The following is a 56888-nucleotide window of genomic DNA, read 5'->3' as shown; positions in this document are numbered from 1 at the left end:
TTCACGCCTTCATGAAAAGTTCCTTCATTATTTGCACCATCCCCAAAGAAACAAACGCTTACATTTTTTGTACCTTTATACTTTGCTGTTAGCGCCGAACCGCATGCAAGTGGAAATCCACCTCCTACAATACCGTTTGCACCAAGCATTCCTTTATCTAAATCGGCAATATGCATTGAGCCGCCTTTTCCTTTACATAATCCAGTCGCTTTTCCAAAAAGCTCAGCCATCATACCATCTAGATCACAACCTTTTGCGATACAATGACCATGCCCTCTATGTGTACTCGTAATACTATCGCTATCTGTTAAATGGGCACAAACACCAACTGCTACCGCTTCTTCTCCAGCGTATAAATGAACGAAACCTGGTAAAACACCTTGCGCGAACAATTCATGCACCTTATCCTCAAATTTACGAATCTCTAACATTTTTTCATACATCCAACGAGCTTGTTCTTTTGTCATTTCATTCCCTTTACTTTCAGTTGTTTTTAACATGTTCAGCCCTCCTATTTTCTTGTTCGCCTTTTATATTGCAAATACCGTGCCAATTTTAAACCCTTAGAATGATAGGCTTTTTCTCTTTTTAATAGAGAAAAAAGTGGACATAATGAGACTGGTGTCTCATTATGTCCACTTTTGTTCACCACCATTATTGTTCCATAGGTATCGAATCCATACTCGCTTCTTTTTTCAAACCCATTCCTATACACAAACTAACAAAGAAGCAGAAAGCACCTAAACCATACGCCGCCGCAAAACCAGCTTTCTCAATTATCCAACCAGCAAAACCTGGTCCAACCATTTGGCCCACCGCATAAAAGATAGAGATAAACCCAATTGCCATCGAAACATATTTCGGAGATACTTGCTTGGAAGCCGCAACTTGAATTAATAATAAAATTCCTCCTAAACTAGATCCCCAAATGATTGCCGATACAATAAACCCTTTCATATTCCCAAAAACAATTGGAATTACATCCCCAATTACAGCTAATGAAAGTGCGAAAGATAATGCTTTCTTTACGCCAATTCGATCTGAAACCATTCCCAAAATAGGAGCTCCTGTAATTGAAAAAAAACCAGCTACTGCATATACAGTACCAGCGAGCGCCGGCGAAATCCCGAGATCAATCATAAAACTTGTTTGATATAGATTGGGAATTAAATATACAACCCCAACAATGAAATACAACCATGCAATTGTATATAATTCCTTCGTTCTCCACGCTTTAGATTTCTCTCTTTTCTGTTTATCTTCTGAAGAAACCTTAGGATTTTTTAATACAATTGAAGCAACCAGTACTACCAATAACGTAATCACTCCAAAAATTATCCACACACCTCGCCAACTATATGCCGGAAATGTATGTACTATATAAGGAACAATAATTCCGCTCAGCAACATGCCTATTCCTGCCCCGCTTAGTAAAAGTCCCATGACAGTTCCTCTATTTTTAGGAAACCACCCTACTGTGATAGACATAAGTGGCGTATATACGAGCGCACTTCCCGCTCCAGCAAGAAGCATACAAATAGAAGCCCACCAAAATGAAGGAACAAATCCTAATCCAAGTAAACTTACTACAACAAGCCAGCTTCCTAATAGTAAAACCATTTTACCCCCAAAACGAAGAGTAAGTATGCCAGACATCCCTACTGTCAATAAATATCCTAAAAACAAAATTGTTCCGAGCATCCCTGATTGTGCTGTAGACAAGTGAAGACCTTCTTGCATAAAAGGCAATATGATACCATACGCCATTCGAGCGAAACCAGTCGTTGTTATAATTAAGAACATTCCTGTTAAAACAAACATCCAAAAATAACTTGAAATCTTCGATGCTTTTTGTTCCATTTTCTACTCCTCCTCATTTACCTCTACATAAAAGGCTATATTAATAATTGCTTCAGTCGTTTGTTAAAAATTATAATCATTCCATTGAAATGCAACTACCAAATGACGGAGGAATTGACGGTATAACGGATTTTTTTGAAAAGGCTAATATATACGTAAAAATTCAGATGGGTTCATTCCATATCTTTTTCGAAACAGTTCTGAGAAATGGCTTAAGTTCGTGTAACCAACCGCAGAAGCTGCTTCACTTACATTACTACTTCCAGTACGTAATAAATCCATTGCTCTCTCCATTCGTTTTTCACGTAAATAGGCAAAAGCTGATGTACCAAATAACTCTTTAAACCCTATTTTTAACTTATAATCATTTAGCCCTACTGATTTTGATAATTCTAATAGAGACGGAGGAGCTGCCATCCTCTCCATTAAAATTCCCTCGGCCCTTCTTATTTTTTCAAGATCACTTTTCGATAATTGACCATTTCTTTTTTGATGATTATCATTTAATAGAAATCTACCAAAATAAATAGATAGAAGTTCAAGTGCCTTACTCTCTATATCAAGTTGATAAATACGGTGACTGTGAGGTCGCTCTATTATTTGTTTGATGATATGAACGGTCATTGGATCAATTGAACCTCGAAACTTCTTGAAAGATCGATCACCAATAACAGAATGAAAATCTAGTATTTTCGGATGTACTACATTTCCCATAAAGTGATTAAACAAAGGTACAGGGATCCCGATCGCTAATGAATACATCGGATTCTGCTTTTCATACTCAAATAAAACTTCAAAATCCTTCATAAAGTACAAATAACAATTTCCAGGTTTGAGATTATAGGACGAATTAAAAATATGTACTTCTCCTGAACCTTGTAAACAAAAATTAAGCTCAACCATTGCAGCATCTGATGAAAAATGAATGCGATGGTTAGTATGAAATTGATAGTCTGATAAAACAATTTCCATGCCGGAAAGAGAAGTCCACCTCTGTATTTCTCCTTCTCCTATTGGTTTTGATACATGCATCTTCTGTTCTTGTTCTACATGTAATCCATTGAAATATTTATGAAAAATATCATGAAAACCGCTAGCTTCCATGAAGTTCACACTCCTTTTACACAACAATATACAACTTTTCTTAATTGATAATTATTTTCAATTATAACAAACGTATGTAAAGAAACAATATGTATGCTTCACGATTTAACGGAGAGAATAATAGATTTTCCACATAAAAATCGTTATGATGTAAGAAAAAAGAAAGTGAGCTTAAAATGAGTAAAAAAATCGCAATTATTACAGGTGCATCAAGCGGATTTGGCCTTTTAACTACCCTTGAACTTGCGAAGAAAGACTATCTTGTCATCGCTACAATGCGTAATCTTGATAAACAAGCAAAATTATTATCTCAAGCGACTGCATTACACTTACAAGAAAATATTAAAATTTATCAACTAGATGTGACAGATCCAAAATCTATACATACATTCCAATCATTTTTAAAAGAATTAAATCGAATTGATCTTCTCGTTAATAACGCAGGATATGCAAGCGGTGGATTTATAGAGGAAATTCCAGTAGAAGAATATCGGAAACAATTTGAGACTAACCTATTTGGAGCTATTTCGATAACGCAAGCTGTCTTGCCTTATATGCGAAAACAACAAAGCGGGAAAATCATCAATGTGAGTAGTATTAGTGGTCAAGTTGGATTTCCCGGCTTATCACCTTATGTTTCTTCAAAATACGCACTGGAAGGTTGGAGTGAGTCTCTTCGCCTAGAAGTAAAGCCGTTTGGAATAGACGTTTCGTTAATCGAACCAGGTTCTTATAACACAAACATATGGGAAGTTGGTAAAGAACTTGCTGAAAATTATTCAGAATCAACCTCTCCTTATAAAGCACATATGGATAAAATACAAAATCATATTTATAATGGCAGTGATACATTTGGCAATCCAGTAGATGTTGCGAAAAAAATCGTAGCGATTGCTGAAACGAAAAACACAACACTTCGATACCCAATTGGAAAAGGTGTAAAATTGATGATGGTTGCGAAAAAAATTCTTCCGTGGAGAGTATGGGAATTTCTTGTTTTGAGGAGTTTTAAGAAGATGTAATATAAAAAACTACTAATAAATCAGAGTCGTTATACACATTGAAACTATGATAACGACTCTGATTATCTAGCTCTTTTAACCAACAGGTTGGAATAAATATATCATTACATTAAATGTAATGATTAAACAAAATACTCCCAATAGAGAAATTACATATTCTTTTGATTCTTTATCAAATTTCCATTCCATATACACCCGAAAAAGCTGTTGCGTACCTAAAAATATAAATAATATATATGCACCCTTTATATACTCTGAAGTGTAAATACAAACAAAGGCCGCCACTAAATAGATTATTATTATAATCCGCTCTCCCCATTTATGAAATCTATTAACAGGTCGATAGATAAAACCATTTTTCCGCGTAATCTTTAATTTTTTTCTTAGCAAGTTCTCCAACAGAAAAAATAGAATAACAATTATTATTAAAAATAACAATTTCCCCAAAATTATTTCCTCCATTTTCAAAAAATACATTCAATAAAAATTATGTGTAATACATAGCCCATTTTTCTTTTTATAAAAAAATGAGAGACACTAATTCTCCCCTTCCCTTTGATTAGCAATATATCCTTTGTGTAAGTAAATGCGCCACACTATCACATTTTTGTTCTATTAAAGAAACAATTCCTTCAGGATAAGTCGGTTTATCTTTCAATTCTTGTATACTTTTCCATGTAAGAATAATATTTTCATGTTCTTTATGAAATAACGCTTCATTTATCTCCGTTATCGGCTTGCACCAATGAAATAACGTACATTGATGATATGATTCCCCATTGCTCTCAAATATGTGCTCATTTACAATCGCTAGTGTCTCCACTTGAATTTGTATGTCATATTCCTCAAGTAACTCTCGAGTAATTGTTTCAAATGCTGGCTCATCAAATTCAATCGATCCACCCGGAAAACGATAAAATGCTTCTTGCTTGTCACACTGAACAAGAACTTTAGTCTGATCTTCATTCATAATAATAGCTTCTGCGCGCAATAAAGGTCTCTTCATTTCCTGCCCCTTTACGACTGATTTGAAGATTGCATTTTCTCTGGTTGATCACTTGGGTAAGTGGCATAAACATAATTTTCAAAGTCCCAGCTAATCATTGTCGCACTATCTCGTCCAAGCTGATGATGAACATGTTCTAATACATTTTGAACACATTCTGTTAGTTTCACTTTATTTTCATATATATCTTTATACAAATGAAGTGGATTTTCATAACGACGTTCTCCGCATTCGAGTACACCATCTGTTACCATTACGATTCTGTTTGTCCCTGTACGTAGTTCACGAATACCAGATGAATAACATGGAACGGGCAAAGAAAATGTATTCACATGCCCAACCCATTCATAGAAATGACGTTGATTCAGCATATACTGTCCTAACTTATGTAGCTCTTCATGAAATACATAAACGAGGCAATCCCCTATAGAAAACCACCAAATATAATTTTCTTTTCGTACACAAATTAGGCACGCTGTTTCACCTTGTACTTGCTGGCACGCTTTTTTGAATGAATTAGATTGAAAAAGTGTAAGGATATAATTTTCAACAGAACGAAAGACTGTTTCAATTGGTTCTTCTAATAAGACCTTTATATTTTCATATTCATTTTGTATTGTATGTACGACTAAAGCGACACTTTCTGCACTATTGTGTCCATCTAAGATCATCGCAAATTCCCAATTTCTATTTGACCAAACGAAAGCACCGTCTTCATTCTTCTTTGCCCCTGCACTTGTATTTCCACCGTATCTGCCAAGTACTATATCACCATACTGCTTAACTGAAATTTCCCCTAAGCACATTTCATCACTACCAACCCATGAATATTGTCTGTTATTTGTTGTATGCATACTCATTCACCATATACGTTTGTATTCTTTCACATACCTTTTGGATTTTTTCTGCTTGTCCATAAGGCGCACCTTCCCAATTCGCTATCTTAGTTGGCGACCAAAATTCCTTCGGTGTATTTCGATAACGCGGAATGATATGCATGTGCATATGATTTACTCCATTACCGGAAACGAAGGCATAAATATGTTCTGCACCCTCACATTCTTTTAATGCACGGCTTACTCTACTTGTAATTAAGCCAAAAGCTTTTGCCTCTTCGTCAGTTAACTCAGCTAGCCCAGGCGTATGTCTTTTTATATCAATCATTACATAGCCGAGATAGGTCTCCTCTTCTTCCCAGTGAACATGTCCCACATATACAAAATTATCTTCATAAATTGCCCCGCCTGGTACTTTAATAATCCCTTTATGTTTCTGGCATATAAAACAGTGCTCTTCAAAGTGACTTTGTGTAGACATATGCATCCCTCTATTTCTTAAATTTACCATTTATAATATCACAAAACAAATAATTAATGCGATTTTTTGGAACTGACAGAATTATCCAAAATATTAATGTAGTTTTATAACCTTAATTTTTTAATGAGCCACCTTTAAATATATATGGACATTTATTATAGAAAAAGCAATGTTTTATTAAAGGAGGAACAAATCAGATGCATCCACATTGGAATTCTCATATGAATTATCCATCCCCTATCCAAACAATACTGTACGAGCTACATCACCAATTCCGAATGACTCTCATTACATGATGCAACGAATGGCAAATCTTGAAAATCAATTAGCAAATTTGATTTCATTAATCGAAGAAAATAATCAATTAATAAAAGCGATGGAACAACAACAAAATCAAGTATGTGCACCAGCTGGAGGTTCAGTAATTGTACGTATGTAACCCTGTTTCATTCTACACTTTCATCCAAATAAAAAACACGTATCATAATGAGTACCCTCACTCATGATGCGTGTTTCATTTCTATTTAAACTCTTCTTTTCCTATGAAATCCTTGGGTGATTCGATCCAACACAATCGCAATGACTACGATAGCTAGTCCAGCTTCAAAGCCCATTCCAATGTTAACTTGTGTAACTGAACGATACACATCTACTCCAAGTCCTGGTGCACCTACAAGTGAAGCTGTAACAACCATCGATAAAGATAGCATAATGCTTTGATTTACGCCGGCCATAATTGTTCCCGTTGCGAGAGGTAACTGAACTTTAAATAGCTTTTGCGATGCGGTAGAACCAAATGCATTTGCAGCTTCAATTAAGTCTTCTGGTACTTGTCTAATTCCTAAGTCTGTAAAGCGAATTGTTGGTGGCATCGCAAAAATAACAGATGCGATAATACCTGGAACAACACCTACTCCGAAAAATGTAATAGCAGGAATGAGATAAACGAATGCTGGCATTGTTTGCATAAAGTCTAATGTTGGCTTTAAAATTTTTGAAAATCGTTCATTTTGAGATGCCAAAATGCCAATTGGAATCCCAACAATAATAGAAATAATAACCGATGTGAGAACAAGTGCTAATGTTTGCATCGTTTGTCCCCAGTAATTAATATTTAAAATGAATAATAAACCGATTAACGCAAAAATCACTAAAGATATTTTCCTAGTTGTGTACCAAACAAGAAAACATACGATTATGATCATTAAAAATGCGGGAATCAACGTTAATAAATTTGTAAGTAGATCAACGAAACCACCAATTACATATGAAAATCCTCTAAACAGGCCTTCAAAATGCGCATATAAACTTGCAACGAATGCATCAACCCATTCACCTAACGGAATACGTGGAATACTATTCATCGTCATTCACCTCTTCCTCGATATTTCCTGCAAGGGCTTGAATGACACTTTCTCGTTTTATTATACCTCTTAACCTTTTCTTTTCATCAATTACTGGTAATGGCAGCTTCATTTCCGCCATTTTCGCATACGTTTCTTCCAGTAGTGTATCTAAATAAACGTGCGGAATATCTTTTATTAACAAATCAGCAATTGGCCACTGTTTTTGAACCGCTTTACTCGCATCATCAGCTGTTAATACCCCTAAAAATTCATGCTTTTTGTTTACGACATATACGGTAGACACACCTGCATTTCTCATAATTTGTAGTGCCACGCGAGGACCTCGATCAATTAATAATGTTTCTGGTCTCTTCAGAATGGATTCAGCAGTAATTACTTTTCCTAAATTCACATCCGCAACAAACTTCTCTACGAATTCATTCGCAGGACTCATCATAATTTCTTCAGGAGTTCCGATTTGAACAATTTCTCCATCTTTCATTAATGCAATACGATCGCCAATTCGAAGCGCTTCATCTAAATCATGCGTAATAAAAATAATGGTTTTTTCCATTTTATCTTGTAGCTCTAACAATTCATCCTGCATTTCTTTTCGAATAAGTGGGTCTAATGCGCTAAATGACTCGTCCATGAGAAGAACATCTGGATTATTTGTCAGAGCTCTCGCAATCCCAACGCGCTGCTGCATACCACCGCTCAATTGTCCTGGAAAGCTATCTTTATGGTGATCTAATCCTACTAATTTAAGCGATTCCAAAGCCTTTGCTTCTCTTTCTTCTACCGGAACCCCTTGTATTTCTAAACCATAGGCAACGTTTTGCAAAACCGTACGATGAGGAAATAACGCAAACTTTTGAAAAACCATACTCATTTTCGTTCTTCTGACTTTCCTAAGTGCTTCTTTCCCCATCGTTGCGATGTCTTCTCCGTCTATGTATATATGGCCTGCTGTTGGTTTTATTAGTTGGTTTAACATTCGAACTAAAGTGGACTTCCCACTCCCTGATAATCCCATAATCACAAATATTTCTCCTGTATATACTTCAAACGTTGCTTTTTTCACCCCAACGTTCATTCCTGTTTCTTTTAATATTTCTGATTTACTTTTTCCTTCTTTTAATAAGGCAACTGCTCTTTGAGGATTTTTTCCAAATACTTTTGTTACGTTTTCAACACGTACTTTTGTATTTTCCATAAAACGACTCCTTTTCTGCCTATCTATTCACATAGTGTAGCGATTTTAAACAGAAATATTACATAGAAATGACATTAATATGCTTTTTTTAAAATTCTCGTATCCGTTCATAATAAGAAGGTTCACTTATACATTTATTTGTATACGCAATCTCTTCTATTTAAAGACTTATAAATGCACTATTGATAAAACGGGAGGATTCCAATGAGACGAAAAATATGGCTTATAAGCATTTTGTTATTTATCAGTATGATTATTACCTCTTGTAATGCAACAAATGCTAATACAAAAGGGAAAATTAAACTTGGTGTAACAAGTTGGAAAGAAAATATTGCAACCGCAAATATGTGGAAAGTTTTATTAGAACAAAAAGGCTATAAAGTTGAACTCATGTATTTAGAAAAAGCGGCAATTTGGACAGGTGTAGCCCGTGGCGATGTTGATGCAAATTTAGAAGTATGGCTCCCAGTTACCGATAAACCCTTAAATGATCGGTATAAAAATGACATTGTCTTAAAGTCGAAATGGTATGAAGGAACTGGACTTGGTTTAGTCGTTCCTTCTTATATGCAAGATATTAACAGCATCGATGATTTAAACACCCATAAGGATGAATTAAATAATAAGATTGTCGGTATTGAACCTGGTAGTAGCCTTATGAATTTAACCGATAAAGCAATGAAAGAATATGATATAAAGCTAAAACTTGTCCAATCTTCAGAAGCGGCAATGATGAGTGAGTTAAAAAAGGCTTATACCCAAAAGAAACCAATCGTTGTTACGCTTTGGAATCCACACTGGGGCTTTTCAGAATTTGATTTAAAATATTTAAAAGACCCTAAGAAAGTATATGGTGAAAAAGACGACATTTATTACTCTGTACGAAAAGGTTTTGAAAAAGATTATCCAGATATTATGAAATACTTCGATAAATGGAAAATGACTGATGAGCAGCTTGGTACTTTAATGGTAATGTTAAATAAAACGAAGGACCCTGAAGAAGCTGCTCGAAAATGGATTAAAAAGAACCAGGCATTAGTAGATCAGTGGATAAAGTGAAACTTTAATCAGCCCACACCAATCGAGCTTTTACGAGCAGTTGATCCCCCATCTAACTTCTTTACTCTTGCTAAATTTTGAGGTGGGGGTCTTACTGACCGCAAATAGCGGGATAAAAGATTAATTTCCCATACAAAAATAGACCAGAGAACATAATAGTCTCTGGTCTATTTTAAATTATTTTTTCTCAATAACAGCATCAACGATACCATATGTTTTCGCTTCTTCCGCTGTCATAAAGTAATCTCTTTCTGTATCATGCGCTACTTTTTCAATTGGCTGACCTGTTCGATCCGATATGATTTTGTTAATATCATGTTTTAACTTTAATATTCGTTTTGCGGTTATTTCAATCTCCGTCGCTTGCCCTTTCACTCCGCCAAGCGGCTGATGAATCATGATTTCACTATTTGGAAGTGCAAACCTTTTTCCTTTTGCTCCAGCGAGTAACAATAATGCTCCAAATGACGCTGCAAATCCCATACAGAGGGTTTGAACATCTGGCTTAATAAGATTCATCGTATCCAATATCGCAAATCCTGCTGTAGTTGAACCACCTGGGCTATTAATATATAGAAAGATATCTTTCTCCGCATCTTCTGCTTCTAAAAATAATAACTGTGCCACTACACTACTTGCTACTTGATCATTAATTTCCGATCCAATCATAACAATACGGTCTTTTAACAGTCTTGAATATATATCATAAGAGCGCTCTCCTAGCTTTGTTTGTTCTACAACATACGGAATTGCATTCATAAAAATCCCTCCATCTACTTTTTAAGCTGCGCATAACATGTAACCGTAATAAGAAGGTTTTTTCGTATTGAATAATAGCACTGGTTGCTTAGATGATAGGTGTGTAAATTGGATTGATGGAAGTAATTGTGTTAACAACTCTGGTTTCTGTTCATTTATAGCCGTGACTACTACCTCGACATCATCTTCTTGTCCGGCTAATTCAATACTCTCTTCTTCACTTACCTTTTTCAACCTATTTCGACTACGAAACAGCGAAGCCTTCACTGCACCTTCTGATATTGAACATATCTCCGCAATATCAGATAAACTATATTGAAAAACATCTTTTAATAAGAAGATGACGGATTGCTTTACATTTAATGAAGACAAAATTTTCTCCACCATCTCATGCAAATCAGCAATTTTTTCGTGTGGTTCTTCAAATGTAATCTCCTGCTCTAATTTCTTCTTAGCTGATTTTACTTTCACCTGATCTAGCCATTGATTTCGAGCGATTTTATACAAAAGCGTCATACAGATATCTTTATCTACATATTTTTGAAGTACTTTGCAAATCGTTTCTTGGGCAAGGTCTTCTCCGTCCCATTTGCTTTTTGTTAAAAACGTACAGTACCTTTTTAACTCCGCATAATTTTCAATAATAAAGTTTATATTTGAATAATTCATATCGATATGATTTCTTAAAACTCGAGTTACTTTTGTGCACAAAATAACCACTCCTTTTCAGCGCTTACTTAATAAACGATTTTACTGTGAAAAAAGTTACGGGTCTAATAAAAAATTTTTAGAACGTTTATGATTATTAAAGTGGGGTCATAAATATGTTATGTAGAATTTTACATGAGGAGGCAACAATATGCCAAAATTAACCGTTCTAGGTAGCGGAACATTTGATGTAAAGGAAGGAACAAAGTTAGTACTAGCACTTGAGGATAATGGTATTCACATTCTCCACCGCTGCGGCGGGAAAGCCCGTTGTACAACTTGCCGTGTAGAAATTATAGATGGTGATTTTTGCGAACCTACACATGTTGAAAAGAATGCGATTACTGAAAAAGGAATTGAAGATCATTTACGATTGTCGTGTCAAATGCACGTACATACTGATTTAACCGTTCGTCCCATATTAACAGTTGAAAATTCCGGATTAGATGCTGGACCACGACCAGCAGAATGAAGAGGAAAAACGATGACGGAATTAAAACGCTTAGCTGGTGAACATGCTGCTGACTTCATAAAGGATGGAATGAAAATCGGTCTTGGCACTGGTTCCACTGTATATTGGACGATACAAAAATTAGGACAGCTAGTCAACGAAGGATTATCTATTCAAGCTGTGCCAACATCAATAGAAACTAAACAATTGGCACAACAACTATCTATCCCTTTAATCTCTTTAGGTGACATAGATTATCTTGATCTCACCATTGATGGCGCAAATGAGATTAGCCCCGACGTGCAGTTAATTAAAGGTGGCGGTGGTGCCCTTCTTCGTGAAAAGATAGTTGCTATGTCTTCTCAGAAACTTATCATAATCGCTGATGAATCGAAACTTGTAATGGACTTAGGTACCTTTCCTCTCCCTATTGAAATCGTACCGTTCGCATGGGAACAAACTGCAAAACGAATTCAATCATTTGGTTGCCAGACGATTTTACGTATCCAAAACAATCAACCATTTATAACAGACAACGGAAATATGATCTTAGATTGTGTTTTTCCAAACCAAATAACCAAGCCAACCGAAACTCATCAGCAGTTAAAAATGTTAACTGGCGTGATTGAAACTGGTTTATTTATTAATATGGTAGATACAGCGATTATCGCAACAGAAAAAGGCATAAAAGAATTATAATCAAAAGGCTGACTCTAATCATTTAACATGCTTTAGATCAGCCTTTTACACTTAATAGCTTCGTTTATTTCCTTTCTTTACATATTCCCAATCTACTTCAACATTTTTTCTAGCTCTATGTAGTAACTGAAATAATGTGTCAATTTCCTCTTTTGAAAATCCTTCTAATGCAGCGTGATGAGAATATTCTTCCTCCCTCTTTAAAAGTGGATATAGTTGTTCTCCTTTTTTCGTTGGGAATAAATTTTTATTCTTTTTATTTTCTGCGTCACTTCTCTTTTCAATCAAACCTTGCTTTTCTAATTTTTGAATCGCGCGTGCGGCTGTTGTTCGATCCACTTTAATGAATTCCGCTAACTTTTCTTGAATAATACCCGGATTTTCACAAATACGAACAAGGTATAAGTATTGCCCTTTTGAAAGGTCCATTTCTTTAAATTCTATATTACTAATAGAATCTAAACACCTCGCAATCATTCCAATTTCTCGAAGTATTTCTTTCATCTTTCCTACACCTCAAAACATTTTGTTGTATTTACAACAAAAACATTATATCATACATTATGTAAACACATCACCTTTATATTCACATCATACCAGAAAGGACTGAATAAGTTGGAATCAAAACAAATAAAAGAAATAACTGATTTAGAAACTGCCTTTCAAATTCGAAAAGAAGTATTTGTCAAAGAGCAAGGTGTTCCTCTCGAGGATGAATTTGATACATTTGATACAGTAAGCGATGCATGTCATCATATTTTAGTTTATTTTAATAAAATACCTGTAGGAACGGGGCGCATTAGATTCGTTGATAACATCGGTAAACTAGAAAGAATCTGCATTTTACAACCTTATCGCAAATATGGTTTAGGAAAAGTGATTATCCAAACATTAGAAGAAATTGCTATAGAAAAAGAAATCTCTAAAGTCAAATTACACGGTCAAACACATGCAGAAGGCTTCTATAATAAACTAGGTTATCATACTTCTTCAGACGTATTTATGGAAGATGGTATCCCGCATATTCTTATGACGAAAGATTTATCTGTTAATGAGGCTATTAAATAATAGATTAAAATCCCTTTTCTACATCAGTGAAAAGGGATTTTAAAATTTTGTTATTATACTACTGTCACACTTATAATCTTTTTTGAAAAACGAATTCACAAAGCATACCAACACTAACTCCAATTGTATAAGCCAATAAATCACTCCACAAAAATCCATATCCTAATACAAGTCCCCCTAAAGTCGTTGCACGAATATTATCTATCCATTCCGCATGATATAATTGGCTCATTTCAATCCCATAGCAAAACAGTAAACTCAATAAAGCAACCTTTTTCGTCTCCATTTTATGAAAAAGAAATCCAAATCCAATGAAAATCATGAGAGCCCATAATGCATCTCCTAAGTAATCATTCAATAGAGTTGGTAAAGCATACGCAAACTTTCTTGATCCTAATCCTAAGATAATTACTAGTATCGTTAGTACCACATACAGTACCCTATTTCGTTTATAATCCATTCCTAAATCCTCTCTTATCGTAACAAACTTTTATTTACTCCTCATGCAACACTTGAAAATCAGTAACAATTGAAACTATATTTCCCTTCTCATCAACTCCCCAATAGGAAGGATAAAAACCGTCACCATAACCGGAACGGAACATAATCACATTACTTCCTGTTTCCTCACAAACAACACAGTTTCCCCATTCATCATCATGTTCTGTTAGAATATCGTCTATCAAATCATCATACAAGCTTATAAATTCGTTTCCTAATTCTTGTTGTAGCCTGTCTTCTATTTCTTCTAATTTATCAATTGCTTCAACATCTGCAAAACATCCTAGTCCTGTATCGACTGAATAACCAAAAATATACCCTTCCTCTAGTTCACTTACATTCTGCCCTGGTTTTATTGCCATCTTCCACTCAGTCACCTTTGATTCCGCTAATTTCAATTCAGCGCCCGCAATTAAGCCGTCGTTCCACCAAACCACAACTGGATATGTACCGGGCTGAATTGTATGTTCGAAGTGATTTTTATTAAAAATAAGAGGATCACAAGCAATGATTTTCCCCGAAGTAACTTTTAAGTGCTCTAATACTTCAGAACGTAAAACCTCACTATTCGGTTTGGATAATTCATGTAGTAGCTTTGACATACTATTTTTCTTCCTCTCGTTCATTTATTAATAGACTTTGATAAATATTCATGCTGACGGTCAAATAAGCCCCCCTAATTCCAACTAACGCTCTGTTAGTAAAGTACGATAGACAAAATCTATATTTTATTACACCCAATTTTGAATATGAGGACCAAAATACTTACCGATTTTCTCAACCTCAGTCATTATACGACTGATCCCAATCTCAGATGAAAACCAGTTTTCCTTCGTTATTCCATGCCTATCCATTACTGGTGCGACGAAGAATTCCATTTCTTTTGGAAATTCGGCTTGATAACATAATAATGCCCGACGAGAATGTCCCGCTTTACAGACAATTATCACTTTGTTAGGATATATGCCTGTTTTGTGTAAAACTTCCAACGATAAACGTGCATTTTCCAAAGTATGTTGTGCTTTATCCTCCTTGAAAATGGCTTCTTCAGGCACTCCGTTCGCAATACCAATATTTCTTAAGAAATCCCATTCAGTCGTTCCTACGTGTGGTTTATATCCGCCAGATGGAAGTATGTATGGTGCTATGCCCTGTTTATACAAGGAAACAGCTCTTTCCATGAGCGGAGGGTGATTAGCACCAGGAATTAAGATTACATCTGCTGGGGCAATTTCAGTTTCAACAAAAATAAAGTTGGTAATGCAATCGAATGGATAAGACATCATTTATTCCTCTCCCAAAATCTCTTTCTGCACCTTTTTCGAAAAAGATTGCAGAACTAAATTATAAGACCAATCTATCATTTTATTAATTTCCTCTTGCCCTAATCCTTTATTTATGTAAACTGTATTCCAATGCTTTTTATTCATATGATAGCCAGGGATAATTGAATCTGGATATTCTTCTCGAATCCGTAATGCAACATTTGGATCACATTTCAATGTAATTGCTGCTTTATCCCCTTTTTCATGGTTTAAAATCGCAAATATTTTATTATGAATTCTCATACATGTTGCATTCCATCCGTCTGGAGAATCTTCCGTTGCTTTTCTTTTTGAAAGACAGTGTGTACGTGTTGCTTCCAATGTTTTCTTCACCTCTTACATTTATTGATCCTCAGATTACAAGGTTACATAATATAATTATGTTATATTTCTAAGCGTTTCTCTAAAAAGTGCTGACTATAACCTTTAGGGTGATCTTCAACGACCCCAAACTCCCTGTAACCATGTTTTTTATAAAATTCAGGGGCTTGAAAACTAAATGAATCAAGTAATATAAGTCTACAGTTTTTCTCTTTGGCAATTTCTTCTATTTTATTTAATAATTGACTACCATATCCTTCATGGCGTACTGACTCATCTACCCATAAGAAGTCAATATGAAGGTGATAAAAATATATCGTTCCTGTTATGCCGCCAAATATTTTGCCAGCATCGTCTTTTAATAGAAAGCTTACATGTTCTAATGGGCTTTTTATTTCATCTGGTAGTACAGACATATTGTATTGGATTACTTTATTTTTTATATACTCACTTTCGTTTGGTGTGTACTGTTCTGTAATTTTCATATAATAATACTTCCTTTCCTATCAATGAAATAAGGACTAAAAGTCTCTTTTACTAAGAAGCTTTTAGCCCACACTATTTAATTATCTTTATTTTTTCTAGCCAAAATACTAACAATAACAACTTCTTCTTATATGCGAACATATTTCATTTCTTTTTCTATACACTCTTTATACAGACACATTAAAACTTCTATTATTTTAGAATCAACTTCTTGATTCTCATAACGATTTGGTAAATCCATTCCGCCAACCACATAAAGCAATGGATTCTCATGAAATATTCCTAATATACCAATATTTATAACAGAGGTAGGCAATCCACCTGTCATATGTGCCAAGTGGTAACTTGGTATTCCCTCATAGTTCCCTTGTTGTCTCACCATTCCATTTATAATGGGTTCCCATAACACCGGATTCGATTTATATCCTTGGAATATACGAATTAAAAGTTTAAGAACTTGTTTTAATTTCCCAACGTTTTTCGCATCCCTTGGGTCTTTCGTAATATAAATCTTTGAAAAAGAACTTTGAATTCTCCTATTTACTTCTTCCCATCCCCCGCAAAAGCCCACAACAGACTGTGCAATAAAATTGTCATGACATGCAATCATTACTTCCACGGCATTTCTTAATGCTAATACTGTTCTTTTTTGTAGATGCGGATATAGTTCTTTACTATCCTCTTTATTACTAAATGCTATATTGTCGATTTCATCACTCCAGCGAACCTGATTCTCTTCAACCATTTTAGCTATAGCAAATCCAATTGCAATTTTTGCTGCAGACGCTAGTGGGACCAATATATCATCATTATATAAAGCGACAATATTTTGGCTTTCTTGCGAATAAATAACTATTCCTACCTGATCTGATTTTATCTCCTTTATTTTCTTAATTACTTCCTCCATTTGTACGCGCCTCTTCTCGATTTCGTTTTATCCCTTTCAGTACTTCGATAATACGAATCAAAAACCCTTTAATGAAGTTAACAAATATATTCTCCTAGTTTTGTTCTAATTCTACCTGTAAAACATAGACTCCATTTTCTTTATGAAGCTCTACTACATTCACAACTGCATCAACATTTACAGCCCCATATATATGCGGATAATTTTGACCATTAGACGCCAATTCATATTTTATCTCCGCATCAACTAACGACGGATCAATTACAAGTAAGACTACCTCCATTTCAGTACGAAAATGTTTTTCTGCAACTTGAAGAGATTGTTCTAAAAAAGAACAATGAATAAATCCTTCTTGCTGAAGTGAAGCTTCGATTATTTCTCCTTTTGCTTTTCCTACTTCCCATTCTCTTTTTCTCATTACCTTTGTAATCATAGTCAATTTCTTCTTCCCCTTTTCTTCTTTATAGAAAAACAAGAGGATTTTCCCGCTTATCACTTGAAAATCCTCTTTAAATATCTATTATTTACTTTCATAAAATTCTTCTTGTATTCCTTGGATTAAAGGTGATGCTTCCCCAGAATAGAAAATCCGTAAATCATGGAGAGATCTCGTACATCCAACATATAATAATTTTGCATCATGCTTTGTACCTTTATAATGTACTTCATCAACATCGATAAGAAGTACCGCATCAAATTCTAGCCCTTTTGCTAAATAGACAGGTACAACTGAAATCCCACCCTCATATTTACTTTGATTCGCTTCGATGACATTAACAGTAATCCCTGACGCTGTTAACTTCTCATATATATCACGGCACTCATCATCTGTTCTTCCTATTACAGCAATTGTTTTCACATTTTCATTCTGCATATGTTGTAGAGTCTTTACAATTGCGGCAAATTGGTCGTCCGTAGAAATAACCTTTACTTTCTCACCACTTCGAAAAACTGGAGTTGCGAGTCCTACTGGAATGTCCGCGTTTTTAATGACTTCATTTGCAAACTCGATAATTTCTTTTGTGGAACGATAACTTCTCGTCAGTTCATAATAACCAGTTTCTTGAAATACCTCTTTAAAGTCATTCCAATCTTCAATTCCTTGATAATCATATATAGCTTGCGATAAATCACCTAAAATCGTAAACGAGTTACCCATTGTAATTTCTTTTAATATATGAATTTGGAATGGTGAAAAATCTTGCGCTTCATCTATTACAACATGGTGGAATTTTTGCCCGATTTCAATACCTGCCAATCGGTGGTGAATATGAATAAGAGGCGCTAAATCTTCTACATACACTTCTTTTTTACGGCAATTTTTTTCTGTTTCTTGAACAAGTTCTTTAGGCAGTACTTCCAATATCTCTTTTTGCTTCATCATCGAACCATAAAGTGACAATGGACTCATTTTAGGCCAAAATTTCATATAAGTATTTAATCTCTTTATAGCTTCTTTTTTTAATACTTTTTTCTCGTTTGTTCCTTCAAACTTTTTAAGTTCAATCTCAATCCAGCGCTTTATCCGGCCAACTAATCGCTCTCTTCGCTTCTTTAATGGATAATGCTTATATTCAATTTGCATCCATTTTTTGATTTCTTCTACTGTGATAACAGCTTTATCCCATGCCTCAAAATCTTTTGTTGGTACTAGATTCTTCTCAAATTGAATCATGCTTTCTTCAATGAAAGTTTTAAATTTCATCGTTCCTTTTAATTTACCGAGCATAACTTTATTATCATCACGATTGATTGAAAAAGCTTCTGTCAACTTTTCTTCAGTATCTTTCAATTTCACCGCATCATCTAATGTATTTAGCGCCCAATCTTGAAATGTTGTTTGCCTAATATTTCCGACGCCAAGTTCAGGAAGTACACTAGAGATATAATCTAAAAACAAACTGTTTGGAGCAAATACAATCATTCGTTCCGCTTCTAGTTGCTCACGATATTCGTAAATTAAAAAAGCAAGGCGATGTAAAGCGATTGTTGTTTTTCCGCTCCCTGCAACCCCTTGAATCAATAGTGGTAAATTCTTCTCTGCACGAATAATATCATTTTGTTCTGATTGTATCGTCGAAACGATATCTTTTAATTTGTTATCCTTGTTTTCACCTAATCGATATAGAAGAAAATCATCTGCAAGAGATACATCTTCACTTCCTTTTACATATGTATCAACAACACGTTCCAGTTCTCTTTTGCGAATAGCAATGTTCCTTTTTAAATACACATCGCCTTCTACTAAGCCATCTGGTGAATGATAAAAAGCCGGTTCTTCACCACCAGTAAATGAATAAAACATACTAGCAACAGGTGCGCGCCAGTCAATAACAATTGGTTTCATCGTTTCTTCATCAGAAACACCAACTTTACCAATATAAATTGGATTTGGTTCTGGCTGTCCATCCTCCTGAAAATCTAATCTCCCAAAGTATGGTTCTTGCACACCAATACGTAGGTTTTGCCGATTTGACTCCCTCATACTTTCAAGAATTTGCTCTTTAAAATCCTCCCCATAATAAACTGGAATTTTTTCCAGTTTATCTAGTTGTTCATCCATTGTAGATAAGGTCTCTTTCATTCGCTGTAATTCTTCTTCAAATATGTTACTCATTAAGATGATTCCCTCCTGTCCGTTCGAAATTTTCAGTCGAAATACAATTGTATAAAAAATCCATTCATAAAGTCAATAGTTTAATTGAGAATTTTCTAAAATATAAAAGAGGCAAAGGGTGAATCCTTTGCCTCTTTTATAAAAATGATGTTAATCTGAATAAAACATATTTTTCATTTCATATATTCAGACATAATTGTACCATGTTGCAACATCGTTTCAGCCTCTACGGAAAACACTGTATCAGCATCTTCTTTCTTATCTACGAGAATACCACGAGCCTTTCCATGTAGAATGAATAAGTCATATAAATGTGGTTTCATTAAAGATGTTAAAGCTTTCCCCATTAGTACAATTCCTTTCTCATTACCATCCACATTGTTCGCATACATCGGGTACTGTTTTAACTCGATATCAGCCCATATCATTTTATTTTCCTTTAAGTCAAAGATAATCGGGATTGAAATTGTCGAGTTACTTGTTAAATCTAAGCGATTTATCACATTTCGTGGGTCAAATATTTCTCCTGACTGCGGTTTACTTCGCAACATCCAGCCTGCAAAGCAGACTGGCAATTCTGCAAATAAATGTCCTGTAAAAGAAAAAACGTTCATTACAACATATCTTCCGCCACAATCTCGAATCGATTGTATATCTAAGTCTATGAATTCACATGCTCCTTTTGGCGCAGACGTAATATCCCCACTATGAGCCCCTTGAAATAAATTTGATTTAAGAGCCGTGTAATCAATATGCGTCATATAGTTCCAATCATCTCCGTATAAAACAGCTGATAAGTCAACATCTACACGACCCGTTTTCTTTCCATCCACTATCCCTTCGCTCCAATATAAAAAGAAACGAAGTGTATGACCATTCGCTATTGGTTCAACACTGCCTCGCACAAGTGTCCGCAAACTTTTACTCGCAGAACGTTGAGAAAACGGAACCAAATATTGTTTTAAATTTGGATCCACATATACTTTCCCTAAAGAAGGAAGTGATTTAAAATGTGTACACAATGCCTCTTCAGTAATTTTCACTACCCGTCCGCATACATACTCACTAAGCAGAGGAAGCGTATTTTCCCTTGCATATACGTTTGCTATATTTCCTTTTGGAAAAAAGACACGCATCGGCTTTTGTTCCACACGGTTTTGAAAATGCGAATGTATTTGCAACAGAACAGGCGTGCTGATTTGATTGGCTATTGTACTATATTGTGATAAGATTTCTTCTATATCGCCTCGGCGCAAAAATAGATCTAACCGTCTTCCGAATTCACCAGGACGTAAAGCTAAAACTTGAGCAGCTTTTGTAATATCCCCTTCGTTTAATAACGCTTCTACTTCACTTCGGTACGTGTGAATTCGCATATCATTCACGACAACATGAAATGCCGCACAAGCTTTTGGATATCGTTTTTTATATTGAAAAGGGTGTAGTTCTTTTGCTACACGCTTCCACATTTCTCTATGACGAACCATATCTTCACATGAATCTCCACATTTCTCAATGCAAGATAAAAATAGACGGCGTAATTTCCTTGGGATTCTTTGAAACTTTGTTGGAGTTGCTAAACTTACATCACCTTCACTGTATGCAACAATAAGCCGCAGCACATCTGTACATGTTTGTATGTAAGGAGCAATTAGATTAAACGATACATCACGATACTTTACAAGCGTACTTAATACCACAGCTTTATTTTCATGATGAAGAATTTCACTTGGTAATAATTCATAGTAATATTCATAGTTTGCTAATACTTCACTTATATCTTCTTTATAATCTTGGGATAAACTACTATTGGCAGCTATACGTTCTTTTATCGTGCTTAAAAAGCCTGAAAATGTTCCAAGTGACAATACTCGCAATTCATGTTTTTCTGCAAAAGGCGGTCGCTCTATCTTTATTGTGTCTGGTCTTAGTCCAAACCAATAATGCAAAATCGCATTTATATAAAGCTGACTCTCCTCCTCATCCATCACCTCTTCTGGAAAATTCGGATAAAAAGGTTTATATGTGACATGACTACCTACTCTCTCTTCTAATAGAGAGAGTAGATCTTGATACCACGGTAGAAACTCCTCTATTGCTAGTAATTGTATTGCCTGCAACAGCTCAGATGAAAAAGTAAAACCTAGGCTATGAATATTCTTCAGTGCACTAGCAAGTATTGGTGCAGGAAGTGACCTGTTCCCTTCCGGAAGCATTACTTTTGATTGTTTCAAATACATCTTGTTCCATTGTTTCAAGTTTCATCATCCTCTATATGTAAAAATAAAAAAATCAGGGATTAACTATTTTGCCACTATTTGCAAAAAGCTGTTCCTGATTTTCAGAGTTAGTATGTAATATAAAATGCACAAGAAAGCCACACCCCTAATTTCCAAAGAGTGAATAGAAGGAAGGAGCGTGATGGCCTGTGCACATATAGTATACAAGATGCAAATTATTTTGCCAAGTAAAGATGCTTCCTGATAATTAGCTTTACGAAGGATTACTATGATTGAATTCTTCCTCTAACAATTTCGCTACATTGCTATTTCATGTTTATACTTTACCCAATCGCCAGAAGTGATTGGTTTCTGTAACATTTTTTTATTCTGTGCCGTATATACATGTGCATGTATTTCTTTATTCTCAAAATAAATCGATTGCGTAATTCTATTATACAAATCGGTCTCTGGATTCCCTGTATATTCTTCGAGTTCATCTAACTTTTGCAACACTTCATCATTGACTTCATACATTTCTCCATACACCTTTTCCTTTGTAGAAGAAATCATCGCAGGATATCCTTCATTTGTATCAAATAATCGGCCACATGTCCAAGCAAATTCAGCAACACACACTGCCCCATATAAGTAATGCGCATTTGCTTGTTGTTTTCTTAATGTGCCGTAAACAAATACATAGTGCATTTCCCTGTCCCCTTAATACTTCTCTATTTTCTTATTTGTAAATAAGCACGAATCATAAAGTAACTCACTTCATCTGGAAGTTGTTCTTTAATAGATTTTAATCCGCCTTCTGCATGCTGCATTGCTGTTTCAATAAGAGATTCATATTCTGCCGGTACAAAACTTGACCAATCTACTTCCATACCTTCTTCATAACAACGAATTAAGTGGTTTTCGACAGTTTGGCGTGATAAACCTCTTTCTTTTGCAATTGTACTTAACTCAGTTCCTTGTTTATACATTTCATACGTTTCTAAGTGAGAATTTGCTGATGCTTTTCCAGATTTTTTGCGTTCCGTAACAACTTCTGTTTTAATCGTTTCAGCGTAATCTGAGTTTTGTTCAATAAAATGAATAACTGCTTGTAAAAAGTGAGAACCGTACTTCGCAAGTTTATGTTCTCCAATCCCTTTTACTTGTAGTAACTCGTTTTCACTTTGTGGCATTTTCGCACACATATCTTTTAACGTTTGATCAGAGAAGATAACAAACGGTGGTACGCCTTCTCCTTGTGCAATTTCTTTCCTCACTTCACGTAGCACTTCAAATAACGGATGATCTTGCACAATTTGCCTTGTTTCTACCCTTTCTTTCCGTAGCACTTTTTCATTTCCGAGTAACACTTCTTTCCCTTTTGCTGTTACCTTTAAGGTTGGATACGTCCCATGTTCCACTGCAATTAACTCTTCTGAAATTAAGAACTCAATAAACTCACTTACTTCTTTTACGCTACGATTCGATAAAAGACCGTATGTTGGTAATGTATGAAAATTAAATTCAATTACTTTTTTATTTTTTGATCCGGTTAACACTTGTGCAATCATTTGCTTTCCAAATCGCTGGTTTGTTCGAATCATACACGATAAGACCATTTGTGATTCTCTCGTAACGTCGACGCTCTCACGTTCATCTGTACAATTCCCACAGCGTCCACAATCTTCTTTCGGTTCCTCACCAAAATACTCTAGAATAAATGATTGTAAACATTGTTCCGTATGGCAGTAATCTGTCATATGCTGCAATTTTTCTAGTTCATTTGAGAAACGTGATTCCCCAGTAGATTGATCAATTAAAAAGCGCTGCACTTGTACGTCTTGCGAAGAATATAACAAGATACATTCACTATCTAATCCGTCACGACCAGCACGTCCTGCTTCTTGATAATAACTTTCCATGTTTTTCGGAAGTTGATAATGAATAACATATCGTATGTTTGATTTATCAATCCCCATACCGAATGCCGATGTCGCTACCATTACACTCACTTCGTCACGTAAAAATCGCTCTTGCTGTTCATTACGATCATGATCATTCATTCCGGCATGATAACGCGCAACTGAAACTCCTGCTTGATATAAATCTTCATACAACTGATCGACAACTTTTCTTGTCGCTGCATAAATAATTCCAGATTCCTTTTTGTTTTGACGAATATAATCCGCTAAATATGCATTTCGGTCCTGTCCTTTAATCACCGAAAATGATAAATTTTCCCGTTCAAAGGTTGTCATTATTGTATTCGTTTGATCGATTTCTAGCGCATGACAAATATCTTCACGTACTTGTGGTGTCGCAGTTGCGGTTAACGCAAGTACAAGTGGTTTTTCTGGAAGATAGTCTAAAATACGATGTATATGTAAATAACTTGGGCGGAAGTCATGCCCCCACTGCGAAATACAGTGCGCTTCATCAATTGCTATCATCGGTATTTTCATATCTATTAATTGATCCACAAATTCCATTGAATCAAGACGCTCTGGCGCCACATATAACAGCTTATAATGACCTTGTTTCGCTAACTGAATTCGTTGGTTTGCTTCTGTAATAGAAATTGAACTATTAATATATGTAGCTGAAATCCCGTTTTGTACTAATGTATCTACTTGATCCTTCATAAGTGAAATCAGAGGCGAGATAACTAATGTCGTCCCCTCAAACACTAATGCTGGAATTTGATAACAAATCGATTTACCGCCGCCTGTTGGCATGATACAAACGGTATCTTTTCCATCCAGTACATTTTTAATTGTCTCATCTTGCCCTCTGCGGAATGACGAGTAACCAAAATAGGACGCTAAAAGTTCTTGTGCTTTTGTAAACAAAAAAGATTCACCTGCTTTTCTTATTCTTTCATCTACTAGTATTATATCATCACTTAAAACTCATTGTACTCCCTACTTCCCTCCATTTCTTCGCATGCTTACGTATAATCGTTAAAAACTCATGTAAAGCTGGAGAAATCCATTTGTTTTTATGATAGGAAAGTTGTGTTGTAAACTTTGTTTCATTTGAAATGACAGCATGTAGTCTCTTGTCTTTCTGCTCTTGCTCAATCGTAATAATTGGCAATAATGAAATTCCTAATCCGCACATTACACATTGCTTGATTGCCTCAATGCTCCAAAATTCAAACGTACTCTCATGCTGAATCCCTTGTCTTTGTAAATAATGCTCAAAAAATGCTCGGTAACTGCATCCGCGTTCTGTGTACAAAAAGGTTTCCTCTTGAGAAAATTGGACATTTTGCGAATCTGTTTGTATAACAATATAATCTTTCGGAAAAACAAAAGCCATTTGCTCCATTACAAGTTGCTCAATATGTAAATCCTCTTCATGACGCTCGGTGTCTAAGAGGAAAGCAATATCTATATTTCCACTCTTTAAATCATTTCTCAATTCCCTACACGTTGAAGCTTTTAATGTAATTTTTACTTTTGGATACTTCTTTTTGTATTCATGAAGAATAGAGGGCAATCGGTAAATTGTTAATGATTCTGGAGCACCAACTACAATTTTTCCAGTAATCTCATTATTCACGCTTGGGATTTGTTTTGCTTTCTCGGACAAAGCAATCATTTCATTCGCATAAGGCAGTAAATGCTTCCCTACATCTGTTAACACCATTTTTTTCCCTAACCGATTGAATAAAGGTTGTCCCATTTCTTGTTCAATTGCTTGAATATGCCCTGTTACAGTAGATTGAGCGTATCCTAAAAAGTCGGCTGCTCGTGTGTACCCTTCTAACTCAACAATCGTTTTAAAAGTTTTTAAATGCCGAATCTCCACTTCAATCTCTCCATTCTAACATCACGATTTCCGATTATTAACTTCATATATATCTATTTTACTGATAGATAAACCCCAATTACAATAAAAGAAACTCATAGATTTTAATTATCCAAAAGGAGATGTATTCAAGTATGAGAAAGAAAAAATTAGGCCCCGTACTTCTCAGCGGTTTAATTATCGGTCCAATTTTAGGATCAGGAATCATTTTACTCCCCCCACTTATTTACAAAACAACTGGAGATTACGCCATTATTGCTTGGCTCCTTATTATGGGGGTTGGATTTCTTTTTGCTTCACTATTTGGTAAGTTAAGTATTCACTTCCCTAGTGAATCTGGAGTGGCGCACGCAGTAGATCAAGCATTTGGACCTTCTATGAAACAATTAACTTCTATTTTCTTTATAATAGCAGGATGCCTAGGACCTACTGCTGTTCTCATGACAGCTAGTCAATATATAACTGCTTTATTCCCAAACTTTAAAGTACCGCTAGAGGGTTTAGGCGTTCTTTTAATGGGAATTTGTGTATTGATTCTATTGTTAGATATTTCATCTATTGGAAAAGTATCATTTATTTTTTCCACAGCTGCAACCGTTCTTTTATTAAGTGGAGGAATCAGTTCTATTCCTCATTTTCGATCCGAACAGCTATTTCAAACACAATTTTCTTTCGAAGATTTTGGATATAGCATCTTATTGCTCTTTTGGGCTTTAGTTGGTTGGGAGATTATTGGGAACTACAGTATGGATGTCAAAAATAGAAAGAAAACTATTCCACAAGCAATTGCTATAAGTACGCTTACTGTAACGATTGTTTGCCTTGTTGTAGCAGGTGCTACCCAGTGGATTGAAATTTCTGGTTCAAATCAAGAAAATTTACGGATAACAGCCATATTAGCTACTTTATTTGGAGAGTTTGCTATTCCTCTTATCGCCTTTATTACTACTGTACTTTGCATGAGTACATATTTATTAGTTGTTGGAGGGGTCTCACGTCTTATCGCATCTGAAACCAAACATATTACGAAGCTATCTAAACTTTCATATCGCACGAAATCGAACGTACCAACCTATTCTTTACTTTTATTAATCGGCATACATGCCATTGCATTTATCTGTCTATATAATCATCTCATTACAGTTGAACAAATCGTAGCTATTGCAAATGCTTTCTTTATCTGTAATGCCATTTGTGGAATCTTTGCAGCATATAAATTATTACCAGGTCTATTTAATAAAGTACTCTCTTCAAGTTTAATAGTTTGTTTCCTTATCATTCTCTCTTTCTCTTCCTTTTGGATTTTAATAAGTATTGGGGTGTTAGTTGCTTTCTATGGGTTACAACACATTAAGAAGAAACAAGACACTTATGAAAAAGGGATTTCAATAAGATAATGAAAAGGAAAGATTCTCATTAAAACTATTTCTCATACAAATTACACATTCACTACTATAATATATCCGCATCAAATTAAGGGAGGTTTATTTATGAAACGCAACAATAATCTAATTGGTTTTCGTTCTTCAAATAAACAACTCAAATTTTCTAGTCGTGATGCTTGGAAATATGAATCTCTTTATAAATACCGGCCTTTATTTTCATATAAAAAGCTTTTTAGCATCTTTTTCAAGAAAACAAGGCGTTAATATTATTCATACAAAGTTTCTCAATACACAACCTATGGACTTCACTCATCACAATTGTTAACATCTAAGTAATCTATTGGATTAAACCCCTTCTTACGACCTGCTTTTTACTTGCAGGTCTTTTTTCATTTTATACTTAGCATGTAAATCATACAAAACATCAAAACAAAAAAATGTGCTGTAGATACAGCTAACATCGGTTGTAATTTCATTTTTTTCTCAATACACAAAATTACTTTCATTTGTTACGATAAAAGTACTCCAGATGGGTTATTGCTCATCAACATTATCTAGTCAGAGAGACCTGCAGCGGGAAGTAGGTCTCTTTGCCTTTGTTTGAAGGGTTTCTTATATTATCCGCACTAGGCCTCCATTCATTTGGACACATTTACCAGGTTTCTTTCCAAGAAATTCATGTTAAGATTACTTTGTCGAGTCCGACATTCTCGACAATACCCTTACGAAGCCCTGCTACTTCCCTTGCAGGGCTTCATTTATTTTATATTCACTTGCAACACCTACTTCAGCTAAATTCCCTACATCTTGTCTGTGAACTACCCGCCACTTAACGCTCTTACGAGCTGTTTGAAGCGAGGACTTCTCGGTTAGTCGTTACTTTTATTAGCTAACGAATTAGTCGTAAGACCACGAGCTATCGCCCTGCACACGCTTGAGGAAGGAAAATTCTTCCGGATAAAGCGTTAAAATTTTATATAAATCCAACTCTATAATATTTTTATCTTCTAGAAATCCTTTAATAATATTTACAGTAATCTTTTACCATTCACTTTATCTCTTTACATTTAACATGTATCAAGATATTTTATTAATATCTTTGTTTACATTTGTAGGAGGAAACGTATTGATTAATGCACTAGGTCTCGCTTTTATTCTTTCTAATAAGCCTGAAAAGAAGAAAGTTTATCTTAATGATAGATTTGCACTAATAGATATTATTGAATCTAAAGATGTATATGATTCTGAGGGGAATCCATTAGTAGAACTAACATGTAAATACAGTATTTATTTAGATGAAAAATACTACTGCAAATCCCTTGATGACTACACCGGACAAGTATTTCCTTTCCTAAGTGCAAAAATTGGAAAAGGTCTTATTAGAAATTTAAATTATCATTTTTCATATGTTGATGTATACGATAAAAAACCACCAGTTAAAGAAATAAGAAGCCGTATGGAACAAGTAATAAATTATACATGTTCTAAATGAAGGTTCTCTGTCAAAAAAAGGGGGAATTTCTATAGCCCCCTTTTTTCATGAACGAATGATTAATCTTCATCTCGATATGTTAATTCAGTTAAAAATTCTTCTAGTGAATCGCTATGTAAAAGTGGATCCCACTCCCCCATTCCATGTTCAGCTGTATACACTGGGAAATTTACATCTTTTACATCAACAAAAAATGGATCGCCCATTAACTCCTCATATCCAATAACAAACCAGCTTTCTTGCCAATCTCCTTTTTCATTTCCAATAAAAGATTCATTCTCTAACCCTCCTACACGATAACCTAATTGTCCTTCCTCAAATTCATCTCTTGAAAATATATAAACAGGCATCATTTCTTCTGTAATATCTAAAATTTCTACCTCATGAATTTCTAAGCGATCGAGCATACATAGTAATTTTTCAATTTCATTTTTGTAGGACATTTTAAATCCCCTTATCTAATTTTTATAAACCTATAACTATAATAATACGCAACTCCTTTATGTACAGCATCTTTACTAAATCTCGTTATGATTTTCAACCGCACACTTTAATTTCTGCAACATATACCCAATCCCTTTACAGCCTTCTAATGGATAAGAAATGATCTCTTCTGGATATAACTTTGTCACCACTTTTTTATGTTTCTTTCCTGCAAGCAAGATAATTTCATCAAAGTCTAACAGCTTTTTATCAATCATCTGTTTTTTTAATTGTTCTATACGAATAATCTCATCGCTTTTCGAATTAAAAGCAAGGTCATAGTTTTCTTTTACGATATCGGTTGGAAGTAAAAATCCATGCTTTGCCGATAAAATAACCCAATGTGTAAAAAATTGAGAAGCATATGCTTGACAGGCTTTTCCGAATGGACTAATGTATACATTTTTCGCTTCTGTTGGTCCCTTATCAGGATACTTATCCCAAATCTTCTTTTTTCCACATGGAATGATGCATAGCCTTTTCATTATTAAGTTCTCACCTCTTTGCTCCTTCAATTCCATATACTTTACTTCATATTCTCTTAAATTTAATAATAAAATCATAGCATTTTTCATTCAAAGATAAAAATATCAGGTTTTTCTTTTCTTCCTATCCAATTTCTATTTTCCCTATACAGAATATTAAAATTCCAGACGTTAATGTCTGGAATTTTATCCTTCCTAAAAACAAAAAAGAACAAGCAGACTGTATATCTGCTTGTTCTTTTACCTTCAAAGTTACTCTTATAGAGCTTGGAATGTTTCTGTTAATACAGGAACGATTTGTTTTTTACGAGATACAACACCTTTTAAAGTAGCTGTATTGTTTTCTAACATTACGTTGTATGCTTTTTCAACAGCTTGTACTGCTTTACCGATCGCAAGACCAACAGAATCGTTAGTTAAGATATCAGTTACAACGAATAAGAATAGGTCTAAACCTTTTTCTTCTACTACTGCAGAGATTACTTTTTCTAATTCCGCTTGGTGTACAAGAACGTCGTTTGTATCAACAGCGTTTACTTGTGCGATTTCAACTTTTGCATCACCCATTTGGAATTCTTTTGCATCAAGTGAGATTAATTGCTCCATTGTTTTACCGCTTAAATCTGCACCAGCTTTTAACATTTCTAGGCCGTAGCTTTCTGCGTCAACACCAGCGATTTCCGCTAATTCACGAGCTGCAGCTACATCTTGTTCTGTGCAAGTTGGAGATTTAAATAGTAAAGAATCTGAGATAATTGCAGATAACATTAAACCTGCAACTTCTTTACGAATTGCAACGCCGTTTTCTTTGTACATTTTGTTTAAAATTGTAGCTGTACAACCAACTGGCTCACAACGATAGTATAAAGGATCGCTTGTCTCAAAGTTAGCAATACGGTGATGATCAATAACTTCTAACACACGAACAGTTTCGATATCGTTAGCACTTTGTTGACGTTCGTTATGGTCAACTAAAATAACGTTGTCCACTTCGTTTGCTACTGTCTCAACAAAACGCGGTCCTTCTACTTTAAAATGATCTAACGCAAATTGAGTTTCACCGCTGATTTCACCTAAACGTACAGGCTCAGCATTCATTCCTAATTCTTTTTTCAGCTCTGCATAAGCAATCGCAGAACAAATTGCATCTGTATCTGGGTTTTTATGCCCGAAAACTAGTACTTTTTCCATGATTTCCACCTCTTCATGAAAAGGATATCTTAAAGAAGCAAATATGACAATATTTTAAGCGCATTTTTTTATAAATAAAATCAAGTTTCTATTATATTTACAAAAAAAAACACCTTAGTTCTCCTATAATAAGAGGAAATAAGTTTGAAAAGCGGAATAAAATCATTAAAAGACCATTTATTAAAAGGAGGTTTTCCATTATGGCTATTATAAAGCTTGAAGATGGTGTGGACTTATACTACGAAGACCAAGGAAAAGGTACACCTATTCTTTTTATTCATGGAGTTTGGATGAGCAGCCGTTTTTTTCATAAGCAAATCCCTTATTTCAGTGAAAAATATCGTGCGATTTCAATTGATTTACGAAGCCACGGGCGCTCTCCTCATATTGAAAATGGACATACAATTACAAACTATGCCCATGATGTACACGCTTTTATAGAGCGTTTATCTTTAAAAGATGTTATCTTAGTAGGCTGGTCAATGGGGGCATTTGTTGTATGGGAATATATAAAGCAATTCGGAGAGAAAAATATTAAAGCTTCTGTTATTGTTGATGAATTAGCGTCGGATTTTAAATGGCCTGATTTCCCAATCGGTGCCGTTGATTTCCCGACGCTAATTCATTTCATGAGAGAGATTCAAACAAATCAAACTGAGTTTCTAAAAGGCTTTATTCCTCTCATGTTTAAAAATCCACTTTCCATAGAAGATTCAACTTGGATGCTTGAGGAAGTCACAAAAGTTCCCGCATCTATTGCGAGCGCTATTTTATTCGATCAATCTGTTGTTGATTACCGTAAAGAGTTAAAGACAATCACAAAACCAACTTTGCTTTGTTTTGGAAGAGAAGAAAAATTAATCCCGGTTTCCGCAGGAGAACATTTGCATGAACATATTCATAATTCCAAACTCGTTATTTTTGAGAACAGCTGTCACTGCCCATTTCTAGAAGAAACAGAGCGATTTAATACTGTACTAGACTCTTTTATTCAATCTCTTTCCTAGTTTTATACTTTTATTAACAAAAAGGTCATTCACTCTATACAATGAATGACCTTTCTTTATTTACTGTTGACCTAAAATAGATGCGAAGAAGGTAAATCAAGATATGAAGATTGATGCGCCGAATCAGTCACACCATTATTTACAAGATTCACATCTATAACTTGATAAAAAGCATTTCCAGTATCAGCAATTTCCCAAACAGCTAAAATAAGATGGTATCCATTTCGATCAGTAGGTACGTTGGCCTCATGAATAACTGTTGTCCCTGGCCTGATTCCCCCATCATTCTTTACATAAAAAGGTACTAGATCTAAATCAGAACGACTCAATGGTTTATTAGGATCCCAATCTTTTTTCGTAATATAGTATTTCCATTCTTTTGTGCTATGTGGTGCCGTTAATTTCCATTGAAATGTATTTTTTCCACCACTTAATGGCACCTTCTTCCATCTATCAACCGTTTGCACATCTAAATCTGGAAAATGTCCCGCTCCAGCGATTTGTCCGTCAGATGGTCCAAGCTGAGGAAATGAACCAGGTCCTTCTACACTTTGAGGCTCATATTGAATTGGCCCACAGTTTGTATTCACTCCTTGTTTACATAAATAAGAGCGACTGGCTGGCGATTCTACATATCCGTGCGCTGAAGCTTTTTCTGTAAAACCAAATGTTAATACTCCCGTAAATAATACCCCGCAACTTAACATAGCCTTTTGAAAACCTTGAAAGTGTTTACTTTTCCTTTTCATCATTTTGTCCCCTTTCTTATGTTGAATGCAGATGAAAACATCCAGTTGCCTAGTCATCTTCTCTACACCATTTATAGATCAAGGGAACTTGTCCATAGAACAGTTTTTAAACTTTCTCAAATTCATAAGGTGTTCATATATACTTAAAAATCTATAAATTACATGCTTTTCAATTTTTTATTGGTTTCTGTTTACTTCCTTGTCATCTATTGAATCGTGTTCAATTTTTACCCACGATGCTTCTAAGGTATCACCTAAGAAACGAGAAACAAACTTTAATTCATCTTGAGTGTATCTATTTAAAAATCGAATAACTCCTTTATTAATTTCTTCATGTAGCGCCTGATGTAAATGAAATAATTCCTTTCCTAAAGAAGTTGTTTTAAATAAAATTTCCTTTTTATTATTTGGAAGCGTTTCTGTCGTGATTAATTTTTTAGTAACTAACCGACGAGGTGATTTAATTAAACAAGATTTTTATCAGAAAAAAGGCGGACTTCAAACAACACTACCAACTCCAATAGGAAGTCAAGGCGTTGGGGTTGTTGAATCAATTGGTCCTGAAGTGGATAACATTCAAGTTCGAGATCGGGTTGTTTGTGCCGGCGGAAGCGGAACTTATGCTAGTCATGTTTTAATTCCATCCAAGCGATTAATTCCCATTCCAGATGGCATCAGTTTTGAACAGGCAGCTGCAGGATTAATTCAAGGATTTCTAGCGTGGGCCTTCACGCATGATGCCTATCCTATAAAAAAGATGACTGGTGTTTGGTTCAAGCAGCGGCCGGTGGAATTGGACTTTTTCTATGCCAAATGGAAAAAATTCGTGCTGGCCGCGTCATTGGTATTACATCAAAGCAAGAAAAAGCTCAATATGTAACTGCAGCTGGTGCTGATGAAGTAATCATTTCTACGCAATCTGATATTGCGAAAGAAGTGAAACGAATTACTAACGGCCAAGGAGTATATGTCGTTTACGATGGCGTTGGAAAAGATACATTTGAAGCAAATCTAAATAGTCTTTCTCTTGGTGGATATTTTATAAGTTATGGGCAATCTAGTGGCTATGTACCCCCATTCGATTTAATGACCCTTCAAGAAAAAGGTTCCCTCTTTATAACAAGAACGAACGGTCTTCCTTACATGAAAAATTGGTCTCAATATATTCAAGATTTCGTTACATGGATACAAAATGGTAAGCTTTCAATACAAATCGATCGCACTTATTCACTCATAGACGCTCCCCTCGCTCATGAAGCCGTTGAACGAATAAAAACAAGCGGAAGAATTTTACTTATACCGTAATGGAAAGTTCTAATATTTCAAGTTTGATATCTAAAAAAATAAAAAGGCTCTCCTTAAAAATGAAAAAATCTATTTTTAAGAAGATACCTCTTTCATTTAATGATTCTGACTTTTGAGTTCTACCATACACTCCTGTACTAAAGTTACTGCTTGACTCATCGCAGCTCCACCAGCAAACGCTGCCGAAACACCACACGCTTCTAAAACTTCTTTATCAGAGCATCCTTGATCAATACACCCTTTTGTATGATAGATCGTACAATATTCATCTTGCGTCGCTAAACTAATACCTAGTGCAATAAGCTGCTTTTCGCGTTTCGTTAAGGCTCCCTCTTGAAAACAAGCTTGTGTAAATGCATTATACGCTTCTGCAATTTCAGGGATTTGCTGTGTGAATTTTCCAAGACCTTCTTTAAAATGAAGTAATGTATCATTTGTAGAACCATGTTGTTGATATTCCATCGTATTCCCTCCGTTACTTGAACTATGTACGAAACTTAGTGTTTACAAAAACAAGCATTGTATTCTATAACATCTTATTAGTCATTGTTTTTTTCGAACCGTTGACTTCTATCCTTACACCATTTAAAAATGCGCATACTAAAAAGAGCTGTCGAGATTACTCTCAACAGCTCCTTTTCACTACTCATCCGAGTTATTTAAATTCGCTAGTGCGGTAATACCTTCTTCATCATCTAACTCAAGCTGTAATCTTGCTGCGAACGGATTGACATTGTATTCCTTATCAAGCCATAAGCGAAGTGCTTCAATTAAATTTGCTTGAATTAAAATTTGCTCGCGACCATTTACTTCTACTTCAGCAGAAAAACCATAGTCATCATCATACATCAGTTCAACTAATACCGCTTCTGGTTCAACTTGACGCTTTTCTGCGATATATACACACAGTGCGTTTATCAGCTCTTGTTCCGAAATTTTTATCGTCTCCATGCTGCTTCTTCCGCCTGTTTCTTACGTTGGTTTTTGAAATATTTAAATGCTCGAACCGCTAACATTACGATACCAGCCATTACTAACATGTTTACCATGAATGCTAATACAGAACCAAGTGCTCCCATGTTTGCGAATAAGCTTCCCATTAGTAAACCACCAAGACCACCAAGTAATAAACCTTTCATAAAGCTTCCTTTATTACTCTTTGGTGCTGTGTTTGATGCTTTTGTTTTTGTATCAGGATTTGTTTTCTGTGCATTCACATTGGAATCTTTTTTGTTTAAATCAACTTTTGACTTTTGACCTGAACTTGGTGTAAATGATTTTTTACCAGATTTGTAACTTTTCGCTGCTGCATGATCTACGAATACAAAGCTGCTAGCCCCAAAAACAACCATTAATGCGGTCATTACTGTAACGAGTTTTTTCAACATATTATATTCATTCTCCTTTTACTATAGATATATGTTAAATCTATCTTTCTTTAAAATAAGAATGATAGATTTATTTTAAAGTTAAATAAAAAGTTCTTATGAACTTATTATATGAACTTTTTTTATAATAAGCAAGTATTATTTACTTAACTTTATTAATAATATAAATAAACAGGAAAAATAAAGAAAAACAGAATTGACTTTACAAGCAACAAAACATATTATATGGTCATAAGAACTTTTTAAATTTTGGAGGTGAAAAGATGGAAACATTTCATCTCACACGAAACGAAATGGCGACGCTCCTTCTATCTCTTAGAGGATGGAATACAAAAAAACCTCTCGTTATTTTACAAGAAGCTTGGGCAAAGTCACATAAAAAAGATATTGAGTGTGGCCAAAGTGTTACAGCGTTTATTACAACCGCTCTTTCACCTATTTTTGAAAAGCTGATTAAAATTGAAGACACAGATATCGGTTTTTCTTTAAATGAGATTGTTGCGCTTGGTAATCAAATTGAAAATACTAGTTTTTCTGTTACAGCTATGCAAAACTGGGTAAAACGAGATATAAAAGAAATGATTGGTTCACCACAAAAAGGAAAAAAATACTCAATTGAACAAGCAGCATTACTATTCATTGTAGAAGATTTAAAAACTGCACTGGACTTTGAATCTATACGTAAGTTATTAAGACTTATTGTAAATGATCCAGCCGATCGTAGTGATGATTTAATTAACCCTGTTCATTTATACGTCGCTTATTCCTCTTTATTTGAAGAGTTGAATCAAGGCGGCTGTTTACAATTAAACGCAACTGATACCATTCATACAATTGAAAATACTGTAAAAGAAAAAGCGGATAAAATCGCAAGTAAATTTGACCAAATCAACAATGAACAACGAGAAGCTATTCGTAATGCGATTATTATCGCAACCCTTTCTGTCCATACCGCATATGTACAAATGTTAGCGAAACGTTATGTTTCGGCCACTTTATTCTTACAGCATCTTGACATAAAATAGGAGCATAAAAAGCTCCTATTTTTTATTACACAGAAGTATAATCTGCAATCCAAGATACTGTTACAACTATATTGTACAATCAAAAGTTTGAATGAATAAGCCATCTTCTTCTAACCATTCTGCAATAAATACATGTTTATACTCAGTAATCCCCTGTTTTTTTAGTTCAAATTTTATCCATTGTTCGTCTCTTCCAAGATCATTTAGTTCATCCTGTAATACTTCTCCATCGCTAATAATTGTTACAGGCACATGAACAGATGTTCTCGGAAGATTGAAGTCCTCTTGCGTTGTCTTTTGATAAGCTGACTTTTTTAATATACTAAGGGAACCATTTGCTTCTAAATAACAATATGCAACCTCACGCATTGAAAACGTTTCCGATTGTCGTAATATGCTTTGAAGCTGATTTAAGTTCATGCGACTTTTTTTGAGCTGATCGCGATTTACTACTCCATTTCGAATCAACACCACCGGTTTCCCCTTAAAAAACCCGCGCATTTTTAAAAACTTATGCCCTAAAATTTCAACCGCAAACAATAAACCTCCCCATAAACACATAGCGTAGATGACATATTGCACTCCCACTTTATCATCGTATAACGCATTCTCTAGTAACTCTCCTAAAACAATCGCTGCAATAAATGTGAATGGTGTAGCTTGATTTATTATTTTTTTACCGAGTACTTTTATAAGGATAAATAAAAGAAAAATCCAGTTACTAATTCTAGTGTTAAATAAGACAGCTTCATTATTAATAACTCCTAACAATTGATGTTAGTACAATTTTATCCCACTCTTTAAATTTTATTGATTTTACCAAAACAAATAAGCTACCTCTGATATAATGGAAAAAAAAGTAAAGATGAATTCTACATAGTATCCTCTTTCCAAGTAAATATTAATGGCAGTCTGATAAAAAGGAGGAAACATTCCATGAAAAAGAAAAAATATTTATTTGCTCTAATGGCTACAGTTTTATCGACAGGATTATTATTTGGTTGCAATAATGGTGTGGATGAACAAGAACCAGATCCAACAGAAGAGCCTTCTGAACAAAAAGAGCAAGATGAAAGACAAAATGGAAATAATGGAAATAACGGAAATAACACTAATAACAATCAATAATTAATTCTCGTAATACAAAGGCTACAGATAAATTTTTCATACATTAAACATAGAATTATCAATACACATCTCTTTCCAATATTAGGATGACATTTGTTAGAAAAATTTATTTGGATTTATCCATAATTGTTATAATTAATAACAGATCGTATCAATATTGAGAATAGCTTTACCATTTCTCTATACGACCATAAAAAAACAGGAGCAATTTTGTCCTATTTTTTTATGGTCACCCCATCTTTTTCCAAGAAGTAAGTATGTTCTTTTAATGGTAAGCTAGCTATTTCTCTAATATAATTTGAGCGCTTCCTAATACTGTATCGGCTAATAACGTTATCAATTGGGATTGGTACCAGCTGCGATGATGAATAATATAAATCCCTGTTCCAAGAATCTAATTAATCAATACCAAGCCATAAATACATAATTTCTTCAATATAATTTTTTCTTTTTGTAATGAAGTCGCCGCATCTTCTACCTTTTCATTACTAATAAGTGAAACTAAATGTTTAGATGGAATAAGTAATATAACCATAAAGATTATACACGCTAAAATGATTGGGCCAAAAGCATGTTTCATCTTCATTTGTTGAACCACTTTCTTTTATACATAATAGAACCGCTTATACTCATTCTCTTATTACCTCGATATTGCATGTCTACTAATAATTCTAACCCTTGTTTACAACACGTCATCATTCTTTTTACTTTCCTTTATTTCGTAAAAATAATCCATTCTATTAATCTCTTATCTATTTTCCTCCTTTAAATGTTGATTCATTCATAATTATTTCTTGTTATTTTTTATTGCAAATCTAATACAAAATTAAGAGTATATCAGCGATATTTCATTTCTTCTTATTTATGGTGTTAGCAAGTTCATTTGCAAACTTGCTGGCACTTTTTTATATTTCTTCAATATTAATAATATGCCGCTCTGCGTAATTCTTAATGTTTTTGAGAAATTAAAAAATCGCCTTATTAAAGGCGACTTATATTTCTTCTTTTCCATTCTTTTGATAAATAAGCATACTTTAAATTTAAATATTTTGTTCTACATTAACGTGTTTCTTTTTCTCTTCTTCTAAGACCAAATAATCCTGCCAATCCTAATAAACCAAGCCATGCCCAATTATTATTATCATTATCTCGAGCATTATTCAAGTCATTTGTTGTATTTACATTCCGAGTTCTGATATCATTATTAACTCTATTCATGTTATTATCATTAACTCGAGTTGTAATATCATTATTATTAACTCTATCGATGTTATTGTCATTGTATTCAGCATGAACATTTGTACCTAAAACCATAAAAGCTAATAATAAAGTACCTAATATAGATGATATTTTTTTCTTCATGTTTTTCCCTCCTTTTATATTTAGTAATATTCCCTATCTCTCTGGACATCATTCGTTCAAGGGTTAATAAAATCTTTTAGATTAAATTTATTATCAGTGTTTACTTTCTGTATTACTAAAAGTGCCGACAAATACAATAAAGTAAAAGAAATCTATCACTGCTGCATACTTTATTTATTAATACCCAAAGGTTTGGATGAATATCTTTTACAGGTGAGCCGATTTAATGAGAAAAATTACGAAAGATATACTTTGAGTTATTATAATAAAATTTTAAAATGCAACTTGTATATTGTTAGTTATTATACCCAATAACTTTTTCGAATTTAAAAAGGAGAGGCGAATAGTCTCTCCTTTATGTCCATGTATTATATATGATTAGCGAGTAACTCCACCGCCAAGTTGTTGTTCAGCTAATGATACTAGACGTTTTGTAATTTCACCACCAACAGATCCATTTGCACGAGCTGTTGCGTCTGCACCAAGTTGCACACCAAATTCTTGTGCGATTTCATATTTCATTTGATCAAGAGCTTGTTCAGCGCCACGTACTAATAATTGATTGCTGCTTCCACTGTTATTGTTTGGCATGTTATGTCACCTCCTTCACTCTTTAATATGTAAAAAATCCTCCAAAAATATATAGTCCTTTTTTAGGTATTGATTTTTATCATTTTAAAGCATAAATCATGCTTATATTCCACAAAATACTATTGTGTAGGAGAGCGAAAAACTCGTGCCATATGAGTATCATGTAATGAAAAGACCTCCAGAACACAATGAAACGGGGTTTGCTTTATGAAGGCGCAACCCGTTTTATTGAGAAGATTTATTCCTACATGAAGGTTAAAAAATAGGAGGAACATTCATGAAACATATTGTTGCCTTATTAATAAAATATACAGCTATTAGTGCTGTATTATTGATGATATTAGGCATTTTCCAAGATATCTCAATTTCTAGAGTTTTGTTTATTTCATTAATAATTACGGGAGCTGCGTATTTAATAGGAGATTTATTTATTTTACCTAAGTATGGAAATACGGTGGCTACCATAGCTGATTTGGGTTTGAGCCTTGTAGGAGTTTGGGCATTAACATACCTTTTAACAGATATAGATTTAACTCGTAATATTGGAGCATCTGCATTTTGGGCGGCTTTTCTTATTGGTGTAATAGAAGTATTTTTTCACATCTATATGAAGAAAGTTGTTTTACATGGAGACAACGATTCACAAGAATCAACTAATATACATCATGATAGATACGCTATGGAGATCTCACATGAATATTTAAATCGTTCTGAAATAGAAAAAGTACTTTGTACTAAAAAAGCGAATGATACAATTAATAAACGGAAATAAAAAAGTGGCCTTCAGCCACTTTTTTATTATGCTTGTTCAGAATTTCGCACATGTAATGGTGGAGGAACTACCCAACCTTTTTTCTTACTAAGACGTAGTAAAGTCGCCCCAGCTTGTGCTTTTTTCATATGGAATTGTCCAAATAGCATGCCTACATCTTCTCGAAGGCATTTTCCCATCACTTGACTACAAGTTACTAGACCGGCTGCAAGTCCTGCAGAAACAGCTGCTGTAATTTCAGCATCGTTGATATGTGCACCAGGAGGGATATCTTCAATTGATGCAACCGGTCTTTCTGGAGGTGCTGGTGGTAAAGCTACTCCATTTGCCTTTAAAAGAGCTTTTAGTTCTTCTATTTCAGAAGTCATATCATTCTCAATTAAGTTTTCTAAGAACTTCTTTAAATCTTCATCACCCGTGTGGTTAATATATACTTGGTGGCCAGCAACTGCTCCCTGCGCTGCAAGAAGATAACTCCAAATATCAAATACTTCTCCATAATGTAAAGGTTCATTTTGAGGATTTCCACTTAATACACCCATTTTAAGATGCCTCCCTTTTGAAAATATCATAGTCAGTATACTTTTCAATATTGAAAATAAATTTTTAAGTATATTTGTTCTTACAAAGGATTTTTTATGATTCATGGGAAACACCTTCCCCACAAAGTATGTGTTTGTAATTTGGAAAAGAATTTTACAAATAAAATACTCAAAGATTATTATTTGAGATTATCAACTATCTTTGAGTACAAATGCATTCGTTATGAGAGTTTATTTCATGAATTTAATACAGAAGACATAAGATGTATATGTTAACCACTGTAGTCTGCTGAACTTCCAATAATCAACAATACGACTTACTCTAATCTTTCCTATTTTGAGGTGAAATTAACGAGTAAATCCACCACCAAGTTGTTGTTCAGCTATTGCTACTAAGCGTTTAGTGATTTCACCACCAACAGAACCGTTTGCACGAGCTGTGGTGTCTGCACTAAGTTGTACACCAAACTCTTGTGCAATTTCATATTTCATTTGATCAAGTGCACTTTCAGCACCTTGAACCAATAATTCATTACGATTTCCGCTCTTATTCTTTGCCATATTGTATCACCCCCTATATTTTTAATATGCTACGAATTATACAATATATACATTCCATTTTATGTAATTTTTGATTTGAGTACATCTTTTCCCTTCTAATGTGCAAAAACAACTCCAAGTAAATTTAGCGACTACACAAACAGTTCTAAATGTAGCACAAAATCACCAACAACCTCTTCAATAAAAAGTTGAATACATAAAAAATCCCTTTCTTCTTATGAGAAGAAAGGGGTTTTTATATATGAATTTAATTCAAATGCACTCTTAGAATGCAAATAATAAAAAGGAATACATCCGGATTCTCATTTTAACATAACCGCCTTTGTAGGGCCCCTCCTATTCTTCTGAAGTTAATTTTATAAAAGAAACTTACAGGTAGTTTAATTTTGATAAGATAATTAAGCAATTTATTTGAACATAAATGATATGAAAATATACTTACCTCCCTTTCACTTTTCCTTTACATTTTTTGTTTTAATCTTCAAAATTATCTCCTTTCCTTTGCAATCTATAAAGCGGATTTTTCCTTCCTTATATTCACTCATAACGATCCATCCTTTCTTATTACCTTAAAAACATATTAGTAAAAAAGGATTAATGGGAACATTGTACCGTCATGTTTTTTATACTTTTCAAATTTTATGGAATAACAAAAGTGTATATCATGAGCAAAAACAGCAACTTCCGAAGAAATACTAACCATATCCAATTATTATAGCAGGTTATAAAGGCACAGACTGTTATCTAGTCAGTCACCTATTCTTTAATAATTAATACCCTATATATTATTGCTTATGGAGGGAATAAAACATGATTACACTTTACGATAAAGTGTCTCTACAAAGGGACATTACTAATCTTCCAAAGTGGCAACAACATGCTTTCCACTCTTTCGTTTTAAAAATGACCGATAAAGATAGGCCTTTTCCTTGTATCCCTGCACAACATGGTTTTACATCCAACCACCTCAGATATGGATTTATAGGTGATCCTAGAAAGCCAAATGCTAGCAAAAAGTTAGCTAAGTTACTTAAGACATACACAGAATGCTCTAAAGGCACAGGTAAATACGCCTCTCTTATTGTTTTTATTGAAACACCAAAGGAACTTGTCGAAGAAGCTACAGTTAAAAAATTTGAACATGTTTATTGGTCTATTCTTAATCAAACTAGCAAATTGGACGAGAAGGAATGGCCTAATCATATTCCAAATGACCCTATGGAAAACACATGGGAGTTTTGTTTCCATAATGAATCATATTTTGTTTATTGTGCTACTCCTGCCCATGTCAAAAGACAAAGTAGATATTTTCCATGTATGATGCTTGCTATAACCCCTCGATGGGTCTTACAAGGAATTATGGAGTCTCACAAACGCAGTCAGAAACTTAAAAACTTAATTCGTCAACGTTTGACTACCTATGACACAGCTCCAGTTCATCCTTCACTTAAAAGTTATGGTCAAAAAGAAAATTACGAATGGCAGCAATATTTTTTGCGTGATGACGAAACAATTCCATCAAAGTGCCCGTTTTCCCGAATAATAAAATTTTTGCATAAGAATAAGTTATAAATAACAAAACCTTTTTTTCATTAGGAGAATTAATTTCTGATTTTAGCAAATTATTTTAATATGAAAATATTACTAAAAGCATATCAAAATAATTTGCTATGTTCACTTTAAATAAACAATACATAATTGATATATTTCTATATGAAAAAGCAACAAATAATAAAGGTTTCAAGATTAAAACATTTATTATTTAGTTGTACAAACATTAACTACTGAATAGATTTAGTATAGATAAAATTTAGTGGGAGGAGCTTGTTATAAGTGAGCATATTTTTAAGTTATGTTTTCCTAGGTTTATCATTATCTGCTCCTATTGGGCCTATTAATGCTGCACAATTTGAAAAAGGTATTAGAAGTGGCTTTTTTCACGCATGGATTCTAGGAATAGGTGCCTTAATAGCAGATATTTTGTATATGATACTTATTTATTTTGGTGTAATTCATTTTCTTGAAAAAGATGTCATAAAACTTTTCCTATGGTCTTTCGGAGCCTTTGTTTTGATTTATACAGGTATAGAAAGTTTAAAAGGTGCAAATCAAATTAGTATTACAAGCAGGAAAAGTGAGGATTCAATTATTAGAACTTTTTTTTCTGGTTTCTTTATGTCCCTATCCAATCCATTAACCATTCTATTTTGGCTTGGAATTTTCGGTTCTATATTAGCAAAAGCTGCTACCTCTTATAGTAAAGAACAGCTTTTGTTATACAGCTTGGGTATCATTTTAGGTATCTTTTTATGGGATATTACCATGGCAAGTACTTCTAGTATATTCCGTAAAATGTTAAATGTACGTATGTTATCTCTAATTACAATTATATCTGGAATATCGCTCATTATTTATGGGATATACTTTGCCTTTCAAACATGCCAAATCATTTTTCAGTAACAAATAATATGGAGTAATTTAAACCATAAAGTATCGATACATATGTACGAAACTTAACATTTGAGCATAAATAACTATGTTCTCCTAACTTATAAATTTCCTCCAATAAAATCATTACTTTGGAATGAAGGATACATCACCGCAGTTGCAAAATTTAAAATCTTTTCTTGTTATTTCTTTCATACTAGACAGTTTCTTTCTTCTTCCATAAAAAATGCATAATAATTGTCACTCCTATGATAATACCTAGGAACAAAAAACTGACCATAAAGCCGAACCGAACTGTTTTTTGAAATATTGTTCCACTTATAGCTAATACAATAATCATTAGACCTATTATGCTTTTGAGCTGCTCCCAACCTTTAGGATTCATTAACTTCCTAAAAGAAAGAAGAATTAAAACCCAAGTATACAACAGCATTAAACTAGCCGCTGTTGTTATGTATTCATATATACTTTTAGGAAGCAATAAAGCTGTAATAATAGAAGCTCCTAGTCCTATTACTATAAGTATTAAAGCTGGAAAAGAGATATTTCTTTTCCCTTTTTTTGCAAATAAAGCTGGTGCGTCTCCTTCTTCAGCTAGATTTATCAATACACTATTTACCGCAAACAATGAACCTACCAATGTCGAAAATCCCGCTAAAATTAAGATTACATTGAACACGAATGGAATGTACGGTAAATTATAGTCCTGTAAAGCGACTACAAATGGGCTCTCTTTCATATTAAAATAATGAAGTGGAACCATAATTATAGCTAATCCTATAGATAATATATAAATAATTGTTAAGAGTAACAACATTACTTTACCTGACTTAGTTGAATCTTTGGGCTCTTTAAGTCTTGTTGCCATCAAACCCATAATTTCAATACCACCAAATGCATAAAAGGCATAAATAAGAGAAGACCAAGAACCTTGTAAACCTTTCGGGGAAAGTTCTTTTATATTTTTTGGAAACTGTGGTTTATGAAAACCACCATGAATCAATCCAAAGATGATCATGATTGCTATTATTATAAATCCTATAATGGCTATTACCTTTATTATTGCAATCCAGTTTTCCAAACGTTCAAAAGCTTTAATACCAATGAAAATGACCATTAAAGCAGCTATCCCATAAATAGAAATAAATATCCAAAGAGGGATATTAGGAAACCAATATCGAGAAAATATCCCTAATGCACTTAATTGACTACCCATGATTAATAGTTCTGAGGACCAGTATGTCCACCCATGACAAAATCCTGCCCAATGTCCGAATGCTTTTCGAGAGTATGTACGAAAGGAGCCTTTTTGTGGATCTGCTATTGTCATTTTTGCTAAAGCCTCAAATACAATATAGGTAGTAAATCCTGCCAAAATAAGCATGAATACAATTGAAAGCCCACCTAGCTTAATTCCTATGCTTGATCCTAAAAAAAAACCAGTTCCTATTGTACAACCAATCCCAATAAGCGATAGCTGCCACCATTTTAAATCTTTCTGCTCTTCTATTTGGTTTTCACTATCGTGACATGTCATTCTGTATCCTCCTTAAAAAACCTATTCATTCTACCCTCATATTTCAAAAGCATTGTATTTTCTATATAAAGTCCTTATCTCTCCATATTATCCACCAAATTCTCATCTCTATCTGAATACTTTTTTGAAAGTTCTCTAATGACTTCTTCAATACCATGAGCCTTAATATCGTGTTTTACTACTAATTCACTACCTACGGAAACTTCAACAGTATATATTGCTTCATACTTCATTCATTTCACCCCTTACTATTTCAATTAATTGAAGAAATTTTATAAATTGTCCATTTCCATCTCTATGGATTTCATAAAATAAATGTTGACACATAGATAAGTTCCCCATAGTTAGATCTCCTATTCGAAATTTCTGTCCCATTTTGATTTAAAAGTCATACTTAAGATCAAATAAAACAAAGTTAAACTCTATTATTTCTTAAAAAACCACATAGCAAATAGGTGTCTGAGGAGATACTCCATTCCAACAATTAACATTTGAATGAGTCATCTAATTAACATTGATATTGATTTTCAAATAAACTCCCTATTTGGTATAGTATGTACAAACTAAAGGATCATTATCAACCAATTAATTCATTGTAATAATTTCTCATTTTGTAGATGCTACTCTGTATAAAAAATGTGTAACCAAAAATTGAGTAAATTTAATCTAAACTTTTGAAAAAGTTATTCCATATAAATTGATAAAAGAAGCTTAATATTTCTCCCTACAAAATACAGAATAACATTTAGTTATATGGTTTAATGTTAAAAGACTTTATTTTTCATCAAACATAATTAAATGTTTAAAAGGAAGTTTTTAATTTTGAAGACACCTTTACATACAAAAAAAACAGAATGTTATTCAAGTACAGTCTGTTTTTTTGTATGCTATTTTATTTTTTCACATCCGCCCATTTCAAGCTAGTCGCAGGTCCGAATTGATGTACATATAAATCTTTCACATATGGTTTTTGCAAATAAGATAATCCGCGCTGGAACACTGGTGCAATTACCGCATCATCAAGCAACATTTTTTCTGCATCTTGCATCGCTTTCCAGCGTGCCTTTTCATCATTTCCTAGCTCCATTTTTGTCTTTTTAATTAATGCATCATATTCTGGGTTTGCATAACCAGTATTATTGACACCACTTTCTGAAATAAAGACTTCTAAGTAAGTCATCGGGTCTGGATAATCCGGCAACCAACGTGATAATGACATTTCATATTCTTTCTTTTTCTCTAACGCTAGTTTTTGAGAGTGTGGTTGTAGTTTCACATTTATCGTCAATCCTGGTAAGTTCTTCTCTAATTGTTCTTTAATATATTCTCCTACTTTTTTAAAGTTTTCTAAATCATAGTTTAGCATTTCTAACGTAACTTCATTTGTTCCTGTTTCTTGCTTAGCTTTTTCCCAATATTCCTTTGCCTTGTTCACATTCGTTTTATTAAACTCTGCCCCAGTCTCCCTGAAATCTTTTTTATCCGGCCCTTTTAAAAAGCCATTTGGAACATAGTAATTTGCAGGTACTGATCCATCATTTAAAAATGAAGTTGCTAGTCCCTTTTTATCAAAAGCCATACTTAGTGCAAGGCGGGCATTTTTATTTTTAAGAATTGGGACATTTTCATTAAAGCGGAAGAAATACATCACAGGATCTGTATATTGTTTCAATTCCTTATCGTTTTTATATTTATCAACAAATTCTGTTGAAATAACAGCACGATCAATTTTATCTGTTTGATATAAATTTACTACCGTCGAAATTTCTTTAACAATTTGGTAGTTTACTTCATCTAACTTCACTTCTTTTTTATCCCAATATTGATCGTTTTTCTTCATAGTAAAACTCGCTTCATGCTTCCATTCTGATAATGTAAATGGTCCATTATATAGCGTCATATTCGCTTCTAAACCATATTTATCTCCTTGTTTTTTCATATACTTCTCATTAATTGGATAAAAGGATGGTAAACAAAGTAATTTTGTAAAATAAGGGACAGGATGTTCTAACTCTACAGTAAACGTTTTATCATCTTGAGCCTTTACTCCTAATTCATCCAATCCGATTTGCTTCTTGTTTATTTTTTCTGCATTTTTCACGTCATACATGATATATGCATATTCAGAGCCCGTTTCTGGATTAACAAGTTGCTTCCAAGCATATACAAAATCATGAGCTGTTACAGGATCACCGTTAGACCATTTCGCATCACGCAAATGAAATGTATATGTTTTCCCATCTTTACTAATCTCATGCTTTTGGGCAATTCCAGGAATGACTTCATCGTTTTTTGAAAGTCTAAATAATCCTTCCATTACATTATTTAATACGTTAAATGAAACAGCGTCTGTTACTTTTAAGGAATTTAATGATGGAATTTCTCCTGTCTCTGTTAACTGCAATATTTTCTTCTCTTCTTTTGGTTTTGTAGTAGTCTTTTCTTTTCCACAACCAGCTAAAAATGAAGAAAGAAGTAACGTACTAACTAATGAAAAACGAACAACCTTTTTCATTCAAAAACCCCCTTTTATTTTTCTATTAATCTATTTTATTAAGGTAAATAACGACGTGCACCTGCATATTCTTCAATGTAACCTGGTGTATCTACTGGTATAATTTCAACTGTTTTCGCTGCATTTGGAGAATGTATCATTTTCCCATCCCCTATATACATTCCTACGTGATGAACACTTCCTTTTCCTTGATTGTAAGCAAAAAATAATAAATCACCTTTTTGTAAGTTTTCTCTTTCAACAGCAATACCTGCTTTTGATTGTGGACCAGAGTCACGTGGGATTGTAATACCATGCGATTTGTAAATTGTGTGTGTAAAACCTGAACAATCAAAACCAAAGCCACTTGTACCAGCCCATATATACGGTAATCCTAAAAATAGCTTCCCTGTATTCACTAAATCATCACCCGTTGGAACAGGAATGTCATTTTGCGATTTATAAACCTTTCCATCATTTTTCCGTAACCATGCTTTTTTTCCGTTTGGTAAAAGCACGCGATATGAAATATTATCTTCACTTAAAAGTGGTAATCTTGTATTATAGCTAACTTCTAATGACTTATACTTATCAGAAGGGTTAATATATAAAATAGCCGTTGGTTTTGTAATCAGAACAAATGGTTGCTCCTTTTTCTCTGCAAATTCTTGATTATAGGTTAGCTGTTTCACTGGCATCCATCCTGGATAACCAGCTTCATTTCTTGGCGTTGGCTGACCATGAACAACTACTTTTGCCCATTCACCTTGCCGATCAATGATTGTTACTTCCTGCCCCAATAAAGCTTGTGTTTCTAATTTATTTGTACTTGTTAACCAAAGCTTTTCATCGAGCGTCATCGATTTCGTCCATTTCCATAGATCAACAGGGTTCGTCGCACTTGGCTCATCAATTGGGCGAAGTAAATTTGGCCCAGTCCATAATGTTGCAGCCGCCACATCTACATACGCTTGATTACTTTTTACCTCTTCAGCATTCGCAACAGAAAAAGATGAAAATACTAATAAACAACTAAAAAACACAGTAGTGAGTTTTTTCATAAACACATCCTCCTTCTATTAATATTTCTCCCTGCTCAAACAGAACGTGACTTCTAAGACAACACTTCCACTGAAACTTTATTTTATATTCACTGCATGATGCAGGTTTACCTTTGGTCCGTTATATGTGATTCCGCTCGGCTCTTCCATTAACCATAAAGGAGCATCCAGGTCAAAGTAGTGAATATTGGGATGAGCGGCTGCCACGTGTGCAATTGCTGCCACAGAAAGCGATGATTCCATCATGCTGCCAACCATACACTTTACACCGGCAGCACCGGCAATATCGGCAATTTTCCATGCTTCTCGTATCCCGCCACATTTCATTAATTTAATATTTAATAAATCCGCGTATTGACCTTGAACAAGCTTTAAAGCGTCCTGCGCTGAGAAAACACTTTCGTCAGCCATAATTGGTGTTTGCACATGATCTTTTACATATTTCATCCCTTCCCAATCTTTCGCATGAACGGGCTGTTCCACAAATTCTATATTTAAATTCCTATGTTCCATTTCTCGAATAATCGACACTGCTTCTTTCGGACTCCAGCCTTGATTTGCATCTAATCGTAAAGTAACATCCTTTGATACAATATTTCTGATTGCTTCAATGCGTTTTAAATCTAAATCTGTTGATTTACCAACTTTAATTTTCAATGTGTAAAATCCTTTTTCTACATGTTTTTTTGCTTCTTTCGCCATTAATAAAGGTTCATCAACACTTACTGTAATGTCTGTTTGAATCTCTTTCTTTTCACCTAATAACGCATATAACGGAACATTATGAAACTGACAATACACATCATATAAAGCAATATCTACTGCTGCCTTCGCACTCGTATTTCCTACACAGCTCATTTGAATCTGTAATAACAATGTTTGAAATTGCTGCAAATCTTTCCCGATTAATACCGAGCGGATTGGTCCTAAAATAGCTTCTTCCATTCCACTCGCAAAATCCCCGGTAATAACCGGAGTCGCAGCTCCAGCGCCTTTTCCTACAATCCCTTCATCTGTGTGAATAAAAACGTCAATACTTTCAATTTCGGTTACAGTGCGCAAAGCTGTTTTAAATGGTGTATGAAGCTTGATATAGCGACGTTTTACGGTTAGATCCATGATTTTCATTTCATTCATCCTTTCTGTCCAATAAAAAAATCCAGCCATAAGAATGGATCTTATGGCTGGATTTTGTCTATGAATGTGTAGACAAAGCAGCAATTTGATTATATTTTTTTTGCGCATCCTTTAATGCTACAAGCAATGCTTTTTGAGATGATCCGAAATAACGATTTTTAATTTCTTCTACTAATTGCGCGTCATTTATATTTCTATGTAGAAATAAATGTTTTACAAATTGGACAGTTAATGAAATAGTTGCTGAACAATCCGCATCCACAATTTTCCCTGTATCTTTTTCCACAACAAATGCAACAAAGTAGCTTTTAAATTTTTCTGTAATAGGATTGTTTTGAGGTGCTTTTGCGTCCCCTACGATATAAATCGTATTAGAAGCGTACACATAAATCTTCCTTTCTTATACAAGGATAACGGTTTTCTTAACAGTCGAATGAGCTAAAGACTCATCATAAATTAAGAAATGTATCCGCTTACTATATATTATATACAATTTACAGAATTTTAACAATATTTATTTAAGTAGATATTGTACAATTAAATGTCCAATCTCTGAAAATATATAATTTGCATAATTTACACATTCAATATTTGAACTTAAAACAGCTATATATACCGTTTGGTTATTTATTTTCAATCGTGCAGCATCATGTGTAACAGTTTGCAGTTCTCCTGTTTTACTTGCTAGTTCTAATCCCTCAATTCCCTCTAACTTCCCACATAATTTATAGGTAAATTGTTGCTTCTCAAGTGGGTTATAAAATTGTTCTTCGTTTTCATAATGCATTAGTAGAGATACAATATCTTCAGCTGTTGTAAAATTATCCTTTCCCGTTTCCTTAGGTGCTTGCATCATATATCGTTGTAGTTTCGTTCCATTTAGCTGCATTGAATCAATATGTTTTTGAATGTGATTCATTTTCAACTTATTTATAAGCCAATTTGTCGCAGCGTTATCAGAAACTGCAATCATCAATGTAATGAGATCTTGTATCGTTATATTGGGTGTATGTAACGAAGCAACAATACCACTTCCTCCAGTTTTTTTTAGAGATGAAACAGGAATTAGTTCATATGGATTTAAGGTTCCATCCTTCATGTTTTCTATAGCACATGAAAGAATAGGTAACTTAATTAGGCTAGCTGATGGATGCACAAATTGTTCGTTGTATCGATACACAATTTCCCCTTGTATCATGACGCTTACATCTCCGTTTATACTTTCAATTCGTTTTTCTAGTTCATATATAAAGTTCGCTTTTTTCATATACCCCCTCCTTTTTGAAAATTATATCACCTACAAATGTTCAATTATGACACACTTCCCCTTAAAAGCAGTCAAAAAAACAGCACCTCCAATTGTTAGGTTGTGTCTAACAATCGGAGGTGCTGTTCAATTTGCTAACTGTTTTTTAAACAGACGTTTTCCTTTTCAGCACTGCTTATCTACTTAGGTAATACAAATATAGTTTCATTCGGCTTAGAGAATTGATACTCTTTTCTCGCAAATTTTAAAATTTCTTCTTCATTATCTGTCAAATTTTTAACTTCGCTCTTTAAATAACGTGAATCTTTTTTTAAAGAAATTAATTGCTTTTGCTGATTGTTAATCGTGTCTCGCTTTTTTACGATCATTTCTTGTTGCTTAGTAAGGATATATTGAACATAAAAAGTGGCTGAAAAAATAAAAATAAAAACTAAAATAAACCGACGCAACTTTTTCTTATTCATAACTCGATATTCATTAGACTGTGTTTGCTGGTGTGGTGTATTAGGAACATTTACTTTCTTGAGTTTCCTCATTTTTCAAATCCCCCTAACCCATTTTATTTCACTCCCACAGGCATCTACTCTTACTAATCTAAATTCTCTTCTCGTAAAATAAGCTCCTCTATAAAAAAATCTCATAAATTAACCAATTAGAGATATCTTTCGACGACATCTCTATATTTCAGATGAAAATTTTATGTTTTGTGCTATAAATTAGTGTTTTATGTTTTTAATCCAATCTAAGCAAAATTATCTCTCAAACACATTCGCATTTTCACTGAATAATTTATTAGGGATTGCTTAGGAGGAGGAGAAAAAGAGATGCATTACCGCACATTAGGAAAAACCGGTTTAACTGTTTCTGAAATCGGATTTGGCGCTTGGGCAATTGGTGGTGATGAATGGGGTCCTGTAAATGACAAACATTCTATCGTAGCAATGAAAAAGGCAATTGAATACGGAGTAAATTTTATTGATACTGCTGATGTATATGGTTTAGGCCATAGTGAAAAATTAGTGGCACAAGCAATAAAAGAACATCGAAATGATATTGTTCTTTCTACAAAGGGAGGTTTAATTGGTCATCACTACGATCCTAATGGAGAACCTGTCTACGACACAGCAGAAAAAGTCATTGCAGTATTCGAAACTAGTTTACTTCGCCTGCAAACCGATTACATTGATGTTTATTTTTGTCATATTTGGTGGGACAAAAAAGAAGAAACCGAAGCGTTCCTTCGCGCATTTGAAATTTTAAAACGGGATGGAAAAGTTAGAGCTGTCGGTGTTTCTACACATGATTTACAATATATTAAAAACTTTAATAAAGATGGGGAAATTGATGTTGTACAACTTGACTACAGCATACTGAACCGGGCACCTGAAAATGATATATTACCTTACTTACAAGAACAAAACTTAGGAGCTGTCATTCGTGGACCATTAAAAATGGGGATACTAACTGGAAAGTTTACAGAGCAAACAACATTCCCTGATGGTGATTTACGACAAGATTGGCCAAAGGAAACATGGTTTCAAGATGATTTACAAAGGGTTGAACAATTGAGGTCCCTTTCAAATTCTAAACGAACTTTAGGACAATTGGCTCTTCGTTATGTACTCTCGCACCCCGCTGTATCTGTTGCTATCCCTGGAGCAAAAACAGCTAATCAAGCAGCCGAAAATACCGCTGCTTCTGTACGACCACTTCTATTAGAAGAAGAGTTAACATATATACGAGAGCTCTAAATGAAGAAGATCAGTAGCAATTCATTGTCACTGATCTTTTTTTATTACATTATATGAAACAACTTTAATATAAAACTAATTACGAAGCTTAATATCATACTCCATTCTTTTTGCCGTTGTTTCTGCGATTTCTATACCTAATAAATTTTTTACTATATGAAATGACATATTAATTCCAGCAGAAATCCCCGCAGATGTTATAATATGCCCTTCATCAACGAACTTTACATTCTCTAATACTTCTACATTTGGAAATTCATCTCAAAATCTTTCAATACTTGCCCAATGTGTTGTCGCCTTTCTTGAATCAAGTAAACCCGCTTTCGCAAGAAGTAATGCTCCTGTACATACAGAAGCCATTAATTTTACTTCTTGCATTTGCTGTTTGATCCAATTTATAATAATCTCATTTTTCATTCCATATTCTCTAGCACCTAATCCACCTGGAATTATTAAAATATCAACTGGTGGTAAATCTTTAATACTAAAATCCGGTTGCACTTTTAATCCATTTCTTGCTGTAATCATATTTCCATCTTGGTTGACTGTATGAACAGTGAACGGATGAACTCCATTCATCTCTGTTGTAACTGAAAAAACTTCAAATGGCCCCGCAAAGTCTAATACTTCTACTTCATTAAATAAAAAAATCCCCACGTTCCAATGGTTTATCATATAATCGCTTCCTTTTGTAAATATGAATTTTTTATTTTGATTCCCTTTATACAAGGTGTAGAAGGTGCTGATGTCCCTTTTCCAGTGCGATATCATACGCTGTTTTACCATCATTTTTCTTAATACTTTTATCGGCTCCGTTTTCAATAAGTAATGCTACAGTCTCTTCATCACCTAATAATACCGCCTCATGAAGTCCTGTCCAACCACCGCTCTGTACAGCATTGACATCCGCTCCTTGCCCTATTAAAAATGTAGCCATTTCAATTTTCTTGTTTGCAATCGCTGCTTGAAGAGGTGTATTTTCATTTCGATTCTTCGCTTTTATATGTAAATTGGCACCCTTTTTCAGAAGAAAATTTGCAATTTCTTTATGACCAAAATAAGCAGCTAAATGAAGAGGCGTCCAGCCATCTTCACTATAAGAATGTACAAGATTTTGATCTTCATTTATTAATGCAACTACCTTCTCCTGTTCTCCATTCATTACAGCATTTGTAATTGCTACAATTGGATTCATCGTTATCTCCCTCTGTCATAAAATTGTTTCATTTTCTAACTATGAAATAATTCTATCAAATATAGAAAATTCCTTTTTAACCCAATTTAGTTTACATAACAATATTATGATAGCAATTTCGTTTTATTCTTAATTTGTTATCCTATAAAAAATATTTTTGTAATAAACAACGGTTCATTTTTAGAATGAACCGTTTAGGATTTAACCAAAATATATTTTTGTATTTTTTCATAAAATACACTGCAGTGTTTATATGTAAATAAAAAATCTGTTTTCTGCAAAACAAAAGTGCAGACAATTGCAACGAAAAATGCAGAGCAATATTGGTTTGACATGGAGCCTCTACAAGCATGCCTCTCCATGTAAAACCGTGTGTATACTTTTGGTTGCAATACTATGTATTTTTATTTTGCACTAAACAAAAAATCTCCGTACCCTAATGAATTTGTTACACTTTATTTTTTTATTTCGTATATATTTTTGTAAATTTGAAAATGATTAACTGATTTTAATATAAAAATAATTGTTAATAGGTACCTGATCAAATTTTATTTTTTAAATGAAATTTGAAAATGATTTTTATATTTTATTTGAAAAAGGTTAGATTTATATTCTTTTATAGATACAATAACTCCTACATTAACCTATAGCAATTTTGCCTTCTTCCCTTTCCCGTTTCTTTTAATACGTATGATTTTACTACGAGTTCCGTTAATGAATCTGTTAATGTTTTATATGATAAATTAGATAACGCTAGCAGATCATTTGTATATAAAATTCTATGTTTTTCTAACAGTAATAATACTAATCGTTCAGATGGCTTTAATGTTTCATCACTTTCTAGTATAAAATCTACATCTTTCATAGATATTACCATTCTCCTCATTTAAAAAATTATGATTATCCATTATTAATACGAAAATATTATATAATAAATATTATATTATTTCAAAATAACATAATATTTATGCTAGAGAAGTATATAGAGTATTCCTTTAAATCCCTACTTTTTTCAGTACAAAAAAAGCCTCCAAATTCGGAGGCTTCCTTCTATTTTACAATTGGTAATGTTAATTCACTTAATTTTACTGTAAGTTTCGTCCCTGCTTTTGGACGAATTGTATAGTCGTAATCACTTGTAATTAATACGACTCCTATTTGATGGCCTGCTTGGAATACATAATCATCTGGCTGCATGTCCCATGTAAGTGTGTAATCTTTTCCTGGGATAATTGGCGTTGATTGTTCTTCCCCATTCAAGTTTTGCGGATCCATCCATCCTCTCGTAACAATTTCTGGCTTCGCACCACCATAATCAACAAGTAGCGCCGTTAAATTTGAAACTGGACGATCAATATTCCCCTTAAATGAAATTTTCGGTGTACCGCTTATTCGCATTTCTTTTTCTAGCTTAGGCATTACGTATACTAACCGATTTGGTGATTCTAATTCTGGAGTTGCTACCAATTGATTCGATTTTATTTTTGCATCATCTAATAATGAGGATACTTGTTGTATCGCGCCCATTCTAAGTGGTAAATCTACTGCTTTATTACTTAAAAGCATACGTATTTTAGACGGAACTGCCGCAGGGTCTGGCCAATTTTTTAATTTTTGCCACGCCTTATTTTCTCGTTGTACATCTACCATCGGTTCATTCATTATTCCGTTTTCAATTCCATATAACCAATAATCGAACCATTTATTTTGCGTTTGCTGCCAGTTATTACTAGATGTTCCGCCATGTCCTCCTTGATGTAACCACATTTTGCGAGGAACATTATTTTCTCCTAGAGCTTCCCACCACTTTGCAAACTGTTTTGTCTTTACATTCCAATCATTTAAGCCATGTACAACAAATACACTCGCTTTTATATTTTGGGCATCCTTCACGTAGTTACGTTTATCCCAAAAATCATTATAATCTCCTGTTTTTCGGTCTTGTCCATCAGTTAGCTCTTTTGTAACTTTTTTACAAACGTCAGGATTCTCTCTTGTTAATACTGCTTCCGCCATATTATCTGCATCTTCACCTTGGTAACCACCTGGTTCAACTCCTGTTGTTGCAACCGCATTCGGCAATGTACCATTATAGGAAACACCTGTCATACCAACATTTCCTGTAGACCAATCCGCCTTTATTTCCTTACCATCTTCTGTGAATGCTTTTGTTCTTCCATTTACCCAATCTATGACAGATTTTGTACCAAGAATTTCTTGTTCGTCACCAGTTGTTGGGCATCCATCTGATTTCCCGGTGCCAATGCTTTCTCCTAAAATAACGGCATATCCACGAGGAACATAGTAATTTCCGTATGAACCGAGATTAGCTGGCCCAGCATAAGGTTTGCCTCCGGTAGGGTGTAATTCTTCATCTACATTTTGAACTACCCCCACTTAACAGTCTAACGAACTGTTTGAAATGGGGGATTCCTACGAACACCAAAGTATCCCTCGGCTTTATGAGTAGGCAATCCCCGTAGTCCCTACGGTTAGAAGCCTTAAGGCCTCTTTTCTCAGATTTTGTCCTGCGTTGACATCTCTATCATGATGCATACCACAAGAAAGACACTTCCATTCACGCAATTCCAGATCTTTCACGTCTTTGTTTTTGTTTCCACAATGCGAACAAAGTTGAGAGCTGGCAAATGTTTTTGATACCACGACGACTTGTTTACCATACCACTCTGCCTTATACGCAAGCATCGCTCTGAATTGTGACCAAGAT

The 56888-nt window shown here is 34.2% G+C and carries 64 protein-coding genes and 4 pseudogenes (1 of these 68 running past the window's edge); 18 read left to right on the top strand and 50 right to left on the bottom strand.

Features of this window, described 5'->3' with window-relative positions:
• The 3 genes from acoA to Y7E_RS0100340 all read right to left on the bottom strand — a co-directional run.
• Positions 1-500, bottom strand: partial view of an acetoin:2,6-dichlorophenolindophenol oxidoreductase subunit alpha gene (gene acoA / locus Y7E_RS0100350; protein ID WP_017149326.1) — the 5' portion only. 499 nt of this gene lie to the left of the window's left edge; 500 of the gene's 999 nt are visible here — the first part of the coding sequence; the start codon lies at positions 498-500; its stop codon lies off the left edge, out of view.
• 154 nt (positions 501-654) lie between these two features.
• Positions 655-1860: an MFS transporter gene (locus Y7E_RS0100345; protein ID WP_017149325.1), complete on the bottom strand. Its 1206-nt coding sequence runs from the start codon at positions 1858-1860 to the stop codon at positions 655-657.
• Between the two features lie 144 nt (positions 1861-2004).
• Positions 2005-2964, bottom strand: coding sequence for a helix-turn-helix transcriptional regulator (locus tag Y7E_RS0100340; protein ID WP_017149324.1), 960 nt, complete (start codon positions 2962-2964; stop codon positions 2005-2007).
• Positions 2965-3140: 176 nt separating this feature from the next.
• On the opposite strand from Y7E_RS0100340, the gene Y7E_RS0100335 reads away from it, so the two are divergent.
• The gene (locus Y7E_RS0100335; RefSeq protein WP_017149323.1) at positions 3141-3986 is read left to right on the top strand and encodes an oxidoreductase; all 846 of its coding nucleotides are present in this window, start codon (positions 3141-3143) and stop codon (positions 3984-3986) included.
• 75 nt (positions 3987-4061) lie between these two features.
• On the opposite strand, the gene Y7E_RS0100330 is transcribed toward Y7E_RS0100335, so the two are convergent.
• The 4 genes from Y7E_RS0100330 to Y7E_RS0100315 form a co-directional block, all read right to left on the bottom strand.
• On the bottom strand, positions 4062-4433 hold the full coding sequence (locus Y7E_RS0100330; RefSeq protein WP_017149322.1) for a DUF4181 domain-containing protein: 372 nt from the start codon (positions 4431-4433) through the stop codon (positions 4062-4064).
• A 112-nt stretch (positions 4434-4545) separates the two neighbouring features.
• Complete coding sequence (locus Y7E_RS0100325; RefSeq protein WP_017149321.1) at positions 4546-4992, bottom strand: NUDIX domain-containing protein; 447 nt, start codon at positions 4990-4992, stop codon at positions 4546-4548.
• Between the two features lie 11 nt (positions 4993-5003).
• Positions 5004-5852 (bottom strand): PP2C family serine/threonine-protein phosphatase, encoded by an 849-nt coding sequence (locus Y7E_RS0100320; RefSeq protein ID WP_026049027.1) that lies wholly within the window; start codon positions 5850-5852, stop codon positions 5004-5006.
• Entirely contained in the window at positions 5830-6309 is a 480-nt protein-coding gene (locus Y7E_RS0100315; RefSeq protein ID WP_017149319.1) for an HIT family protein, read from the bottom strand. Before Y7E_RS0100315 ends, Y7E_RS0100320 begins: the two co-directional genes overlap by 23 nt.
• A 197-nt stretch (positions 6310-6506) precedes the next feature.
• Here Y7E_RS0100315 and Y7E_RS28825 point away from each other — a divergent pair.
• A pseudogene (locus Y7E_RS28825) lies at positions 6507-6748 on the top strand (hypothetical protein).
• Between the two features lie 85 nt (positions 6749-6833).
• On the opposite strand, the gene Y7E_RS0100305 reads toward Y7E_RS28825, so the two are convergent.
• Together Y7E_RS0100305 and Y7E_RS0100300 are read right to left on the bottom strand one after the other, a co-directional pair.
• Complete coding sequence (locus tag Y7E_RS0100305) at positions 6834-7673, bottom strand: ABC transporter permease (RefSeq protein ID WP_017149317.1); 840 nt, start codon at positions 7671-7673, stop codon at positions 6834-6836.
• Positions 7666-8871 carry a quaternary amine ABC transporter ATP-binding protein gene (locus Y7E_RS0100300; RefSeq protein ID WP_017149316.1) on the bottom strand — a complete coding sequence of 402 codons (1206 nt, stop codon included), beginning with the start codon at positions 8869-8871 and terminating at the stop codon, positions 7666-7668. Before Y7E_RS0100300 ends, Y7E_RS0100305 begins: the two co-directional genes overlap by 8 nt.
• Positions 8872-9075: 204 nt before the next feature.
• Between Y7E_RS0100300 and Y7E_RS0100295 the strand changes: the two genes are divergently transcribed.
• Positions 9076-9930, top strand: coding sequence for a glycine betaine ABC transporter substrate-binding protein (locus tag Y7E_RS0100295; protein ID WP_017149315.1), 855 nt, complete (start codon positions 9076-9078; stop codon positions 9928-9930).
• Between the two features lie 177 nt (positions 9931-10107).
• Here Y7E_RS0100295 and clpP read toward each other — a convergent pair whose 3' ends face one another.
• Together clpP and Y7E_RS0100285 are read right to left on the bottom strand one after the other, a co-directional pair.
• Entirely contained in the window at positions 10108-10689 is a 582-nt protein-coding gene (clpP, locus tag Y7E_RS0100290; protein WP_017149314.1) for an ATP-dependent Clp endopeptidase proteolytic subunit ClpP, read from the bottom strand.
• Between the two features lie 21 nt (positions 10690-10710).
• The gene (locus Y7E_RS0100285) at positions 10711-11400 is read right to left on the bottom strand and encodes an RNA polymerase subunit sigma-70 (protein ID WP_017149313.1); all 690 of its coding nucleotides are present in this window, start codon (positions 11398-11400) and stop codon (positions 10711-10713) included.
• A 148-nt stretch (positions 11401-11548) separates the two neighbouring features.
• Here Y7E_RS0100285 and Y7E_RS0100280 point away from each other — a divergent pair, with 148 nt between their 5' ends.
• Both Y7E_RS0100280 and rpiA read left to right on the top strand, forming a co-directional pair.
• Positions 11549-11869, top strand: coding sequence for a 2Fe-2S iron-sulfur cluster-binding protein (locus tag Y7E_RS0100280; protein WP_017149312.1), 321 nt, complete (start codon positions 11549-11551; stop codon positions 11867-11869).
• 12 nt (positions 11870-11881) lie between these two features.
• Entirely contained in the window at positions 11882-12547 is a 666-nt protein-coding gene (gene rpiA, locus Y7E_RS0100275) for a ribose 5-phosphate isomerase A (RefSeq protein ID WP_017149311.1), read from the top strand.
• A gap of 51 nt (positions 12548-12598) precedes the next feature.
• Here rpiA and Y7E_RS0100270 read toward each other — a convergent pair whose 3' ends face one another.
• On the bottom strand, positions 12599-13051 hold the full coding sequence (locus Y7E_RS0100270; RefSeq protein ID WP_017149310.1) for a MarR family winged helix-turn-helix transcriptional regulator: 453 nt from the start codon (positions 13049-13051) through the stop codon (positions 12599-12601).
• 111 nt (positions 13052-13162) lie between these two features.
• On the opposite strand from Y7E_RS0100270, the gene Y7E_RS0100265 reads away from it, so the two are divergent.
• Positions 13163-13615 carry a GNAT family N-acetyltransferase gene (locus tag Y7E_RS0100265; protein WP_017149309.1) on the top strand — a complete coding sequence of 151 codons (453 nt, stop codon included), beginning with the start codon at positions 13163-13165 and terminating at the stop codon, positions 13613-13615.
• Between the two features lie 70 nt (positions 13616-13685).
• Here Y7E_RS0100265 and Y7E_RS0100260 read toward each other — a convergent pair whose 3' ends face one another.
• The 12 genes from Y7E_RS0100260 to Y7E_RS0100205 all read right to left on the bottom strand — a co-directional run bounded on the left by Y7E_RS0100260 (position 13686) and on the right by Y7E_RS0100205 (position 25804).
• Positions 13686-14075 carry a ribosomal maturation YjgA family protein gene (locus tag Y7E_RS0100260; protein ID WP_017149308.1) on the bottom strand — a complete coding sequence of 130 codons (390 nt, stop codon included), beginning with the start codon at positions 14073-14075 and terminating at the stop codon, positions 13686-13688.
• Between the two features lie 34 nt (positions 14076-14109).
• A complete protein-coding gene (locus Y7E_RS0100255) occupies positions 14110-14718 on the bottom strand; it encodes a DUF4241 domain-containing protein (RefSeq protein ID WP_017149307.1) in 609 nt (202 codons plus the stop codon).
• Positions 14719-14847: 129 nt separating this feature from the next.
• Entirely contained in the window at positions 14848-15399 is a 552-nt protein-coding gene (locus Y7E_RS0100250; RefSeq protein WP_026049025.1) for a YdcF family protein, read from the bottom strand.
• A gap of 3 nt (positions 15400-15402) precedes the next feature.
• Complete coding sequence (locus tag Y7E_RS0100245; protein ID WP_017149305.1) at positions 15403-15762, bottom strand: MmcQ/YjbR family DNA-binding protein; 360 nt, start codon at positions 15760-15762, stop codon at positions 15403-15405.
• 62 nt (positions 15763-15824) lie between these two features.
• Positions 15825-16247 carry a GNAT family N-acetyltransferase gene (locus tag Y7E_RS0100240; RefSeq protein WP_017149304.1) on the bottom strand — a complete coding sequence of 141 codons (423 nt, stop codon included), beginning with the start codon at positions 16245-16247 and terminating at the stop codon, positions 15825-15827.
• A 128-nt stretch (positions 16248-16375) separates the two neighbouring features.
• Entirely contained in the window at positions 16376-17155 is a 780-nt protein-coding gene (locus tag Y7E_RS0100235; protein WP_017149303.1) for a serine hydrolase, read from the bottom strand.
• A gap of 94 nt (positions 17156-17249) precedes the next feature.
• Entirely contained in the window at positions 17250-17588 is a 339-nt protein-coding gene (locus Y7E_RS0100230; protein WP_026049024.1) for a DUF952 domain-containing protein, read from the bottom strand.
• An 87-nt stretch (positions 17589-17675) separates the two neighbouring features.
• Positions 17676-19772, bottom strand: a complete 2097-nt coding sequence (locus Y7E_RS0100225; RefSeq protein ID WP_017149301.1) for a HelD family protein — start codon at positions 19770-19772, stop codon at positions 17676-17678.
• A 173-nt stretch (positions 19773-19945) separates the two neighbouring features.
• The gene (locus tag Y7E_RS0100220) at positions 19946-22030 is read right to left on the bottom strand and encodes a TerD family protein (RefSeq protein ID WP_017149300.1); all 2085 of its coding nucleotides are present in this window, start codon (positions 22028-22030) and stop codon (positions 19946-19948) included.
• Positions 22031-22309: 279 nt separating this feature from the next.
• Positions 22310-22699, bottom strand: a complete 390-nt coding sequence (locus tag Y7E_RS0100215; RefSeq protein ID WP_017149299.1) for a gamma-glutamylcyclotransferase family protein — start codon at positions 22697-22699, stop codon at positions 22310-22312.
• Between the two features lie 23 nt (positions 22700-22722).
• Positions 22723-24840 (bottom strand): DNA helicase RecQ, encoded by a 2118-nt coding sequence (gene recQ, locus Y7E_RS0100210; RefSeq protein ID WP_017149298.1) that lies wholly within the window; start codon positions 24838-24840, stop codon positions 22723-22725.
• 49 nt (positions 24841-24889) lie between these two features.
• A complete protein-coding gene (locus Y7E_RS0100205; RefSeq protein WP_017149297.1) occupies positions 24890-25804 on the bottom strand; it encodes a LysR family transcriptional regulator in 915 nt (304 codons plus the stop codon).
• A 134-nt stretch (positions 25805-25938) separates the two neighbouring features.
• On the opposite strand from Y7E_RS0100205, the gene Y7E_RS0100200 reads away from it, so the two are divergent.
• The 3 genes from Y7E_RS0100200 to Y7E_RS0100190 all read left to right on the top strand — a co-directional run bounded on the left by Y7E_RS0100200 (position 25939) and on the right by Y7E_RS0100190 (position 28681).
• Positions 25939-27201 carry an APC family permease gene (locus tag Y7E_RS0100200; protein WP_017149296.1) on the top strand — a complete coding sequence of 421 codons (1263 nt, stop codon included), beginning with the start codon at positions 25939-25941 and terminating at the stop codon, positions 27199-27201.
• Between the two features lie 93 nt (positions 27202-27294).
• Complete coding sequence (locus Y7E_RS33460) at positions 27295-27453, top strand: hypothetical protein (RefSeq protein WP_017149295.1); 159 nt, start codon at positions 27295-27297, stop codon at positions 27451-27453.
• 862 nt (positions 27454-28315) lie between these two features.
• Complete coding sequence (locus Y7E_RS0100190) at positions 28316-28681, top strand: hypothetical protein (RefSeq protein ID WP_017149294.1); 366 nt, start codon at positions 28316-28318, stop codon at positions 28679-28681.
• Between the two features lie 59 nt (positions 28682-28740).
• Here Y7E_RS0100190 and Y7E_RS0100185 read toward each other — a convergent pair whose 3' ends face one another.
• The 3 genes from Y7E_RS0100185 to ppaC all read right to left on the bottom strand — a co-directional run bounded on the left by Y7E_RS0100185 (position 28741) and on the right by ppaC (position 30840).
• Complete coding sequence (locus Y7E_RS0100185) at positions 28741-29124, bottom strand: hypothetical protein (protein WP_017149293.1); 384 nt, start codon at positions 29122-29124, stop codon at positions 28741-28743.
• 75 nt (positions 29125-29199) lie between these two features.
• Positions 29200-29649, bottom strand: coding sequence for a DUF6884 domain-containing protein (locus tag Y7E_RS0100180; protein ID WP_026049022.1), 450 nt, complete (start codon positions 29647-29649; stop codon positions 29200-29202).
• Between the two features lie 258 nt (positions 29650-29907).
• Positions 29908-30840, bottom strand: a complete 933-nt coding sequence (gene ppaC / locus Y7E_RS0100175; protein ID WP_017149291.1) for a manganese-dependent inorganic pyrophosphatase — start codon at positions 30838-30840, stop codon at positions 29908-29910.
• Positions 30841-31040: 200 nt separating this feature from the next.
• On the opposite strand from ppaC, the gene Y7E_RS0100170 reads away from it, so the two are divergent.
• Positions 31041-31847 carry an alpha/beta fold hydrolase gene (locus Y7E_RS0100170; RefSeq protein WP_017149290.1) on the top strand — a complete coding sequence of 269 codons (807 nt, stop codon included), beginning with the start codon at positions 31041-31043 and terminating at the stop codon, positions 31845-31847.
• Between the two features lie 71 nt (positions 31848-31918).
• Here Y7E_RS0100170 and Y7E_RS0100165 read toward each other — a convergent pair whose 3' ends face one another.
• Positions 31919-32596: a lytic polysaccharide monooxygenase gene (locus Y7E_RS0100165; protein WP_017149289.1), complete on the bottom strand. Its 678-nt coding sequence runs from the start codon at positions 32594-32596 to the stop codon at positions 31919-31921.
• A 424-nt stretch (positions 32597-33020) separates the two neighbouring features.
• On the opposite strand from Y7E_RS0100165, the gene Y7E_RS33995 reads away from it, so the two are divergent.
• Both Y7E_RS33995 and Y7E_RS33990 read left to right on the top strand, forming a co-directional pair.
• On the top strand, positions 33021-33476 hold the full coding sequence (locus Y7E_RS33995; protein WP_051128639.1) for an alcohol dehydrogenase catalytic domain-containing protein: 456 nt from the start codon (positions 33021-33023) through the stop codon (positions 33474-33476).
• On the top strand, positions 33410-33901 hold the full coding sequence (locus tag Y7E_RS33990) for a zinc-binding dehydrogenase (protein WP_051128638.1): 492 nt from the start codon (positions 33410-33412) through the stop codon (positions 33899-33901). Before Y7E_RS33995 ends, Y7E_RS33990 begins: the two co-directional genes overlap by 67 nt.
• A 96-nt stretch (positions 33902-33997) precedes the next feature.
• Here Y7E_RS33990 and Y7E_RS0100155 read toward each other — a convergent pair whose 3' ends face one another.
• The 3 genes from Y7E_RS0100155 to Y7E_RS0100145 all read right to left on the bottom strand — a co-directional run bounded on the left by Y7E_RS0100155 (position 33998) and on the right by Y7E_RS0100145 (position 35289).
• Positions 33998-34363: a carboxymuconolactone decarboxylase family protein gene (locus tag Y7E_RS0100155; protein ID WP_017149288.1), complete on the bottom strand. Its 366-nt coding sequence runs from the start codon at positions 34361-34363 to the stop codon at positions 33998-34000.
• Between the two features lie 180 nt (positions 34364-34543).
• Entirely contained in the window at positions 34544-34852 is a 309-nt protein-coding gene (locus Y7E_RS0100150) for a YxcD family protein (RefSeq protein WP_017149287.1), read from the bottom strand.
• On the bottom strand, positions 34840-35289 hold the full coding sequence (locus Y7E_RS0100145) for a hypothetical protein (protein WP_017149286.1): 450 nt from the start codon (positions 35287-35289) through the stop codon (positions 34840-34842). The genes Y7E_RS0100150 and Y7E_RS0100145 overlap by 13 nt, the downstream gene beginning before the upstream one ends.
• A 263-nt stretch (positions 35290-35552) precedes the next feature.
• Between Y7E_RS0100145 and Y7E_RS0100140 the strand changes: the two genes are divergently transcribed.
• Complete coding sequence (locus tag Y7E_RS0100140; RefSeq protein WP_017149285.1) at positions 35553-36314, top strand: DUF1836 domain-containing protein; 762 nt, start codon at positions 35553-35555, stop codon at positions 36312-36314.
• A 66-nt stretch (positions 36315-36380) separates the two neighbouring features.
• On the opposite strand, the gene Y7E_RS28815 is transcribed toward Y7E_RS0100140, so the two are convergent.
• Positions 36381-37085, bottom strand: a complete 705-nt coding sequence (locus Y7E_RS28815) for a DUF421 domain-containing protein (RefSeq protein WP_313771966.1) — start codon at positions 37083-37085, stop codon at positions 36381-36383.
• A 165-nt stretch (positions 37086-37250) separates the two neighbouring features.
• Here Y7E_RS28815 and Y7E_RS0100130 point away from each other — a divergent pair, with 165 nt between their 5' ends.
• A complete protein-coding gene (locus tag Y7E_RS0100130; protein WP_017149284.1) occupies positions 37251-37442 on the top strand; it encodes a hypothetical protein in 192 nt (63 codons plus the stop codon).
• Between the two features lie 439 nt (positions 37443-37881).
• On the opposite strand, the pseudogene Y7E_RS0100125 reads toward Y7E_RS0100130, so the two are convergent.
• The 3 genes and pseudogenes from Y7E_RS0100125 to Y7E_RS0100110 all read right to left on the bottom strand — a co-directional run.
• Positions 37882-38028: pseudogene (locus Y7E_RS0100125) on the bottom strand (D-alanyl-lipoteichoic acid biosynthesis protein DltD); the annotation flags it as partial.
• Between the two features lie 473 nt (positions 38029-38501).
• On the bottom strand, positions 38502-38804 hold the full coding sequence (locus Y7E_RS0100115) for a WGxxGxxG family protein (RefSeq protein WP_017149281.1): 303 nt from the start codon (positions 38802-38804) through the stop codon (positions 38502-38504).
• Between the two features lie 378 nt (positions 38805-39182).
• Positions 39183-39395, bottom strand: coding sequence for an alpha/beta-type small acid-soluble spore protein (locus tag Y7E_RS0100110; RefSeq protein ID WP_017149280.1), 213 nt, complete (start codon positions 39393-39395; stop codon positions 39183-39185).
• Between the two features lie 277 nt (positions 39396-39672).
• Here Y7E_RS0100110 and Y7E_RS0100105 point away from each other — a divergent pair, with 277 nt between their 5' ends.
• The gene (locus Y7E_RS0100105; protein ID WP_017149279.1) at positions 39673-40167 is read left to right on the top strand and encodes a YndM family protein; all 495 of its coding nucleotides are present in this window, start codon (positions 39673-39675) and stop codon (positions 40165-40167) included.
• Positions 40168-40193: 26 nt separating this feature from the next.
• Here the strand turns inward: Y7E_RS0100105 and Y7E_RS0100100 are convergent, their stop codons facing one another.
• Both Y7E_RS0100100 and Y7E_RS0100095 read right to left on the bottom strand, forming a co-directional pair.
• Positions 40194-40709, bottom strand: coding sequence for a DUF3231 family protein (locus Y7E_RS0100100; protein WP_017149278.1), 516 nt, complete (start codon positions 40707-40709; stop codon positions 40194-40196).
• 348 nt (positions 40710-41057) lie between these two features.
• Positions 41058-41270, bottom strand: a complete 213-nt coding sequence (locus Y7E_RS0100095) for an alpha/beta-type small acid-soluble spore protein (protein WP_017149277.1) — start codon at positions 41268-41270, stop codon at positions 41058-41060.
• 810 nt (positions 41271-42080) lie between these two features.
• On the opposite strand from Y7E_RS0100095, the gene Y7E_RS0100085 reads away from it, so the two are divergent.
• Together Y7E_RS0100085 and Y7E_RS0100080 are read left to right on the top strand one after the other, a co-directional pair.
• The gene (locus tag Y7E_RS0100085) at positions 42081-42842 is read left to right on the top strand and encodes a YqcI/YcgG family protein (protein WP_017149275.1); all 762 of its coding nucleotides are present in this window, start codon (positions 42081-42083) and stop codon (positions 42840-42842) included.
• A gap of 261 nt (positions 42843-43103) precedes the next feature.
• Entirely contained in the window at positions 43104-43730 is a 627-nt protein-coding gene (locus Y7E_RS0100080) for a LysE family transporter (protein WP_017149274.1), read from the top strand.
• 184 nt (positions 43731-43914) lie between these two features.
• On the opposite strand, the gene Y7E_RS0100075 is transcribed toward Y7E_RS0100080, so the two are convergent.
• The 8 genes from Y7E_RS0100075 to Y7E_RS0100035 form a co-directional block, all read right to left on the bottom strand.
• On the bottom strand, positions 43915-45255 hold the full coding sequence (locus tag Y7E_RS0100075) for an amino acid permease (protein ID WP_017149273.1): 1341 nt from the start codon (positions 45253-45255) through the stop codon (positions 43915-43917).
• Positions 45256-45329: 74 nt separating this feature from the next.
• Positions 45330-45488, bottom strand: coding sequence for a hypothetical protein (locus Y7E_RS33455; RefSeq protein ID WP_017149272.1), 159 nt, complete (start codon positions 45486-45488; stop codon positions 45330-45332).
• Positions 45489-46147: 659 nt separating this feature from the next.
• Positions 46148-47770 (bottom strand): peptide ABC transporter substrate-binding protein, encoded by a 1623-nt coding sequence (locus Y7E_RS0100060; protein ID WP_017149270.1) that lies wholly within the window; start codon positions 47768-47770, stop codon positions 46148-46150.
• A 38-nt stretch (positions 47771-47808) separates the two neighbouring features.
• The gene (locus Y7E_RS0100055; protein WP_017149269.1) at positions 47809-48810 is read right to left on the bottom strand and encodes a C40 family peptidase; all 1002 of its coding nucleotides are present in this window, start codon (positions 48808-48810) and stop codon (positions 47809-47811) included.
• Positions 48811-48888: 78 nt separating this feature from the next.
• Positions 48889-49938: a dipeptide epimerase gene (locus Y7E_RS0100050; RefSeq protein WP_017149268.1), complete on the bottom strand. Its 1050-nt coding sequence runs from the start codon at positions 49936-49938 to the stop codon at positions 48889-48891.
• A 67-nt stretch (positions 49939-50005) separates the two neighbouring features.
• A complete protein-coding gene (locus Y7E_RS0100045; protein WP_017149267.1) occupies positions 50006-50332 on the bottom strand; it encodes a DUF3870 domain-containing protein in 327 nt (108 codons plus the stop codon).
• Between the two features lie 129 nt (positions 50333-50461).
• Positions 50462-51214 (bottom strand): serine hydrolase, encoded by a 753-nt coding sequence (locus Y7E_RS0100040; RefSeq protein ID WP_017149266.1) that lies wholly within the window; start codon positions 51212-51214, stop codon positions 50462-50464.
• Between the two features lie 179 nt (positions 51215-51393).
• The gene (locus Y7E_RS0100035; protein ID WP_017149265.1) at positions 51394-51750 is read right to left on the bottom strand and encodes an FtsB family cell division protein; all 357 of its coding nucleotides are present in this window, start codon (positions 51748-51750) and stop codon (positions 51394-51396) included.
• 288 nt (positions 51751-52038) lie between these two features.
• On the opposite strand from Y7E_RS0100035, the gene Y7E_RS0100030 reads away from it, so the two are divergent.
• Entirely contained in the window at positions 52039-52965 is a 927-nt protein-coding gene (locus tag Y7E_RS0100030; protein ID WP_017149264.1) for an aldo/keto reductase, read from the top strand.
• Positions 52966-53040: 75 nt separating this feature from the next.
• Here Y7E_RS0100030 and Y7E_RS28810 read toward each other — a convergent pair.
• The 5 genes and pseudogenes from Y7E_RS28810 to Y7E_RS28805 form a co-directional block, all read right to left on the bottom strand.
• A pseudogene (locus tag Y7E_RS28810) lies at positions 53041-53640 on the bottom strand (DJ-1/PfpI family protein).
• A gap of 46 nt (positions 53641-53686) precedes the next feature.
• Positions 53687-54160, bottom strand: coding sequence for an ankyrin repeat domain-containing protein (locus Y7E_RS0100020; protein ID WP_017149262.1), 474 nt, complete (start codon positions 54158-54160; stop codon positions 53687-53689).
• A 634-nt stretch (positions 54161-54794) separates the two neighbouring features.
• Positions 54795-55025: a hypothetical protein gene (locus Y7E_RS0100015; protein ID WP_003198034.1), complete on the bottom strand. Its 231-nt coding sequence runs from the start codon at positions 55023-55025 to the stop codon at positions 54795-54797.
• Between the two features lie 185 nt (positions 55026-55210).
• Positions 55211-56548: pseudogene (locus Y7E_RS0100010) on the bottom strand (Xaa-Pro dipeptidyl-peptidase); the annotation flags it as partial.
• Positions 56549-56620: 72 nt separating this feature from the next.
• The coding region (locus tag Y7E_RS28805; RefSeq protein ID WP_017149260.1) for a zinc ribbon domain-containing protein at positions 56621-56888 on the bottom strand (268 nt) is incomplete at its 5' end.

Source organism: Bacillus bingmayongensis, from assembly GCF_000299035.1.
GTDB lineage: Bacteria > Bacillota > Bacilli > Bacillales > Bacillaceae_G > Bacillus_A > Bacillus_A bingmayongensis.
The sequence above is the reverse complement of the archived record's forward strand: the minus strand, read 5'-3'. Positions and strand labels throughout refer to the sequence as shown.

Excerpts from the sequence above, each read along its gene's own strand:
- Y7E_RS0100020 (WP_017149262.1), bottom strand. The coding sequence starts at position 54,160 with ATGAATCCAATTGTAGCAATTACAAATGCTGTAATGAATGGAGAACAG.
- ppaC (WP_017149291.1), bottom strand. The coding sequence starts at position 30,840 with ATGGAAAAAGTACTAGTTTTCGGGCATAAAAACCCAGATACAGATGCA.
- Y7E_RS33990 (WP_051128638.1), top strand. The coding sequence starts at position 33,410 with ATGGAAAAAATTCGTGCTGGCCGCGTCATTGGTATTACATCAAAGCAA.
- rpiA (WP_017149311.1), top strand. The coding sequence starts at position 11,882 with ATGACGGAATTAAAACGCTTAGCTGGTGAACATGCTGCTGACTTCATA.
- Y7E_RS0100055 (WP_017149269.1), bottom strand. The coding sequence starts at position 48,810 with ATGAAAAAACTCACTACTGTGTTTTTTAGTTGTTTATTAGTATTTTCA.
- Y7E_RS0100115 (WP_017149281.1), bottom strand. The coding sequence starts at position 38,804 with ATGAAGAAAAAAATATCATCTATATTAGGTACTTTATTATTAGCTTTT.
- Y7E_RS0100155 (WP_017149288.1), bottom strand. The coding sequence starts at position 34,363 with ATGGAATATCAACAACATGGTTCTACAAATGATACATTACTTCATTTT.
- Y7E_RS0100250 (WP_026049025.1), bottom strand. The coding sequence starts at position 15,399 with ATGTCTTATCCATTCGATTGCATTACCAACTTTATTTTTGTTGAAACT.
- Y7E_RS0100320 (WP_026049027.1), bottom strand. The coding sequence starts at position 5,852 with ATGAGTATGCATACAACAAATAACAGACAATATTCATGGGTTGGTAGT.
- Y7E_RS0100255 (WP_017149307.1), bottom strand. The coding sequence starts at position 14,718 with ATGTCAAAGCTACTACATGAATTATCCAAACCGAATAGTGAGGTTTTA.
- Y7E_RS0100050 (WP_017149268.1), bottom strand. The coding sequence starts at position 49,938 with ATGAAAATCATGGATCTAACCGTAAAACGTCGCTATATCAAGCTTCAT.
- Y7E_RS0100140 (WP_017149285.1), top strand. The coding sequence starts at position 35,553 with ATGGAAACATTTCATCTCACACGAAACGAAATGGCGACGCTCCTTCTA.
- Y7E_RS0100235 (WP_017149303.1), bottom strand. The coding sequence starts at position 17,155 with ATGGAGGAAGTAATTAAGAAAATAAAGGAGATAAAATCAGATCAGGTA.
- Y7E_RS0100035 (WP_017149265.1), bottom strand. The coding sequence starts at position 51,750 with ATGAGGAAACTCAAGAAAGTAAATGTTCCTAATACACCACACCAGCAA.
- Y7E_RS33460 (WP_017149295.1), top strand. The coding sequence starts at position 27,295 with ATGAAACGCAACAATAATCTAATTGGTTTTCGTTCTTCAAATAAACAA.
- Y7E_RS33455 (WP_017149272.1), bottom strand. The coding sequence starts at position 45,488 with ATGAAGTATGAAGCAATATATACTGTTGAAGTTTCCGTAGGTAGTGAA.
- Y7E_RS0100150 (WP_017149287.1), bottom strand. The coding sequence starts at position 34,852 with ATGGAGACGATAAAAATTTCGGAACAAGAGCTGATAAACGCACTGTGT.
- Y7E_RS0100240 (WP_017149304.1), bottom strand. The coding sequence starts at position 16,247 with ATGAAAATTACAGAACAGTACACACCAAACGAAAGTGAGTATATAAAA.
- Y7E_RS0100200 (WP_017149296.1), top strand. The coding sequence starts at position 25,939 with ATGAGAAAGAAAAAATTAGGCCCCGTACTTCTCAGCGGTTTAATTATC.
- Y7E_RS0100165 (WP_017149289.1), bottom strand. The coding sequence starts at position 32,596 with ATGAAAAGGAAAAGTAAACACTTTCAAGGTTTTCAAAAGGCTATGTTA.
- Y7E_RS0100185 (WP_017149293.1), bottom strand. The coding sequence starts at position 29,124 with ATGTCCTACAAAAATGAAATTGAAAAATTACTATGTATGCTCGATCGC.
- Y7E_RS0100100 (WP_017149278.1), bottom strand. The coding sequence starts at position 40,709 with ATGGGTGTATTAAGTGGAAATCCTCAAAATGAACCTTTACATTATGGA.
- Y7E_RS0100335 (WP_017149323.1), top strand. The coding sequence starts at position 3,141 with ATGAGTAAAAAAATCGCAATTATTACAGGTGCATCAAGCGGATTTGGC.
- Y7E_RS0100340 (WP_017149324.1), bottom strand. The coding sequence starts at position 2,964 with ATGGAAGCTAGCGGTTTTCATGATATTTTTCATAAATATTTCAATGGA.
- Y7E_RS0100260 (WP_017149308.1), bottom strand. The coding sequence starts at position 14,075 with ATGGATTATAAACGAAATAGGGTACTGTATGTGGTACTAACGATACTA.
- Y7E_RS0100280 (WP_017149312.1), top strand. The coding sequence starts at position 11,549 with ATGCCAAAATTAACCGTTCTAGGTAGCGGAACATTTGATGTAAAGGAA.
- Y7E_RS0100030 (WP_017149264.1), top strand. The coding sequence starts at position 52,039 with ATGCATTACCGCACATTAGGAAAAACCGGTTTAACTGTTTCTGAAATC.
- Y7E_RS0100170 (WP_017149290.1), top strand. The coding sequence starts at position 31,041 with ATGGCTATTATAAAGCTTGAAGATGGTGTGGACTTATACTACGAAGAC.
- Y7E_RS0100345 (WP_017149325.1), bottom strand. The coding sequence starts at position 1,860 with ATGGAACAAAAAGCATCGAAGATTTCAAGTTATTTTTGGATGTTTGTT.
- Y7E_RS0100315 (WP_017149319.1), bottom strand. The coding sequence starts at position 6,309 with ATGTCTACACAAAGTCACTTTGAAGAGCACTGTTTTATATGCCAGAAA.
- Y7E_RS0100225 (WP_017149301.1), bottom strand. The coding sequence starts at position 19,772 with ATGAGTAACATATTTGAAGAAGAATTACAGCGAATGAAAGAGACCTTA.
- Y7E_RS0100075 (WP_017149273.1), bottom strand. The coding sequence starts at position 45,255 with ATGACATGTCACGATAGTGAAAACCAAATAGAAGAGCAGAAAGATTTA.
- Y7E_RS0100230 (WP_026049024.1), bottom strand. The coding sequence starts at position 17,588 with ATGATTACAAAGGTAATGAGAAAAAGAGAATGGGAAGTAGGAAAAGCA.
- Y7E_RS0100300 (WP_017149316.1), bottom strand. The coding sequence starts at position 8,871 with ATGGAAAATACAAAAGTACGTGTTGAAAACGTAACAAAAGTATTTGGA.
- Y7E_RS0100270 (WP_017149310.1), bottom strand. The coding sequence starts at position 13,051 with ATGAAAGAAATACTTCGAGAAATTGGAATGATTGCGAGGTGTTTAGAT.
- Y7E_RS0100305 (WP_017149317.1), bottom strand. The coding sequence starts at position 7,673 with ATGAATAGTATTCCACGTATTCCGTTAGGTGAATGGGTTGATGCATTC.
- Y7E_RS0100110 (WP_017149280.1), bottom strand. The coding sequence starts at position 39,395 with ATGCCAAACAATAACAGTGGAAGCAGCAATCAATTATTAGTACGTGGC.
- Y7E_RS0100095 (WP_017149277.1), bottom strand. The coding sequence starts at position 41,270 with ATGGCAAAGAATAAGAGCGGAAATCGTAATGAATTATTGGTTCAAGGT.
- Y7E_RS0100105 (WP_017149279.1), top strand. The coding sequence starts at position 39,673 with ATGAAACATATTGTTGCCTTATTAATAAAATATACAGCTATTAGTGCT.
- Y7E_RS0100215 (WP_017149299.1), bottom strand. The coding sequence starts at position 22,699 with ATGCACTATGTATTTGTTTACGGCACATTAAGAAAACAACAAGCAAAT.
- Y7E_RS0100015 (WP_003198034.1), bottom strand. The coding sequence starts at position 55,025 with ATGAAAGATGTAGATTTTATACTAGAAAGTGATGAAACATTAAAGCCA.
- Y7E_RS0100060 (WP_017149270.1), bottom strand. The coding sequence starts at position 47,770 with ATGAAAAAGGTTGTTCGTTTTTCATTAGTTAGTACGTTACTTCTTTCT.
- Y7E_RS0100040 (WP_017149266.1), bottom strand. The coding sequence starts at position 51,214 with ATGAAAAAAGCGAACTTTATATATGAACTAGAAAAACGAATTGAAAGT.
- Y7E_RS0100130 (WP_017149284.1), top strand. The coding sequence starts at position 37,251 with ATGAAAAAGAAAAAATATTTATTTGCTCTAATGGCTACAGTTTTATCG.
- Y7E_RS0100325 (WP_017149321.1), bottom strand. The coding sequence starts at position 4,992 with ATGAAGAGACCTTTATTGCGCGCAGAAGCTATTATTATGAATGAAGAT.
- Y7E_RS0100180 (WP_026049022.1), bottom strand. The coding sequence starts at position 29,649 with ATGAAAAGGCTATGCATCATTCCATGTGGAAAAAAGAAGATTTGGGAT.
- Y7E_RS0100145 (WP_017149286.1), bottom strand. The coding sequence starts at position 35,289 with ATGTTGAAAAAACTCGTTACAGTAATGACCGCATTAATGGTTGTTTTT.
- Y7E_RS0100295 (WP_017149315.1), top strand. The coding sequence starts at position 9,076 with ATGAGACGAAAAATATGGCTTATAAGCATTTTGTTATTTATCAGTATG.
- Y7E_RS0100085 (WP_017149275.1), top strand. The coding sequence starts at position 42,081 with ATGATTACACTTTACGATAAAGTGTCTCTACAAAGGGACATTACTAAT.
- clpP (WP_017149314.1), bottom strand. The coding sequence starts at position 10,689 with ATGAATGCAATTCCGTATGTTGTAGAACAAACAAAGCTAGGAGAGCGC.